Below are 56,728 nucleotides of genomic sequence, written 5' to 3' on the forward strand. Positions count from 1 at the left end.
CGGGACCGGGCGCGGACGAGGGCGCGGGTGTGGGAGCGGGCGCGGACGAGGGCCCGGGTGTCGCGGGTGCGGGGTGTGCGAGGGCGGCCGGGGCGTGTGTGGGGGCGGTGTCCGGGGGCGGGGTGCTCGTACGTGTGGAACGCCGCCCAGCAGACGGCGAGCACCAGGGCGAACACCGGCAGCCACAGCAGGCGGTCGCCGACCCAGCCGAAGTGGTCCGGAGGCGTGTGCAGACCGGGGAGCCGGCCCAGCAGCAGACCGGTGGCCGTGGTCGCCATCAGGGCCGTCTGGTGCCAGAGGAAGATCGTCATCGCGGACAGGTTCACGAAGGCCACCGCCGCCCAGGCGAGCGGACGGCGCATCGTACGGCGCAGCCGCTCGCGCAGGAGCAGGGCGAGGCCGCACTGCGCCAGTCCGAAGGTGACGGCGGCGAGGGTGGGCGGGTCGAGGTTGGAGACGGCGGCGCCGGGGACGCCGACCATCGCCGCCGGATAGCCGGCGAAGCCGACCAGCACGGCCGTCGCCGCCGTGCCGCCTATGAGCAGCACCCAGCCGGCACGCGGGCGGTCAAGTTCGCCGCGGGTCCAGGCGGCGCCCAGCGTGTACGGCACCAGCCAGCCCGCCGCCAGGTTCACCCAGCCGATTCCGGCCGGGGCGCCGAAACCGAAACGGAGCAGGTCCACGTGGAGTACGACGGCCAGCGGCCACAGCGGGTTGAGCCGGGCGACCAGGGGGGTGGCCGCCGTCAGGGCCGCGAACACCACGAGGAACCAGAGTGGGGACAGGGCGAGTTTGACGAGGGTGTGGACGGTGGCGAGGTCGGTGCCGGACACCAGGAGGGCGGTGGTCGTGACCGTCCACAGGGCGAGGAGGGCGGCGACCGGTTTGCACAGGCGGGCGAGGCGGGAGCACAGCCAGCGGCGGTAAGGGGTCCCGTTCGCCCGGGCGGTGGCGTGACTGCGGGTCGCCACATGGCCGCCGACCAGGAAGAACACGGCGAGCGTCTGGAACAGCCAGGAGACCGGGGCCAGTACGGGCAGGTGCTGGAGGGGGCTGCCGGTGCCCAGCCTCCCGCCGTCCGCCACCAGCGCGGTCACCAGCCAGTGGCCGAGCACCACACCGAGCACCGCGAAGGCGCGCAGGGCGTCCACGGCACGGTCCCGGTCGGCCGGGGTGGCCGCGTCCACGCGGTGGGCGAGCCGCCGTACGACACCCGGGAGGTGCGGGGCGTGCGGGGGGCGTTGGGTGTCGGGTTTCCGTGGCTTACGCACGGGTGACCTCCGTAGTCTCGCCGAGGACGATCCGGGCGAGGTTGGCCAGGGAGGCCGAGCCCGGGGTGAAGTAGTCGCTGTGGCCGCCGGGTCCTGCCGCGAAGACGCGGGCGCCGAAGGCCGGGGACACGGGGTCGGTGCCGAAGCCGACGTCCGTGCCGAAGAGGCCGGCGCGCAGGTGCGGCACGTCGGCGATCCAGTCGTCGGCGCCTCGGGCCGCCCAGACACGGGCCGACGTGCGCAGGGCCGCGGCCGAGTCGGCGCCGGTGCCCGGGCTGCCGACCAGGGCGATGTCGGTGACGCCGAGACCGGTGAGGGTGGGGGCGGCGCGGGCGCAGACGACCGTGCCGTAGGAGTGGCAGAGGAGGGAGACGGCCGGCGGCTCCGGGCCAGGGCGGGGGCGGTCGGTGAGGGTGCGGAGCTCGTGGACGAACTCCCGCAGGTGGGGGGCCGCTTGGTCGGCCCGGCCGGGGGTGAGGACCGCGGCGCTGATCGTGGCGGGGGTGCGGTAGCCGAGCCAGGTGACGACGGCGGTGCGGGCGCGCGGCTGCTCGTGGGTCAGACGCCGGTAGAGGGAGTCGGCGGCGGTGTGGAAGCGGGCGTAGGTGTCCAGGGTGGTGTCGGAGCCGGGGACCAGGACGGCGATACGGCTGGCCCGCGTCAGGTCGCCGAGGACCTCGGTGACCTGGCCGGTGCCGCGGGCGTCGAAGTGGAGGAGGTGACGGGACGGGGAGGCGAGGGTGCGGTCGGCGGCGGCGCGGGAGGTGTCGCCGTGGGCGGCGGCCATGCGGGCGGCTTCGGCCGCGTCGGCGCGGTTGGCCGCGTAGGCGGTGGCCAGGACGGTCGGGGTGAGGGGGGTGGGGAGCGTGGCGGGGGGTGGGGCGGGGACGTGGGGGGTGGCGGCCGCGGAGAGGGGGAGCACCACGGCGGTGGCGAGGAGAGCGGCGAGGAGGGTGCGGCGGGTCCGTGAGGAGCGCGCGGTTGCCGGGGTGCGGGACGAACCGGCGTCCGTGCGACGGGTCTCACTCGACGTCCCTGCGCCGTCGAGGGGGGTGGCGCTGCCAGGAAGGCCGACGCCCCCTCTCCGCCCTGCCCGTTGGGGAGCGGGCTCCCCCGTCGTGTTCCGCATCGCGGTCCTCCCCGTTCAGTTCGCCCGGGTGTCGGGCTGGTCTGATCGGGAAGTTACGGAGCGGGATGAGTCGTTCGCGTCCCGCTCGGGAGCTCTTCCTCGGCGTAGCTCTCAGGTACTACGGGTATCTCCGGGGCGCCCCCGAAGGGGATTCGCACGGGACCCGGCGGGCTCAGTAGGCCAGTTGGGCGATCTCCTCCGCCACCACCGCGCACGCGTCCGCCGCCGGGTCGATCAGCGGGAAGTGGCCGACCTCCTCCAGCAGCGTCAGCCCCACCACCTCGCCCGCCCTGGCCGCCGCGTCCGCATAGGACTCGGCGACCGCCTGGGGGACGACCGTGTCGGTGCGGCCCTGGACCAGGGTGGTCGCGATGCCGGTGGGGAGGAGCAGCGCCGGGTCCGCGTACCCCTGACGTTCGGCGAACTTCGCTTCCCCTCCGAGGAGTTGCAGCGCGGCGTTGCCGCAGACGTCCAGCTTCTCCGCCATCGCGAAGTCGGCGATCGGGGCCAGCGCCACGACCCCGCGGAGCGGGGCGGGGGCGGAGGTGCGCCACGGGGCGTCGGCGGGCAGCACGTGCCGCGCCGCCGCCCACAGGGCCAGGTGCCCGCCCGCCGAGTGGCCGGTGAGGACCGTGCGGCGCAGGTCCGCCTGCGGCAGCGCCTCGCGGGCCAGGGCGGGCAGCGCGTCCAGGGCCGCGGCGACGTCGTCGAAGGTGTCCGGCCAGCGCCCGGCGACCGGGGCCGTACCGCCCTGTGCGGGCAGCGTGGCGCCGCGCCGGTACTCGACGTTGGCCACGGCGAAGCCGCGCCGGGCCAGGTAGTCGGCGAACGGGGTGATGTGGAGGCGGTCGTAGGGTGCGCGCCAGGCGCCGCCGTGCAGGACCACGATCAGGGGCGCCGACGGACCGCCCGCACGCGGGGCGTAGAAGTCGATCACCTGGTCGGGGTGGTCGCCGTAGGCCGCTGTGGCGTCGGGCTCGACGTGCGGGTGCGAGAAGGCCGACTCCTCCTCGGCTGCGGCCCGTTCTGCTGCGGCGTCGTCCGGCATGCTCCAACCTCTCAGCGGCGTGTCGATGTTGGCGGACCGGGAGGGAGATCGGCCGTTGGCCGGGACGGTACCAGGCCGGTGACGTGCGCGGACACGTGGATGTCACGCACGGTGAGGATTAAACGGATCTGTACCGTCCCGGCCCCCGCGACACGGGTCGTCGTATCCCCATGTCGACCCGCCCGGACCACACGTGGGCGGCCCGGGCCGCTACACGACCTCCCCCAGCACCCGCGCCGCCCGCTCCACGTCCGCGAATCCGACGTACAGCGGCGTGAACCCGAAGCGGAGGACGTCGGGGTGCCGGAAGTCCCCGACCACACCCCGCTCGATCAGCCGCCTCATCACGTCCCCGGCGTCGGTGCAGCGCAGCGCGATCTGGCTGCCGCGCTCCTCGTGCGCCACCGGGGTCAGGCACTCGACGCGGCCCGCCGGCAGGTACGCCTCGACGCACTCCAGGAAGAAGTCCGTCAGGGCGAGGGACTTGGCCCGTACGGCCTCCACCGTGACCCCTTCCCAGACCTCCAGCGCCGCCTCCAGGGCCAGCATGGAGAGGATGTCCGGGGTACCGACCCGCCCGCGCAGCGCGCCCGGCGCGGGTGCGTAGGACGGGCTCATGCCGAACGGCTCGGCGTGCGAGTTCCAGCCCGGCAGCGGGGAGTCGAAGCGGTCCTGCAACTCCCGCCGCACGTACAGGTACGCCGGTGCACCCGGGCCGCCGTTCAGGTACTTGTAGGTGCAGCCGACCGCCAGGTCCACCCCGTGCTCGTCGAGGCCGACCGGCAGCGCGCCCGCGCTGTGGCACAGGTCCCAGACGGCCACGGCGCCGGCCGCGTGGACCGCGGCGGTGAGGGCGGGGAGGTCGTGCAGCCGGCCCGTGCGGTAGTCGACGTGGTTGAGGAGAACGGCGGCGGTGCGGTCACCGAGGGCGTCGCGCACCCCGGCCGGCGCCACCGGACGCAGCACGCGGCCCGTCAGCCGGGCGGCGGACTCGGCGATGTAGCCGTCGGTGGGGAAGGTGGTCGCGTCGACGAGGATCTCGTCACGCCCGTCCCCCGCGAGCCGTACCGCACCCACGAGTGCCTTGAAGACGTTGACGCTCGTCGAGTCGCCGACCACGATCTGCCCGGCTCCGGCGCCCACCAGCGGGGCGATCCGGTCGCCGATCCGCTCCGGCGCCGTCCACCAGCCGCTCTCGTCCCAGGACCGGATGCGCAGTTCGCCCCACTGCCGTCGTACGACGTCCTCGACCCGGCCGGGGACGTGCGCGGGCAGGGCGCCCAGGGAGTTGCCGTCGAGGTAGACGCCCGCGGCGCCGTCCGCGTGCCCGGACACCGGGTCGAGGACGAAGCGCTCGCGCACCCCCGCCAACTCGTCGGCCGCGTCCAGCTTTTCCGCCCTCAGTGCGAGCTCAGACATGGGACCTCGCCGTCCACAGCTCCGGGAACACGTTCTTGCGGGCGCGCTTCTCCAGCCAGGCGACGCCGGCCGAACCGCCGGTGCCGGGCTTGGCGCCCATCGCGCGGCGGGTGGCGACCAGGTGGTCGTTGCGCCAGCGCCAGACCAGTTCGGCGACGTCGGTCAACGCCTCGCCGAGCCGGGCGAGTTCGGCGTCCTCGGGGCCGGAGTAGACGGCGGTCCAGGCCGCTTCCACGGCGGCGTCGGACTCGTAGCGCGCGGAGACGTCACGGTGCAGCACGGCGTCCGGGATCGCGTGGCCGTGGCGCGCGAGGAGCCGTACCGCCTCGTCGTACAGGCTCGGCTCGTGCAGGGCCTTCTCCAGTTCCGCGTGGACGCGGGGCGCGCCGCGGTGCGGGACGAGCATGGACGCGGACTTCTCGCCGAGCAGGAACTCCATCCGCCGGTACATCGCCGACTGGAAGCCGGAGCCCTCGCCGAGGGCGGAGCGGTAGGAGTTGAACTGGGCGGGGGTGAGCTGGCCGAGCGGCTTCCAGGAGGCGTTCAGCGCCTCCAGCTCACGGGTGGAACGCTTCAGCGCGGCGATCGCGGTGGGCACGTCGTCGCCGCGCAGGGCGGCCGCGGCGGTCTCCCACTCGTGGACGATGACGGTGAACCACAGCTCCATGACCTGGGTCGTGACCAGGAAGACCATCTCTCCGGGGTCGTCGGAGAGGGTGTGCTGGAGGTGGGTGAGCACGTCTGCCTTGACGTAGTCCTCGTACGGCGTCGTGCCGGCGAAGTCGAGATGCGGGGTCTCGGGCTCGTTCGTTTCGAGAGCCTCTTGGGACATCGCTGTCTCCTGCTTGTACTCCGGGTAGCGGTCCGCCCCTGCCGATGCCGACACGGGGGCCCCGGTCCCCACCCGCATCTTGCGCAACGTACCCCGCGCACGGCAAGGCCCGCCCCCTGCGGGACGGGCCACACCGCCGAACGGATGACTCAGCCGAGGGTCCCCGCGGCGGTCGGGGAGGAGTCCTTCAGGAACTGCGAGCAGCGCTCGTACTCCTCCTGCTCGCCGATCGCCTGCGCGGCGCGGGCGAGCGCGTGCAGGGCGCGCAGGAAACCACGATTGGGCTCGTGCTCCCAGGGCACCGGGCCGTGCCCCTTCCAGCCGTTGCGGCGCAGCGCGTCCAGACCGCGGTGGTAGCCGGTACGGGCGTAGGCGTACGACTCGACGACCGAGCCGCGCTCGAACGCGTCGTCGGCCAGCCGGGCCCAGGCGAGCGAGGAGGTGGGGTACTTCGCGGCGACGTCCGCGGGAGCGGTGCCCTGGGCCAGCAGCTCGCGCGGGGCGGGCTCGTCGGGGAGGTGGGTGGGGGGCGGGCCGCCGAGGAGGTTTTCGTGGATGCTCATGGGACCAGTCTGCGGGATGCGCCGGTACGCGTCTGAAGCGGTCGCGGCCGCCGCGGTCAGGCGTGTCCCTCCGCCTCCAGCGGCGGGGTCGTGATGTTGCCGTGGGTACGGCACTCCGGGCGTACGCAGCCCGGGGCGGGGCGGCGTACCAGGGCGAAGGCCAGGGCGGAGCCCAGCACCAGGACGCCCGCGCAGATCGGCATCGCGCGGTCGAAGGCCGCGTCGAAGGCGGTCGCCGACCGGTACGCCTCCGGGCCCATCCCGGCGAGCAGGGGCAGTCCCGCCACCGCGATCAGGCCCGCCGACCGGGCCGCCGCGTTGTTGATTCCGCTGGCGATGCCCGCGCGGGCGGTGTCCACGGAGGCGAGTACCGTGGCGGTGAGCGGGGCCACCAGGGTGACCATGCCGGCGCCCATGACGAGGACCGCGGGCAGGACGTCCGTCAGGTAGTGCGCGTGCTCGCCCACCCGGAGCATCAGCAGCATCGCCGCGGCGCAGAGCAGCGGGCCCACGGTGAGCGGGATCCGGGGTCCGATCCGGTCCGCGAGGGCGCCCGAGCGGGCGGAGAGGAACAGCATCAGGACCGTCGAGGGCAGCAGGGCCGTACCGGCGGCGAGGGCCGAGTAGCCCGCCACCACCTGGAGCTGCAGCGCGGTCAGGAAGAAGAAGCCGCCGAAGGCCGCGTACACGCACAGGGTGACGATGTTGACCGCCGTGAACTGGCGGGAGGCGAAGATGTCCAGCGGCAGCATCGGGTCCGGCCGGCGCTTCTCGACCCGCACGAACGCCACCCCGGCCCCGACCCCCGCGAGGGCCACCACGACGCCGGTCACCCCGCCCTCGATCAGCGCGTACGTCACCAGGCCGAGCGCGAGCGCGCCGAGCACCGCGCCGAGGACGTCGAAACGGCCGTGCACGCGCTCTCCCCCACTCCCCGAGCGGGAGGTGCCCCCGGAGGACTCCGGGACGTGGCGCAGGGCCACCGGGACGCAGAGCAGGGCCAGCGGGACGTTCAGGAGGAAGACCCAGCGCCAGCCGGGGCCGTCCACCAGCCAGCCGCCGAGGAACGGGCCGACGGCCGCGCCGATACCGCCGAAGCCCGACCACAGGCCGACCGCCCGCGCCCGGTCGTCGGGGTGGAAGGAGGCCTGGATGAGGGCGAGCGAGCCGGGGGTCAGCAGCGCGCCGCCGATGCCCTGGAGGGCGCGGGCGCCGATCAGCACGGCGTCGGTGGGGGCGAGACCGCACATCAGGGACGCGGCGGCGAACCAGACCACGCCCGTCACGAACACCTTCCGGCGGCCGTACCGGTCGCCGAGCGAGCCGCCGAGCAGGATCAGCCCGGCCAGCGTCAGCATGTACGCGTTGACCGTCCACTGGAGCGCGGACAGGCTCGCGTCCAGGTCCTCGCCGATGCGGGGCAGCGCGACGTTGACGACCGTCGAGTCCAGCAGGGCCATGCTGGAGCCGAGGACCGTGGTGAGCAGGATCCACTTGCCCTGCGGGGAGGCGAGCCGGACGTCGGGCATGGGTCCAGGTATACAGCGGACCCGGCGCCGTCGGCAGATGCGGACGGGCGCCGGGTCCGGACCGTGACGAGCGCGCTACGGTCTACTTGATCTTGTTGCCCGCGGAGCGCAGGTTCTGCGTGGCCTCGACGACCCGGGCGGCCATGCCCGCCTCGGCCAGCTTGCCCCAGGTGCGCGGGTCGTAGGTCTTCTTGGAGCCGACCTCGCCGTCGACCTTCAGGACGCCGTCGTAGTTCTTGAACATGTGGTCGGCGACCGGGCGGGTGAAGGCGTACTGGGTGTCGGTGTCGAGGTTCATCTTCACGACGCCGTTCTCCAGCGCGGTCAGGATCTCCTGCTCGGTGGAGCCGGAACCGCCGTGGAAGACGAAGTCGAACGGCGACTGCTTGCCGAACTTGGCGGCCACGCCGTCGTTCAGCTCCTTGAGCAGGTCGGGGCGGAGCACGACGTTGCCCGGCTTGTACACGCCGTGCACGTTGCCGAAGGAGGCGGCGAGCAGGTAGCGGCCCTTCTCGCCGAGACCGAGCGCCTCGGCCGTCCGGATCGCGTCGTCGACCGTGGTGTACAGGGAGTCGTTGATCTCGTGGGAGACGCCGTCCTCCTCGCCACCGGTCGGGGTGATCTCGACCTCGAGGATGATGTGGGCGCGGCGGGCCTGCTCCAGCAGCTCCTGCGCGATCGCGAGGTTGTCGGCGAGGGTCTCGGCCGAGCCGTCCCACATGTGCGACTGGAAGAGCGGGGTGCGGCCGTTCTTCACGCGCTCCTCGGAGAGCGCGAGCAGCGGGCGTACGTACCCGTCGAGCTTGTCCTTCGGGCAGTGGTCGGTGTGCAGCGCGATGTTGACGGGGTACTTCTCGGCGACGATGTGCGCGAACTCGGCGAGCGCGACCGCGCCGGAGACCATGTCCTTCTTGTACTGGCCGCCCAGGAACTCCGCGCCGCCGGTCGAGATCTGGACGATGCCGTCGCTCTCCGCCTCCGCGAAGCCGCGCAGCGCCGCGTGCAGGGTCTGGGTCGAGGTGACGTTGATGGCCGGGTAGGCGAACTTGCCTGCCTTCGCCCGGTCGAGCATCTCGTTGTAGACCTCGGGGGTTGCGATGGGCATCTGTCCGCTCCTTGGGTGTGCGGGTCGGGTAATGCTGTTTCTCTACGGCCCTGACCTAGACCTGTGTGGGGGCGACGTCATCGTCGGCCCCATCTTTCCAGACCTGAACCGATGCTCCCGGCGCCGGTCAAATCCGGGTCAATCCCACGCGTCAACCGGGGTGTCAGTCCAGCCCCAGTTCATCCTTCGAGAAGGCGAAGAGGTACGGCACACCGGCGCCCTCCTGGATCTTCTCGGCGGCGCCCGTCGCCCGGTCGACGATGGTGGCGACGGCGACCACCTCGGCGCCGGCCTCGCGCACGGCCTCGACGGCGGTGAGCGGGGAGCCGCCGGTGGTGGAGGTGTCCTCGACGACCAGGACGCGCCGGCCCCTGATCTCCGGACCCTCGACCCGGCGCTGCATGCCGTGCGCCTTGGCCGCCTTGCGCACGACGAAGGCGTCCAGGCGACGGCCGCGGGCGGCGGCCGCGTGCAGCATGGCTCCGGCGACCGGGTCGGCGCCCATGGTGAGCCCGCCGACGGCGTCGAACTCCAGGTCCGCGGTCAGGTCCAGCAGCACCTGGCCGACCAGCGGGGCCGCCTCACCGTCCAGGGTGACGCGGCGGAGGTCGACGTAGTAGTCGGCCTCCAGTCCCGACGACAGGGTCACCCGGCCGCGCACCACGGCCTTGTCCTTGATCTGTTGCAGCAGCTCAGCACGTACGTCGCTCATGGCGACCAGCTTAGAGGCGCGTCCACGTCCAGGTGGTCGCGGCTTCCAGCGGCTCCAGCGGGGTGACGAGCCTCGGCAGTGTGTTGAGCCCGTTCGGCGGTCCGGTCTGCGGCTCCACGCACACGGCGGCCTCCTGCTCGTCGTAGACGACGACCCACTGCTCGCGGGAGGCGACCTTGAGCGCCAGCTGCCCCGGCCAGGTGAGGGTGACGTCGACGCCGTCGGGCATGCCGAAGCAGTCGTCCCAGGGGCCGGGCTTCGGGTCGATGCGGTTGCCGGTGGGCAGGTGGTCGGCGCCGCGCTCCTCCTGCCAGGCGGGGGCGAAGTCGACCTGGGCGTCCTGGCCGCCGAGGTTCCGGTTGAACCAGGGGTGCCAGCCGATCTGCGCCGGGAAGGAGTTGTCGTACGTCTCGACGCCCATCGTCAGCGTCAGCGAGTCCTCGGTGAGCTGCACGGCGTGGGTGACGCGGGCGGGGTGCGGCCAGGGGGCGACGAGCTCGTACGTGATCACGGCCTCGTCCGCCGAGACGCGCGCGGTGCGCCAGGCGCCGTCGCGGGCGGTGCCGTGGATGGCGTGCGGCGGGGAGTTGAGGGGCATCTGGACGGGCGTGGCGCCGTCGAGGAAGCGGCCGTCCCGGATCCGGCCGCACCAGGGGACCATCGGGAAACAGCCGAAGCGGTCGCCCTGGCGGAGGAGTTCCAGGGAGCCGATCTTGAGGCCGGCGATGCGGCCGCCGTTGTGGGGGTGGATGCGGACTTCCGCGTCACCTGCGGTCAGCGTGATGTCTTCGTTACTCACGGGACGACAGTACTGGGGACGGGGGTTGGCTTTCGGGTGCGGGAGGGTGGGGGTTGCTCGCGCAGTCCCTCCCCCAGCCTTCGGCCGGGGGTACCCCCAGCGCCCCTTTCGGGGCGCCTTGATTCACCGGCGTCTGCGCAAGGCCCTCGTCACCACGATCGCCGATGCCAGCGCCAGTGCCGCCGCCGGGGCCGCCCAGCGCAGGGTCGAACTCCCTGCCACCGTCTGCGGGGCCGGGACCGGGGCGTACCGCCCTCTCGGGGGCGCGTGGTCGACCTCCTCCGCGCTGCGGCCGATCATCGTGCGGCGGGCGTGGGCCGCCTCGGCGAAGATCTCGGGGAGGGGTTCCTCGATCGGCACTTCCACCGGCTCCACCGGCTCCACCGGCTCCACCGCTTCGCGGGCTTCGGGCTCTTCGGGAGCCGTGGCCTCGGGCTCCGCGTCGCCCAGGCCCTCCACGAAGCGGCCCAGCAGCCTCGTCGCCGCCGACTCCACCGCCTCCGCGGGCAGTTCCGCGGCCCGGCCGCCGACGGAGGCGGTGCCGGTCACCGTGACCTCGCAGCCCTCCGCCACGTCCGCGAGGCGCAGGGTGAGCGCCAGCTTCACCGTGCCGGTGCCGCGCGCCTCGGTGGCGTCACCGTCGACCGCGTAGGAACCGTCGTCGTGGGGGGTGACGCGCAGGGCACCCCGGTAGGTGATCGAGTGGCTGCCGATCCGGACCTTGAGGCGGCCGGTGCCGGGGGCGGCGCCCGCGTCCTGCTGGAGGCCGGGGACGGCCCGGGCGACCCGTGCGGGGTCGGCCAGCGCCTCCCTGAGCCGAGCGCTCGGGGCCGGTACGTACACCTGGTGCTCCATGGCGTCTGAGCGTACCCAGGAGTCGGCCTCCCGTACCCTCCCCGACGCACGGCACGCTGCCGGGGCGGGCCGACGCCACGGCGCCGTGCCCCGTTCAGTAGCCCGGATCCACCAGTGTGGAGGCCGGCAGGGAAGTCGTCGGGGTGGGGAGGGCGTCGTGGGTCAGGGCGCGCTGGGTCAGGGTGCGCAGTGGGGGCGCGTCGGGGGCAAGGCGCAGGCGGGGTTCGCGGCCGTCGGCGGACGCCAGCAGGAAACCCCAGTCGTGCGGGGCCCTGGACTCGCCCGCGGAGCGGTCGGGGCCCGGGGTGAAGCCGGCGTCGTGGCCGAGGACGCGGTAGGGGACCGGGGTGAGGCCCGCGGCCCGCATGGTGGCCGCGACCGTCCAGAAGGTGCGGGGGCGCGCCTGCACCGGACCGGCGTGCACGACCAGGCGCCCGCCGGGGGCGAGGACGCGGCGGGCCAGTCCGTAGAACTCCTCGGAGTACAGCTTGGCGCTGGCGGTGATGCCGGGGTCGGGCAGGTCGGCGATGACGACGTCGTAGCCGTAGCGCGGTGTCTCGCGCAGCCAGCGGAAGGCGTCGGCGGTGGCCACGTGGACGCGGGGGTCGTCGTAGGCGTGGCCGTTGAGCGCGGCGAGGGCCGGGTCGCGGCGGGCCAGGCGGATCAGCCCGGCGTCGAGCTCCACCACGTCGACCCGCCGGACGCCGGGTTCGCGGAGCACCTCCCGGGCGGCCATGCCGTCACCGCCGCCGAGGATCAGCACGCGCGCGTGCGGGCCGTTCATCGCGGGGTGGACGAGCGCCTCGTGGTACCGGCGTTCGTCCCGGCCGCCGACCCGCAGCCGGCCGTCGAGGAAGAGGTCGAGGGGCCGCCCGCGGGTGCCGCCGGCGAGGACGATCTCCTGGACGTCGGTCTGCAGGGCGACCCGGACGTCGTCGCCGTAGACGGCGTGCCGTGCGGCCCGTTCGAAGTCGTCGACGAGGACGGCGGCGGAGGCGAGGACGCCGAGGACGGTGAGGTTGGCGACGACCAGGGTCCAGCGGGCCCGCCGGGACAGGTCGCGGCGGAACAGGCCGAGGACCAGGGAGGCCCCGGCCACCACGTTGACCGTGCCGGTGAGCAGGGTCCCCGTCAGCTGGCCGAGCACCGGCAGCAGCAGGAACGGGAAGGCCAGGCCGCCGACCAGCGCGCCCACGTAGTCCGCCGCGAACAGGTCGGCCACCGCGCCGCCCGCGTCCTGCCGGCGGATCCGCTGGATGAGCTCCATCAGCAGCGGCACCTCGGCGCCGATGAGCAGCCCGATGGCGAGGGAGAAGGCGACCAGCAGGCAGCGCGGGCCGGACGCCCACAGGCCGCCCCAGCCGCCGGTCCAGGCGAAGACGGCGTACAACGCCATGGCGCTGCACCCGCCGATCAGCGCCAGCGCGGCCTCCACCGCGGCGAACCCGGCCGCCGCGTGCCAGCGCAGCCGCTTCGCGCCGAGCGAGCCGATCCCCATGGCGAAGACCATGACGGACAGCACGACGGACGCCTGGGTGACCGAGTCCCCGATCAAGTACGAGGCGAGGGCGACGAGTTCGAGTTCGTACACCAGCCCGCAGGCCGCGCAGACGAAGACGCACGCCAGGACCAGCAGGCGGCCCGTCCCCGGCCGCACGGGCAGCGGCGCGGGGGCGCCCCAGGGCGGCGGTGCGCCGGGAGGGGCGGGTGCGTGCGGTTCGATCACTCTGCGACGTTACGTCACTCGCTCGGTACGCTTCGTCACCCACACGTGTGGAACTCGCATCCATTGACGCCCAGTTGGTTTATGTCATCGACCGATGGACTGCGGTACCGGAGCACGGACGCCGACCCTGGTCCGGGTCGCCACCAGCTGGCCGTCCTGCGGGTAGGCGTGCCAGGTCCGCCAGTGCACCTGCCCCTCGTACCGCTGGGCCAGCATCGCGGTGAACGCGTGCGGGCTGCCCGGGAAGACCCCGACGAGGCCGTGCGGGTGCTCGGAGACGAGCGCGAGCAGTTCCTGGGCACGGCCGGCGAAGGAGCCGGGTGACAGCACCTCGACGCGGGCCGCGAACTCGTACTCCCAGTCGCCGATGCGCTTGGCGACCCCGAGCGGCAGGGGGGTGCTGGACCCCGGGATGCACGCCACCGTCTCCGAACAGCCGCCCCGCTCCTCCTCCAGGAGCACCTGGTGGGACGCGCCGAGCAGTCTCAACTGCAGCTTCGCCCCCGTCAGTTCCAGGTCGAGGGTGGCCAGGGCGGGCAGCGGCTCACGCCCCAGGGCCCAGGCGAGGTCGGCCGCGCGCGTATCGGTGTAGGAGGTGTTCAGGGTCGTGAGCATGGATCGGCTCCGCTAACACGCAAAAGACGGGGAGTGTGGTCCGGCGCACCTCGGTCGACACCGGGAGATCGGCCCGGCCGGCCCAGCCGGGGAAGGGGTGTCGTCAGGACGCCCGAGGCGCTGCTTTGGTGATTTAGAGGGAATCATGAACTGTGCCGCTGCCACAGCGTTTTTACCCAACTTCGTGGGGTTTCCATCCCTCAGAGGGCTCCACAGCTCAACTGTTCAACCAGTCGTGCGCCATGTTCCGCCCGGCGCGCGCCAGGGCGCCCGCGGAGAGCTCCCCCGCCCTCCCGCGGACGCCCCGGTCCCCCGTCCCCCCTCCCCCGGGTCAGTTGCCTCCGCCGCAGCCGCCCCCGCCCCCGCACGAGGACCCGCCGCCACAGGAGGAGTGACCGCCGCACGAGGAGTGCCCGCCCCCGCAGGAGTGCCCCCCGTGCCCGCCACCGTGGCCTCCGTGCCCGCCGTGTCCCCCGTGCCCGCCGTGCGACGACGAGGACGACCCGCCGTCCCCCGCCCACCAGCTGCGCGAGCCGTCGTACGCGGAGGACCCGCCCCCGCCGAACGCCGACCCCTTGCCCGACCCGCCCCTGCGGACCGCCCCCCGGACGATCGCCAGGCAGACGATCGCGGCCACCACCACGATGACTACGGTGCCCATGGCGTCACCTGCTTTCTTCCCCCTGGGGCGAACCCCCCGTGGGCGCCCCGGCCGCCGCGGGAACGCGACGTGACCCTGGGATGCCCGGCCGCCTCACCAGCCAAAGCAGAGTTGAGGAACTCCAGAGCTTGGGCGCAGGATGACCCGCATGACCTCCAGTGAACGCCCGCTCCTGAACCGCCGGCTCACCGAGTTCGGGACCACGATCTTCGCCGAGATGTCCGCCCTGGCACTGCGCACCGGGTCCATCAACCTGGGGCAGGGCTTCCCGGACACCGACGGCCCCGAGGAGGTCAGGGAGGCCGCCGTGCGCGCGCTGCGCGAGGGGCGCGGCAACCAGTACCCGCCGGGCCCCGGAGTCCCCGAGCTGCGCGGCGCGATCGCCGCGCACCAGGAGCGCCGGTACGGGCTGTCGTACGACCCCGACGCCGAGGTGCTCGTCACGGCGGGCGCGACGGAGGCGATCGCCGCCGCCCTGCTGGCCCTCGTGGAGCCCGGTGACGAGGTCGTCGCCCTGGAGCCGTACTACGACTCCTACGCGGCCTGCATCGCGATGGCCGGCGGCACCCGGGTGCCGGTCACGCTGCGCCCGGACGGCGGCGCGTTCCGCCTCGACCTCGACGAGCTGCGCGCCGCCGTCACCCCGCGCACCCGGCTCCTGCTGGTCAACACCCCGCACAACCCGACCGGCACCGTCCTCACCCGCGCCGAACTGACCGCGATCGCCGAGCTGGCGGTGGAGCGGGACCTGCTGGTGGTGACGGACGAGGTGTACGAGCACCTGGTCTACGACGAGGCGGAACACATCCCCCTCGCCACCCTCCCCGGCATGCGCGGGCGCACGGTCACCATCGGTTCGGCCGGCAAGACCTTCTCCTTCACCGGCTGGAAGGTCGGCTGGGTGACGGCCACGCCGGAACTGGTGACGGCGGTGCGCTCGGCGAAGCAGTTCCTGACGTACGTCTCCTCCGGCCCCTTCCAGTACGCGGTGGCGGAGGCCCTCGCGCTTCCGGACGCGTACTTCGAGGCGTTCCGCCAGGACATGCGGACCAAGCGGGACATCCTCGCGGCGGGGCTGGCGGAAGCGGGCTTCAAGGTCTACGACACCGCCGGCACGTACTTCATCACCACCGACATCCGGCCGCTGGGCGAGACCGACGGCTTCGCCTTCTGCCGCGCCCTGCCGGAACGGGCCGGCGTCGTCGCCATCCCCAACGCGGTCTTCTACGACCACCGGGACGCGGGCGCGCCGTTCGTGCGGTTCGCGTTCTGCAAGCGCACGGGAGTGCTGGAGGAGGCCGTCACCCGGCTCAAGACGCTGGCCGGGTGACAGCCGACAGCCGTACCGGCGAGGGCCCCGGCCTGACTCACGCCGCAGCGCGTAGATGTCGCAGGCCGTAGAGCGGCGCGGTGGATGGACGAGCGCGACCGCTGACGCGGAGTTGCACGACCGGGTGGAGCGACCGCCGGTCCACCGACCTCGCCGGCCTCCCTCGGCGGGGCCTGCCGCGCGGCACGCGAGCGGGTGCGTGAACACGGTTCCGGCTGGGTCACGGCCGACGGCCCGCTCGGCTCCGCCGTCCCGACGGCGGAGCAGTACCCGACGTACGTCGGCGCCGGCCTCCGCCGAAGCGCGACCTGCTCGGCAACGGCCTGCGGGCAGCCGGGTTCGAGGTCGGCCGGCCCCGTGGCGCGTTTTTCGTCACCACTCAGAAGATCCCCTTGTACCCCCGCCATCCGGTGGCGATCTTCGTGCGGGCGCCGAACACCCCCTTGCCGTTGCCGTTGTTGCGCCACAGGTTGCCGGAGGTGTCGCGGGACAGGAGGTCGGCATTGCCGTCGCCGGTGAGGTCGCCGGCGCCGATGACGGTGTCGTACGAGCCGCCCCAGGAGGAGGACAGCTTCACGCGTGCGGAGAAGGTGCCCTTGCCCGTGCCGAGGTAGCGGTACAGGTTGTTGGACTTGTCCTGGGCGACCAGGTCGCCGATGCCGTCGCCGTTGAGATCGCCGACACCCACGATCTTCTTGTACGTCTTCCAGTCGGCGTAGAGCTTCACGCGCGCGGAGAGCTTTCCGGTGCTCGTCCCCCGGTAGAGGTAGACGGCGCCGGTGGCGGAGTTGCGGGCGATGAGGTCAGGACGGCCGTCACCGCTGATGTCGCCGGGCGAGGTCAGGACGTCGTACTGGTTCCAGCCCTTGCCCAGCGAGGTGTGCGGAGTGCTGGTGAGGAACGCCTGGCCGAGCATGGTCCGGTACACCCGTAGTTCGCCGCTGCTGAACCGGACGAGGATGTCGTTGCGCCGGTCGCCGTCGAGGTCACCGAACGGGACGAGATTCACGGAGGCGGGCCAGCCGGAGGCGGACATGGCCTTGCCCAGGGTGCCCGTGCCGGTGCCCGGCCGGTAGCTGACGGTGCCGGAGGAGCTGAGGGTCAGGATGTCGCCGGTTCCGTCGGGCGCCCAGGAACCGGCGCTGGTGAAGTCGTGGCGTACGGCGGCCCCGTCGGACACCTGCACCGTCTGCGACACGGTCAGCGCGCGTCCCGAGCCGTCGGCAGGCGGGATCGTCACCGTGAAGGTGTAGGCGCCGTTGGGGACGAGCGCGCCCTTGGCGTCACGGATGTCCCATCGCGCGGTCAGGTTGCCCTGCACCGCCCCACTGGAGAGGGTGCGGACGACGGTACCGGTGGCCTTGCTGGTGAGGGTGGCCGTCCAGGAGGCGGCCGGCTTGGAGAGGAGCCCGCGCCACTGCCACCACGGGCTGTCGGCCGCGCTGTTCTCCCCCGCGTTGCCGGTCGTCTCGGACTCGACGGCGGAGAGCGGCTGGGTGGCGACCCCGCTGGGCACCAGGTGGATCCGGTTCTCCGCGTCGACGTAGGCGACGGGCCCGCCGAACTTGTCCACGGTCCAGGTCGTCCCGCGCCCGCCGGACGTGCCCGCCGGGAGGTCGGCTATCTCACGGGTGGTCGCGGTGCCGTCGGCGAAGGCAGTGAGGAGCAGCGTCCCGGTGGTCGTGTCCTGCCGGACGAGGTATCCGTCGCCGAGCTGGACCTGGCCGGACGGGACGGGGATGTTCTTCTTCGCCGTTCGGTCCCAGACGCCGGCCGTCCCGCCCGTACCGCAGGACCAGTAGATCCAGCGGCTCACCACCTGGAGCTCCTTGGGGACGCACGGGGCGCCGGTGCTGACGGTGGCGGCGGTCGCGCCGGTCTTCAGGTTCCTGGCGGTGACGACACCGTTGCCGGAACCCGGCGTCCACAGGCTGGTCCCCCAGACGGAGGCGGCTGTGACGGAGCGGGTGAGGACGGGCTGCAGGTCGGTGTAGACACCGAGGTCGCCGACGTACTGCTTGCTGGGGGAGGAACCGTTGACGACCGCGTAGCGGCCGGTGATGTCGAGGACGGTGCCGGCGGCCGAGGGCACGTAGAAGAAGCCGGCCTGGTCGTTGCGGTCGATGGACTGGAGCTGCGAGCCGGCCGGGTCGGCGTCGGCGGTGAACGACACCGCGCGGCCGTCCCCGGTGGCGTACGGGCCCGTGTCGAGGCCGTCCCACTTCTGCCAGATCCGGGCGCCGGGCGTGCCGTCCGCGGCGATCGGCCGGGTGTAGTACGCGCCCAGGAAGCTGGAGTTGGCCTCGTCGGTGGCCAGGGTGCCGTTCTCCAGCGACAGCCGCGTGATCTTCGCCGCTACCGGCGGTACGGCGGTCAGTTCGGTCAGTGCCGGGGTGTCCGCGCCCGTGCCGGTGACCCGGCGTACCGCCCAGTGCCCGGCGTCGGCGCCCCCGACGACCAGCAGGCCGCCGTCGGGGGCGGGTACGACGGAGCTGTTCGCGTGCCGGAGCAGGGTGACCGGGGCGCCGCCCGTGACGGGGACGGCCATGAGCTGCTCGCCGGACTCGTCGGCCAGGTTGGAGGGGTTCGACGGCACGGTACGGGCCACCACGAGCCAGTCCCCGGCGATGCCGACCGACGGGGTGCCCTCGGTGCCGGGCAGGGTCACCGTCGTCCCGGGGGCGGTGAGGTCGCCGCGGTCCAGGACGTGCGCCGTCGGCGTGGTACCGGACGGGTACCAGACCAGCCGGTCCGCGCTCAGCGCGACGGCGGCCGGAGCGGCGGACAGGGTCACGTCGCCGGTGACCTTCGCGGCGGCCAGGTCCACCAGCGCCAGGTGCTGCACGCCCTCCAGCGCGTAGCCGACGACGGCGGTGCCGCTGTCGCCGCCCAGCACCCGGAAGTTCGAGGTGATCCCGGCCGGCCACCCGTCGACGAGGGTGCCGTCGGCCGGGGCGTCGCCGCCGTAGAGCCACAGCGTGCGGCTGCCGCCCGTGTCGCGGGCCTGGGTCAGCACATGGGTGCCGTAGGTGGCCATGTACGTGCCGTGGGTGAGGGTGACGTCGGTGCTGGTGGCGGTGGAGAGGTCACGCAGGACGACCTTCCGGGTGGGCGAGACGACGTCGGTGACGATGTCGGACGACGAGCCCAGGTAGCCGGCGAATTCGACTCGCGGCAGCTCGCCCAGTTCGGTCGTCGCACCGGTGGCGTACGACGTCCACAGGTAGCCGGAGCGTCCCTCCTGGGCATGCAGGTAGCCGTCGGTACCGGCGCTGTAGAGCCGGTCGGCGCGGGGCTGGTAACGGTCGGACTGGAAGACCTTCTCGGTCGCGCGTGCGGTGCTCCCGGTGCCGTCGCCCGCATCGGCCGTGCCGACGAGTGGACCGGGACCGGCGACGACGGTGAGGACTGCCAGCGCGGCGACGACGCCACGGGCGGTGGTACGACGAGCCATCGTCGCCTCCTGGGGGCTTCCGGTGGAAAGAGGCGTGCCGGAGGCCGACGGCCGGGAAGGCGTGTATTGATGCTGCCGCGAAATATCCGCCCCCGAACTTCCCCCCACACGCGGCGAGTTGATGATAACAGTGGCCACAGGTTTCTCTGAGGCACCGGTAGGACGAGATCCCGATCGTCTTCGCGACGGCCACCGGATCGGCGACCCCAGGTCCCTTCTCGGCGCACCCGCCGTTGTCGGTGACGTCGATGCCGTCGCCGCACGCCGGACAAAATGCTCCCGGCCGTGGTATGGGCGCTTGCCGCACCACAGAGCGAGACGTACAATTTCTTGTACGTCGAAGGAGGGTTGATCGTGAAGACCATGACGTATTCCGAGTCCCGCGCGCGGTACGCCGAGGTGCTCAACTCCGTCACCGACGACCGCGAGGAGGTCGTCATCACCCGGGCCGGACATGAGCCGGTCGTCATCGTCTCCCTTGAGGACTACGAGTCCCTGAAGGAGACCGCTTACCTGCTGCGAAGCCCGGCGAACGCCCGGCGCCTGCTCGCCTCCATCGACGAGCTGGAGAACGGCGGCGGCACCGTACGCGAGCTGGCGACCGACGAATGAGGGCCCCGAGTTGAAGATCACCTTCTCCTCCCGCGCCTGGGAGGACTACCTGTGGTGGCAGCTTCAGGACCGGAAGATCCTGAAGCGCATCAACACGCTCATCGCGGACATCGCCCGGAACGGCAACGAGGGGATCGGCAAACCGGAACCGCTCAAGCACGGATTCCAGGGCTACTGGTCGCGCCGCATCAACGACGAGCACAGACTGATCTACAAGGCCGCCGAGGACGCCGTCCTGATCGCACAGTGCCGCTACCACTACGAGAGCTGACCGGTGAACCGCGGCGATCCACCGTTCCCGTCCCATCCGCACGGTGCGCTCAGTCGTACGGCGGAGAGCGACGGACTTCTCAGCCCGCGCCTCGGTCGGCGACGGCTTACCTTGGTGGGCCCGGTGCGCCACTCGTGAATGGGTGTACGAAGGAGGCGTGGCCTGGGTGACGGCCACGCCGGAAGGCCCTCGCGCTTCCGGACGCGTACTTCGAGGCGTTCCGCCAGGACATGCGGACCAAGCGGGACATCCTCGCGGCGGGGCTGGCGGAGGCGGGCTTCAAGGTCTACGACACCGCCGGCACGTACTTCATCACCACCGACATCCGGCCGCTGGGCGAGACCGACGGCTTCGCCTTCTGCCGCGCCCTGCCGGAACGGGCCGGCGTCGTCGCCATCCCCAACGCGGTCTTCTACGACCACCGGGACGCGGGCGCGCCGTTCGTGCGGTTCGCGTTCTGCAAGCGCACGGAGGTACTCAAAGAGGCGGCGGAGCGGCTGCGGCAGCTGTCGTAGCCGCCGTCCGGCGTACCGGCCACATGTACGCGGCTACCCGAGCCGCCGCGCACCTGCACGACCTCGCCGAAGGTCCTTCGTCAGCGGACGTCTGCCTCAGGCTCCGGGCGCGGGAGTTCGTCCAGGTCGAGGGTGAAGGTGCGGCCGTCGGCCAGGGGGATGGGGAGCTTGCCCGTGCCGTACTTGTGGGTGTGTGCCGCGATGTAGCCGGTGGCGGTCGGCTGGGTGTGGAGGACGACTTCCTGCGCGTACGGGTCCACGACCAGGTAGATCGGGATGCCGTAACGGCCGTACTTCGCGGTGCAGTCGTCGTAGTCCTTGCGCGCGGAGGAGGTCGAGACGACCTCGGAGATCAGCAGGACGTCCTCGAAGCTGTAGCGCTTGCCTTCCCGCCGGGCGTCCTCACGAAGGATGGCCAGGTCGGGAGCAGAGTTCTCGTCGGCGGGGAAGTCGATGTAGACGTCGGAGGTGACCTTCGCGTGACGGCCGAGGGCAAGAGCGGAGTCGATCTGCATCGACCTGATGGTGCTGGAGTGCTCTTCACTCTGCGGGGTCATGATCACCTTTCCGTCGGCCCCGAACAGGACCGTGTACCCGTCGGGGAACTCGGTGTGCACGATCGCGTCGACGCTCATGGAGGTCTCCTTCCCGTATGCGGTCAGAATACGGCGGACAGCGCGGTATCACCGAGCCCGGCGGTACGGCTGGGGAGCAGGCCGCCCTCACTGCGCTACGGCGGTGCTCTCCGGCACCGCGTAACCGGGTACCGACGGCCAGCGCACCGTCAGGAGCACCGAGTCCTCCTCCGCGTACCAGGAGTGGTCCACCCCGCGCCCCCACACGACGTAGTCGCCCTGCTCCGCCAGCAGCACGCTGCGGCCGGGGAGCTCGACGCGGAAGCGGCCGCTGACGAGCACCAGGAGGGCGGTGCGCTCCTCGCCCTCCACCCATCGCGCCCGCTCCTCTCCGCGGGGGTGCACCCCCCACTTGATCTCCACGGCCTCGCTGTGGCGCGGATCGCCGGGGTCCTTGAAGTGACCGAGGAGCCACCCCCGGTCCAGTGCCGCGTCCTTGCCCGCGTTGCCCACGTACACGCTGTCGTCCACGCTGTCGTCCACGCCCTCGTCCCCACCCTCGTCCCCACCCTCGTCCACGTCACCGGACGCTAGCAGCCGTCCGGAAGGAGGGCCGCTACCCCATCGGGCGCACATTTCTCGCACATCACCGCGATCCCCCGGCAGGGTGCGAATGTGAGCCACGTCAGCACCGCCCTCGCCCCGCCCGTCGCCCAGCGGCCCGGCACCCGGCTGTCCCTCGTCACGGCCGGCGGGCTCGCCGTGGGACTGTTCGCGGCGGTCCGGCTCACCGGTATGGCCGTGCTCGCGCTGGTGGCGTGGGCGGGCGGCGGGCATCCACTGACCCTCCTCGGCCGGTCCTGGGACTCGGCCTGGTACCTGGGCATCGCCGCCCACGGCTACGGCCGCACCCTGCACTTCGGTCACGGCGTCGTCCACAGCGACCTGGCGTTCTTCCCGCTCTACCCGGCGCTGATCCGCACCCTCACGGCGATGACCCCGCTCAGCGGGGCGGGGGCCGCGCTGCTGGTGTCCTGGGCCGCGGCGGCCGTCGCCGCGGCCGGCGTCTACGCGGTGGGCACCCGGCTGCACGGCCGCGCGGTGGGCACCGCGCTGGTCGTGCTGTGGGCCCTGCTCCCGCACTCCGTGGTGCTGTCGATGGCGTACACGGAGCCGGTGCTGACCGCGTTCGCCGCCTGGTCCCTGTACGCGGTCCTGGCCGGCAACTGGCTGTGGGCGGGCACGCTGGCCGCCCTCGCCGGCCTGTCCCGGCCCAACGGCTTCGCGGTCGCCGCGGCCGTGCTCGTCGCCGCCGGCTGCGAGCTCCACCGCCGTCGCGGCCGGGTCACCCACAGGCTGTGGACGGGCGCGGCGCTCGCCCCGGTCGGGTGGGCGGCCTACGTGCTGTGGGTGGGCGGCCGCACCGGCGACCCGCTCGGCGGCTACTTCGACGTGCAGCGCCTGTGGGGCTCGCGCTTCGACCTGGGCCGGGGCTCCCTGCGCTTCGCCCGCGCGCTGCTCCTGCACGGCGACCGCTTCGTCTTCTCGATGGCCCTGCTGATCGTGGCGGCCGCGGTGCTCCTGTACGCGCTGCTGGCCCTGGACCGCCCGCCGCTCCCGCTGCTCGCCTACACCGCCGTCCTCCTGCTGATCACGCTCGGCGGCTCGGGCTTCTTCGAGTCGAAGCCGCGTTTCCTGCTCCCGGCCTTCCCGCTGCTGCTGCCGCCGGCGCGGGCGCTGGTCCGCACGGCGAGAGCCCGGCCCTGGCACGCGACGGTGGTCGTCGCGGCCCTGGCCGGGCTCTCGTTCGGCTACGGCACGTACCTCGTCGTGTACGCGCACACACCGCTGTAGGTCTGCTGGTTACTCGTCGCCGTCTTCCGGCTTCTCGGCCTCGTCGACGTCCTCCTCCAGGCCGAGCTGCTCGACGAGCCACTTGTCGAACTCGATGGCGGCCCGCACCCAGCTGACCGTGGACGAGACGAAGTGGTTGATGTCGACGCCGGTGCCGATCAGCATCTGCGCCTCACCGATGAGACGGACGGTGCCGTCGTCATGGGTGTGGGTGTAGACCTTGGGCCACAGGGTCCGCCGGTTCCAGTCGTCGATGGACTCCAGGAGCTGCGGCTTCTCGTCGATCTTGTGCGGCCGGTCGTAGAACGTCCGCACGGAGAAGACCGCCTGCTCGTCCTCGCCGCGGAACATGAAGTACGTGCGGAACTGCTCCCACGGCGCCGCGAGGTCGCCCTCGTCGTCGACGACGTACTTGAGCTCCATCTGGTCGAGGAGCTGCTTCACGAGATCCTGATCCGGGACGACGGGGCCCGCCGGTCCTTGGGGCTGCGGCTCGGGCTGGCCCCCGAAGTTCGGAATCGAGGACGGGTCGATGCTCACCGTGTTTTTCCCTTCATGCGGATCCCGCCATCCTCCCCCATCCGGGGAGGGGGGTGGCAACCCCCGCCCCGGCGGGTTCACCTCCCGTTGGCGGAATTCAGCTCAGAGCGTCTTTCCGGTGTCCCGGCCGGCCGTCCCGGCCGTGCCCCCGGCGGTCGCCGGGCCCACCAGGAGGCCCTCTCCGAAGGCGTCCACGCGGACGGTGTCGCCGTCCTTGACCTCGCCGGAGAGGATCTCCTTGGCCAGGCGGTCGCCGATGGCGGTCTGGACCAGGCGGCGCAGCGGGCGGGCGCCGTACGCCGGGTCGTTGCCCTCCTCGGCGAGCCAGGCCAGGGCCTCGGGCGTGACCTCCAGGGCGAGGCGGCGGTCGGCGAGGCGGCGGGCCAGGCGGTCGATCTGGAGCCGGGCGATCCGGGCCAGCTCGTCCTTCTCCAGGGCCGAGAAGACCACCAGGTCGTCCAGGCGGTTCAGGAACTCCGGCTTGAAGGACCTCCGGACCGTCTCCAGGACCTGCTCCTTCTTCTCCTCCGGGCCGAGCGCCGGGTCGACCAGGTACTGGCTGCCCAGGTTCGAGGTGAGGACCAGGATGGTGTTGCGGAAGTCGACGGTGCGGCCCTGGCCGTCGGTGAGGCGGCCGTCGTCGAGGACCTGGAGGAGGATGTCGAAGACCTCGGGGTGGGCCTTCTCCACCTCGTCCAGGAGGACCACGGTGTACGGGCGGCGGCGGACCGCCTCGGTCAGCTGGCCGCCCTCCTCGTAGCCGACGTAGCCGGGCGGGGCGCCGACCAGCCGGGCCACGCTGTGCTTCTCGCCGTACTCGGACATGTCGATGCGGACCATCGCCCGCTCGTCGTCGAAGAGGAAGTCGGCGAGCGCCTTCGCCAGCTCCGTCTTGCCGACCCCGGTCGGGCCGAGGAAGAGGAAGGATCCGGTGGGGCGGTCGGGGTCGGCGATGCCCGCGCGGGAGCGGCGGACGGCGTCGGAGACAGCGCGTACGGCCTCGGTCTGGCCGATCAGGCGGCGGCCCAGTTCGTCCTCCATGCGGAGCAGCTTCTGGGTCTCGCCCTCCAGCAGGCGGCCGGCCGGGATGCCGGTCCAGGCGGCGACCACGTCGGCGATGTCGTCGGAGCCGACCTCGTCCTTGACCATGGTGTCCTTGGCCGTCTCCTCCTCGGCCTCGGAGGCGGCCTCCAGCTCCTTCTCCAGCTGCGGGATCTCGCCGTACAGCAGCTTGGACGCGGTGTCGAAATCGCCGTCGCGCTGGGCGCGTTCAGCGGTGCCGCGCAGCGCGTCGAGCTTCTCCTTCAGCTCGCCGACCCGGTTCAGGGACTGCTTCTCGCGCTCCCAGCGGGCGTTGAGGCCGCGCAGGTCCTCCTCCTTGTCGGCGAGGTCGCGGCGCAGCTTCTCCAGGCGTTCCACGGAGGCCGGGTCGGTCTCCTTCTCCAGCGCCAGCTCCTCCATCTTCAACCGGTCGACGGAGCGCTGGAGTTCGTCGATCTCGACGGGGGACGAGTCGATCTCCATGCGGAGCCGGGAGGCGGCCTCGTCCACGAGGTCGATCGCCTTGTCGGGGAGGAAGCGGGAGGTGATGTAGCGGTCGGACAGGGCCGCGGCGGCGACCAGCGCCGAGTCCGCGATCTGCACCTTGTGGTGGGCCTCGTAACGGCCCTTCAGGCCGCGGAGGATGGCGATGGTGTCCTCGACGGTCGGCTCGGCGACCAGCACCTGCTGGAAGCGGCGCTCCAACGCCGGGTCCTTCTCGATGCGTTCGCGGTACTCGTCGAGGGTCGTGGCGCCGACCATGCGCAGTTCGCCGCGGGCCAGCATCGGCTTGAGCATGTTGCCGGCGTCCATGGCGGAGTCGCCGCCCGCGCCGGCGCCGACGACGGTGTGCAGCTCGTCGATGAAGGTGATGATCTGGCCGTCGGAGTCCTTGATCTCGGCGAGGACGGTCTTCAGCCGCTCCTCGAACTCGCCGCGGTACTTGGCGCCGGCGACCATGGCCCCGAGGTCCAGCGCCACCAGCCGCTTGTCCTTGAGGGACTCCGGCACGTCCCCCTTCACGATCCGCTGCGCGAGCCCCTCGACCACGGCGGTCTTGCCGACGCCGGGTTCGCCGATGAGCACGGGGTTGTTCTTGGTGCGGCGGGACAGCACCTGGACGACCCGGCGGATCTCGGTGTCCCGGCCGATGACCGGGTCGAGCTTGCCGTCCCGGGCGGCGGCCGTGAAGTCCGTGCCGAACTTCTCCAGCGCCTTGTACTGGCCCTCGGGGTCGGCGGTGGTCACCCGGCGGCCGCCGCGCGCCTTCTGGAAGGCGTCGGCCAGCTTCTTCGCGGTGGCGCCCTGCCGGGCGAGCACCTCGCCGGCCGCGCCGCCCTTCGCGGCGATGCCGATGAGCAGGTGCTCGGTGGAGAGGTAGTCGTCGCCGAGGTCCTTGGCGCGTTCGCCGGCGTCGGCGATGACCGCGAGCAGTTCGCGGTTGGGCTGCGGGGGCGCGACCGTGGAGCCGGTCACGCTGGGCAGCGCGGCGATGGCCCGCTCGGCTCCCGCGCGTACGGCGGCCTGGTCGGCGTCGACCGCGGCGAGCAGGTCGGTGATGTTCTCGTTGTCCTGCCCCTGGAGCAGAGCCAGCAGCAGGTGGGCGGGGGTGAGGTCCGGGTGCCCCTCGGTCACGGCCCGGCTGCTGGCCGCGTTGATCGCGTCCCGGCTCCTGTTGGTCAGCTCGGCGTCCACGTTCGCGTTCTCCTCCTACGTCCCCATGCTGATCCCGGTACTGACTCAGCCAACGTACACAAACTTGAGTCTATTCCACTCAAGGTGCGAGCGGGAGGTCTTCCGGGGACGGGAGGGGACGGAAGGGGAGGCAGGGCGGTACCACCGGCGGGTTTCAGTCACCGTGACGGGTGGCCCGAAAGGACGGATACCAGGAAATGTCCCCACAAAACTGCAGCGGCGTCACCGTGTTCAGGTCACGGTGACGCCGCTGCGGGGGGAAGTACCTGAGCGATCTTTTTACGACGGGGGAATCGCGTCAGGCACTGCGGGGGGTGGCCGAGATGGTCCTCACGTCCGGCACCTCCGGCTCAGCCAGCCGGTGGTCCCGTTGGTCCAGGTTCACGAAAATCATTCCGTACCGCACGGCACAGCGCACGGGCTGTGGCGCACCCCGCGGCTTGCGCAGGCACCGGTACGCCCGTACGTCCTCGTCCTCGTCCCGTGTGACGACGACCGGCTCACCGAAGACGGTCACCATCAGCGAGTCACCGCTGTGGGGGATGGCGGTGACCAGGTCGATGAAGTGCCAGCCGGATCGGTACGCGGTCGCCATCTCACGGCGGAAGGATCGGTCGTCGGGTGGGGTGGTCACGTCAGCTCCCGGCTCCATCGGTCACGGAATCAGTAGCGCCGACAGTCTCGGAGTTCACGGCAACCGCCGGCCAGCTGCTGTTCGCACGTACCTCACTCTTGCCGGCGGCCGAAAAACCACTGAGCACCCCGAAGGCTGCGACGGCGGACAAGGCGGCGACAAGTACCGAGCGAAGCAGTCTGTTACGCATCTTCGGCTTCGTCCTCACTTGAAGGTCCCCTTTTCCCCCGTCAGGTACGACGATGGCTCATTCGGGCACGTCATGGCCACACAATCGGTGCATCATGTTCCTGCATGTTCAGGACCCTGGGGGGTGGAGTTTTGGTAACAAACAGCTCAAATGAGACACATCCCCATCCCATGAACGAGCTGTGTACGGAGGGTAGTCGCCTGTATGCGGCCGCGCTGCGTGCCGGAGGCATCGCGCGCGCGGACGCGGAACCCGCGCCCTGCCTGGTGGGCTCCGCCCTGCTGCACCCCGACCCCGACGACCCGAACCTGCTGCGGCCGGTGCCGCCGGCGATCGCCCTGGCCCAGCGCCTCAACCCCCTGGAACGCGAGATCACCGAACGCCGTCGGCTGGCCACCGACATCGCCGGCGTCTTCGAGCCCTTCCTGTCCATCGGCGCCCAGTCGGCGGCGGGCGGCGGCTCGATCACGGTGCTGGAGGGTGGCGAGCGCATCAACGCCGCGCTCAACCTGGCCACGGCCCAATGCCACACGGAGATGCTGACCGTCCAGCCCAGCGACCGGATCTCCGAGGCCAGCATGTTGCGCGGGCTGGAACGCGACAGACCCCTCATCGACCGGGGCGTCCGGATCCGGACGCTGTACCAGCACACCGCCCGCTACAGCCAGGAGAAGCTGGCCTACGCGGCCCAGCTCGCCGACGGCAAGGTGGAGTACCGCTCCATAGACGAGCTGGTGGAGCGGTTGATCATCTGTGACGAGACGGTCGCCTTCATCCCCACCCGTGAGGACCAGCAGGTCGCTCTGGAGCTGCGCCACCCGGGCCTGGTCCGCTACCTCATCAAGGTGTTCGAGTTCATGTGGACCCGGGCCGTGCCGCTGAGCGCCGGCGCCCCCTACGAGACGGCTCCCGACGGCATCACCGACATCCAGCACTCGATCGCGAAACTGCTCGTCGAGGGCCACGTCGACGAGGCCATCGCCCGTCGGCTCGGCATGAACGTCCGCACCTGCCGGGCCCACATCGCCAAGCTGGCCCAGGTGCTCGGCAGCGGCAGCCGCGCCCAACTCGGTTACCTGATAGCCCAGTCGGGGATTCTGGAGAACAAACTCCCCGAGGAGGGCGGCGGTCGGTGACGGCCGCCCGTCATACCGCGCACGCGCACCCGGACGGTACCCGGTGACCCGCTGCGAGCACGGGGTCGAGGAGCTGTGCCCCGTCGGCGCGAAGCTGTACGAACGGGCGCTGCGCGCCGGATACGTGCGTGCCCGGGACGCCGCCGACGCGCCGTGTCTGACCGACTTCGGCCTCCTCCACCCGGCCCTCGACGACCTGGACCGGCTGGAGCCCGAGCCTCCCGGCGCGGCGCTGCACCGGCTGCTGCGCACGGCCGCCGCGCGCATCGCCGACGAACGGCGGCGCGAGGAACGGCTCGTGGAGCTGTTCGAACCGCTGATGAAGGTGCACGCGCCGAACCCGTCGGCCGACGGCACCCCTACGCTGCGGCTGCACAGCGGCACCCGCCGCATCAACCAGGCCATCACCGACGCCATGGCCGAGGCGGGGCGGGAGGTGCTCTGCATCCAGTCGCACGCCGGTCTCACCGGCGCCCGCGGCCGGGCCGCCGCCGCGGCCGCCCGCAACCGCGACCAGGCGCTCCTGGACCGGGGCGCCCGCATCCGCGCCCTCTACCAGCACACGCTGCGCCATGTGCCGGAGGTGTACGGCGTCTTCGAGGAGGTACGGGGCGACTTCGAGGCCCGCGCCCTGGACGAACTGCCCGACCGGCTGATCGTCATCGACCGCACGGTCGCCTTCGTGCCCGCCGACCCCGAGGGCTCGCTCGCCCTGGAGGTCCGGCATCCGGCGCTGCTCACGTACTTCGTCACCACCTTCGACCGGCTGTGGCGGCTGGCCACCCCCATCTACCCGAACGTGGCGCACCGCCCCACCGTCAACGGCGTCACCCCGCGCCAGCGGGCCATCGCCGCCCTCCTCGTGGAGGGCCACACCGACGCCGTCATCGCGGAACGCCTCGGCATGAACGTGCGCACCGCCCGCGACCACATCGCCAAGCTCGCCGTGACCCTCGGCAGCGAGAGCCGCGCCCAGCTCGGCTACCTCATCGGACGCTCGGGGATCCTCGACCGGGAACCCTGATCGCGGCCGGCGCACCGCCCGCCGTGTCCGGCGCCCCGCTCGCCCCGCCCGGCGGCCGGTCCAGGCCCACCTGGGCTATCCGTACGCCCAGTTGGGTACGGCTGGCCGCGCCCAGCGTCTCCGAGAGACGGGCGATGTGGGCACGGCAGGTACGGACGCTGATGCCCAGGCGTTCCGCGATCACCGCGTCCTGGTGGCCCTCGGCGAGCAGCGCCGCGATGGACTGCTCCCGGTGCGAGATGCCCTCGATGCCGGTGTCGGGCAGGGCGGCGGTGAGCGGGATCGCCAGGCGCCACAGGCGTTCGAAGACCGTGCCGAAGTACTCCACCAGGGCCGGGTGGCGCAGCTCCAGGGCCATGGTGCGGTCCGCGTTCGCGGGGATGAAGGCGACCGTGCGGTCGAAGAGGATCAGCCGGTCGATGACCTCGTCGAGGGTGCGGGCCTCCACCGCGTCGCCCATCAGCTCCAGGTAGTTGAGCAGTCCCTGGCCGTGCCGGGCGACATGGGTGTAGAGGTCGCGCATCCGCACGCCGCGGCCGCGCAGGGCGAGCGCCCGGTGCAGGCCCTCGGTCAGTTCCGACTCCCGGCGGATGCCGCCGGGCTGCACGGTGAGCACCTCGGTCGTGCAGGCCTCCGTCGCCTCGTCCATGGCCGCCTGGATCCGTGACAGCCCGTCGAGGACGCGGATCGCCGCCGTACCGTCGGCGGCGGCCGTCAGGGCCGGCAGGTGCCGCCCCAGCCCGGCGTACCACTCGAACGCCGCCACCGCCGAACCCACGCGCCGCTGGCTGTCCGTCACCTCGTCGTAGACCCCGCGCAGCAGCCGGGTCATGACCTCCTGCGGGGAGGTCGGCACCAGCCAGGCCATGTCGTCCGGGTCAGGGTGCAGCAACGCCAGTTCCAGCAGACAGGGCACCGCGTCGGCATCCGTGCGTGCCACCCGGCCCCGGCGCACGGCCCGGGAGTACACGCGGTCCCCGGCGGCGCACAGTCGGTCGGCTCCGTGTGGATGCTCCTCCGTCCCGTGCCCGGCCATCGCCCATTCCACCCCCGGTTTGCTGCCTCTTCCGCAGCGCAACTATGAGCGGTCCTGACCGGCTCCGCAACACGGCTCCCCTCGCACCGGGTGCCGTTATGCAGGGGTACGCCCCGATATCCGATCGCCTCCGGGGGGCCCGTTGCAACAAGATGACGGTGGTGGGCGGCGGGTGCGGACGGCATCGTGGAGATCGCTTCCGGCGGGTGCCACGCGGCACCCGGCGGGGCCTCGATCCGGCTCCCCCGCTCGGGTCGAGGCCCCGGCAACGCGTCCACGGGGGTGGCGCGTTGCCGGGCGGGCCGCTCAGGCCCGCGGCGCACCCGACCACCCTCGGCCGCGCCGCGGGCCCCTCGCCCACGCGCAGCCGCGCCTAACTCACCCGCCCGTCCACGGCGGACACCGCAGGGCGGCAGCGCACGACACCCGGCCGCGGAACGCCCGGACGACCCCCGGCGGAAACGACGGACCGCGAGCGGCCGCACGGCGCCCGGGACACGACCCCCGTCCGCCACCTCACCGCCCCAGCACCGCGCACATGCGGCCTGCCCACCCCGGCCGCACACGCGACCGGGGGCCGGGGTCCTTCGTGGTTCACCTGCGGTCCGTGGCGCGCGGGTTGACGGCCGCCGAACCGCGCGAGCGCGGCGGCGCTACTTGAGGCCGGCCTGGGCGCACGCCGTCTTGTACGCGGCGGTGCAGATCTGCGAGATCTTGTAAATGCCGTCCGCGACGACGGTGTCCTTGATCTTGCTCTTCGTGACGGCGTTGACCTGCACCAGCTGGGCCGGGATGTTCTTCGTGGTGGGGCTGTCGACGGTGTCCTGGGTGAGCGCGTCGAACTGGATGTCCTTGCCCTGCACCTTGTAGACGGCCATCTCGGCGGCGGCCTCGGCCTCGTCCGGGTACGGCTTGTAGACCGTCATGTACTGGTCGCCGCTGAGGATCCGGTGGATGGCGTCGAGGTCCGCGTCCTGGCCGGTGATCGGCGGCATGCTGGTGACGCCGGCCGCCCTGAGGGCCTTGACGACGCCGGCCGCCATGGCGTCGTTGGCGGAGTAGACGGCGGCGATGTTGTCCTTGCCGATCGCGTCGATCGCCTTGGTGACCTCCTGCTGGGCGATCACCGGGTCCCAGTCCTTGGTGTCGTACGAGTCCGCGATCGTCACCTTGCCGGTCAACTCGGACACGGCGCCCGTCTTGAACTGCTTGGCGTTGGGGTCGGTCGGCGAGCCGTTGACCATGATGACCTTGTCGGAGGTGTCGACGTTCGAGCCGAGGCCCTCCAGGAGGGTGCGGGCCTGCACCTCGCCGACGAGCTCGTTGTCGAAGGAGACGTAGGCGTCGATGGGACCCTCGGCGAGGCGGTCGTAGGCGATGACCGGGATACCGGCGTCCTTGGCCTTCTTCACCGTGCCGGCGATGGCGTGCGCGTCGACCGAGTCCAGGATGATCACGTCGACCTTGTCGTCGATCATCTTCTGCATCTGCTTCGCCTGCGCGGAGGCGGAGGACGCGGCGTTCTCGTAGTCGACCTTGCCCTGGTTGTTCGTGAGCTCGGCGATCTTCGACTTCATGATCGGGTAGTCGAAGTTGCTGTACCGCGTGTTGATCTTGTCCGGCATGAGCACGCCCACCGTGATGTCGCTGCCCTTGGTCGGCGTCGCGGTGCTAGACGATCCCGTCGCGTTGAGCACGCCGCAGCCGGCGAGCGAGAGGGTCATCGTGGACGCGGCCACGAACATGGCTATACGACGCATACGGGGGCTCACTTCAGGTGCGTTCCGGACACAGGGTCACTTGAGACCCAGATGTCTGAAAAGACAACGCGTACGCCACACCTGACGTCAAGCAAAACTACTTAACGAGTGCGCAACACCACGCTCCGCTGACCCTGTGAAGACGATGCGGAACCGCCTCCAGGCGCTCTCTACGCCCCCTCCACCGAGGGGAGTTCCCGGCAGGCAAGGATCAAGACAGCCGAAGGGGCCCGGAGGTGCAAGCACCTCCGGGCCCCTTCGTACGCGCGTCGCGGTCAGTCCTTGGCCTTCTTCGGGCGCCACACCACCAGCGCGCTGGTCTGCTGCACCTCCTGGTACGGCACCAGGTCACGGCGGTACGAGGCGTGCACCGCCGCTTCCCGCTGCTGCATCGCGGCCGCCGCGCCGTCCACCGCCGCCTGGAGTTCGGCGACACGCTGCTGGAGCGCGACGACCTGGTTCTCCAGTTCGATGATGCGCTTGATGCCGGCCAGGTTGATGCCCTCGTCCTGCGACAACGCCTGCACCTGGCGCAGCAGTTCGATGTCGCGGGCCGAGTAGCGGCGACCCCGCCCGGCCGTGCGGTCCGGGGAGACCAGGCCGAGCCGGTCGTACTGGCGCAGCGTCTGCGGGTGCAGCCCGGAGAGCTGGGCCGCCACCGAGATGACGTAGACCGGGGTCTCCTCGGTCAGTTCGTAAGCTCCCCGAAAACTGTCACTGCGTCGACGGCCGTCCATCTCGTCATGCTCCCTTCGCGGCCTCGAACAGCTCGGCCCGCGGGTCCTCGCCCACGGTCGCCTCGCGATACGCCTCCAGCGCGTCACGAGCCTTCCCCGACAGGTCCTTGGGGACACTCACCTCGACGGTGACCAGAAGGTCGCCGCGGGTGCCGTCCTTGCGGACCGCGCCCTTGCCACGGGCGCGCATAGTACGGCCGTTGGGCGTGCCCGGGGGCAGCTTCAGGGTGACCGGCGGTCCGCCCAGGGTCGGGACCCTGACCTCGCCGCCGAGGGCCGCCTCGGTGAAGGTCACCGGGACGGTCACCGTCAGGTTGTCCTCCTTGCGGCCGAACACCGGGTGGGTGTCGACGTGCACCACGACGTAGAGGTCACCGGCCGGCCCGCCGCGCTCGCCCGGCGCGCCCTTGCCGCGCAGCCGGATGCGCTGGCCGTCGGTCACCCCGGCGGGGATGCGGACCTGCATGGTCCGGGACGACTTGGCGCGCCCGCTGCCCTTGCAGTCGGGGCAGGGGTTCTCCGCGATCAGGCCGCGGCCCTTGCAGTCCGGGCAGGGGTCGGTCAGCGAGAAGCCGCCGCCGGATCCCCGCGCCACCTGTCCGGTGCCGACGCAGGTCGGGCACACCCGGGGGGTGCCGTTCGCGTCGCCGGTGCCCGAACAGGCCTTGCAGGGGGCCTGCGAGGACATCCGCAGCGGGACCGTGGCGCCCTCGATGGCCTCCGTGAAACTGAGCGTGACCTCGGACTCGATGTCCTGGCCGCGCCGCGGCTGGGTACGCGTGCCCGCGCCCCCGCCCCGGTTGAACAGGCCCCCCAGGACGTCACTGAAGCCGCCGCCGCCGAAGCCGCCCCCGCCCTGGGCGCCACCCCCGAAGAGGTCGCCCAGGTCGAAGTTGAAGCTGCCGCCGCCCGCGCCCGGCCCGGGGCGGAAGCCGCCGTTGCCGAAGAGGGCGCGTGCCTCGTCGTACTCCTTGCGCTTCTTGGGGTCGCCGAGGACGTCGTTCGCCTCGGAGATCTCCTTGAAGCGCTCCTCGGCCTTGGCGTTGCCCTTGTTGGCGTCCGGGTGGAACTCGCGGGCGAGCTTCCGGTACGCCTTCTTGATCTCGGCCTCGGTGGCGTCCTTGGGGACGCCGAGGACCTTGTAGTAGTCCTTCTCGATGAAGTCCTTGGTGCTCATCCCCGACGCCCCTCCTTCCAGTCGCTGTCTACGACGTCAGCCCTCCTCAGGGCCGTTGTCCTTCTTGTCGTCCCCGGCCGCCGGGGCCTCGTCGGCTCCTTCGGCCTTCGCCGGCGTCGCCCCGGGCTGCGGCTCGGCGACCGCCACCCGCGCGGGGCGGATGGTGCGCTCCCCGATGCGATACCCGGGCTGCAGAATCGCCACGCACGTCGTCTCGGTGACGTCCGGCGCGTAACTGTGCATCAGCGCCTCGTGGATCGTCGGGTCGAAGGGCTCGCCCTCCTTGCCGAACTGCTGCAGGCCCATCTTCGCCGCGACCGTCTCCAGCGACTCGGCCACCGACTTGAAGCCGCCGACCAGCTCGCCGTGTTCCCGGGCGCGGCCGATGTCGTCGAGCACGGGCAGGAGTTCGGTCAGGAGGTTCGCGATGGCGATCTCCCGGACCGTGATCCGGTCCCGCTCCACGCGGCGGCGGTAGTTCTGGTACTCGGCCTGCAGACGCTGGAGGTCCGCGGTGCGCTCGGAGAGCGCGGTGCGTACCTGGTCCAGCTGTGCCGTCAGGCCGGCCAACTGTGCGCTTGCGTCCCCGGCCGGGGCCGCACCCTCAGCGGGCGCGGCCTTCGGCTCGGCGTCGTCGGGGGTGGCGCCGGAGGGGACGTCGGGCTTCTCCTCGAAGCCCGGGGTCTCCTCCGTCACGCGGCACCGTCCTTGCGCTCGTCGTCGACGATCTCGGCGTCCACCACGTCGTCGGCTGCGTCACCGGCGGGGGCACCGCCGGCCGCGGCACCGGCGGCCTGGGCGTCCGCGTACATGGCCTGGCCCAGCTTCTGGGAGACGGCCGCGACCTTCTCGGTGGCGGTACGGATCTCGGCGGTGTCCTCGCCCTTGAGCTTCTCCTTCAGCTCGGTGAGGGACTCCTCGACCTCCGTCTTGATCTCGCCCGGGACCTTGTCCTCGTTGTCCTTGAGGAACTTCTCGGTCTGGTAGACGAGCTGCTCGCCCTGGTTGCGGGTCTCGGCGGCCTCGCGGCGGCGGTGGTCCTCCTCCGCGTACTGCTCGGCCTCCTGGCGCATCCGGTCGACCTCGTCCTTCGGCAGCGAGGAGCCGCCGGTGACGGTCATCTTCTGCTCCTTGCCCGTGCCCAGGTCCTTCGCGGTCACGTGCATGATGCCGTTGGCGTCGATGTCGAAGGAGACCTCGATCTGCGGGACACCGCGCGGGGCCGGCGGCAGACCGGTCAGCTCGAACATGCCGAGCTTCTTGTTGTACGCCGCGATCTCGCGCTCGCCCTGGTAGACCTGGATCTGCACGGAGGGCTGGTTGTCCTCGGCGGTGGTGAAGATCTCGGACCGCTTGGTCGGGATCGTCGTGTTCCGCTCGATGAGCTTGGTCATGATGCCGCCCTTGGTCTCGATGCCGAGGGACAGCGGGGTCACGTCGAGGAGCAGGACGTCCTTGACCTCACCCTTGAGGACACCGGCCTGGAGCGAGGCGCCGATGGCGACGACCTCGTCCGGGTTCACACCCTTGTTGGCCTCCTTGCCGCCGGTCAGCTCCTTGACGAGCTCGGCGACGGCGGGCATGCGGGTGGAGCCGCCGACGAGGACGACGTGGTCGATCTCGCCGAGCTGGATGCCGGCGTCCTTGATGACGTTGTGGAACGGGGTCTTGCAGCGCTCCAGGAGGTCCGCGGTCAGCTGCTGGAACTGGGCGCGGGTGAGCTTCTCGTCGAGGTGCAGGGGGCCCTCGGCGGAGGCGGTGATGTAGGGCAGGTTGATCGAGGTCTCGGTGGAGGAGGACAGCTCGATCTTGGCCTTCTCGGCGGCCTCGCGCAGACGCTGCAGCGCCATCTTGTCCTTGGCGAGGTCCACGCCGTGACCGGCCTTGAACTGCTGCACCAGGTAGTCGACGACGCGCTGGTCCCAGTCGTCACCACCGAGGTGGTTGTCGCCGTTGGTGGCCTTCACCTCGACGACGCCGTCGCCGATCTCCAGGAGGGACACGTCGAAGGTGCCGCCACCGAGGTCGAAGACGAGGATCGTCTGGTCGTCCTTGTCGAGGCCGTACGCCAGCGCGGCGGCGGTCGGCTCGTTGACGATGCGCAGGACGTTCAGGCCCGCGATCTCGCCGGCCTCCTTCGTCGCCTGGCGCTCGGAGTCGTTGAAGTAGGCCGGGACGGTGATGACCGCGTCGGTCACCTTCTCGCCCAGGTAGGCCTCGGCGTCCCGCTTGAGCTTCTGCAGGATGAACGCGGAGATCTGCTGGGGGTTGAAGTCCTTCCCGTCCAGCTGGATCTTCCAGTCGGTGCCCATGTGACGCTTCACGGACCGGATGGTCCGGTCCACGTTGGTGACCGCCTGACGCTTGGCGACCTCGCCGACCAGAACCTCGCCGTTCTTCGCGAAGGCGACGACGGACGGCGTGGTCCGGGCACCCTCGGCGTTGGTGATGACGGTGGGCTCGCCGCCTTCAAGAACGCTGACGACGGAGTTAGTCGTGCCCAGGTCGATGCCGACCGCACGTGCCATGGTGATTTCCTCCAGCTGACTTGAGTGGAACGGACTCAAGTGTGCATGAAGCCGCGCCGTGGGTCAACAGACCTGAGTCGAGAGGACTCAAGTCTTATCCGTTCCTTACACGCAGGTGGCCGCTGACCTGCGTCGACTCCAGCCGTCGGGGCCCGTACACCGGCACCCGAAGGAGGAGCAGGACGACGCTGACGGTGACGCAGGCGACGCAGGTGGCGCCCGTCCGGCCGACCCAGCCGCCGTGCACGAGCACCGCGACGAGTACCCCGGCGAAGGATCCGGTCCCGAGCACCACCGTCGCGCCCTGCGGGGTGAGCCCCAGGCGCCGCAGCCGGTGCGCGAGGTGGTCGGGGCCGCGCCGGAGCACCGGCCGCCCGGCGAGCAGCCGGGACAGGACGACCACGAGGACGTCGGCGCCCGCGACGGCGGTGAGCGCGAACAGCTCCCCCGCGCCGGTGACGGGGTCGCGCCCGGTCTGGGTCAGCAGCGCCGCCGCGGCCAGCACGAACCCGGCGAACAGCGAGCCGGTGGCGCCGAGGGCGATCCGCGCGGGATGCCAGTTGTGCATCAGGAACCCGGTGAGCGCGGCGGCGAGCACGCTCAGCAGCACGGCGAGCCCGTCCATCACCTCGGCGGCGGCACAGGCGCCGGCCCCGAAGGCCGTCACCACCCCGACCGTCCCGGCCAGCCCGTCGGCATGGTCGAGCCCCTTGAAGGCGACGGCGACGAACGCGATCCAGCCGACGCCCAGCACCCCGCCGGCGATCCCGAACTCGCCGTAGGGCACCACACAGGCCGCCGCCACGGCCGTACCGAACAGCAGGAACCGGGTCTTCAGCCGCCACACGTCGGCGACCACCCCGAGCAGCGCGACGGCTCCCCCGGCGATCAGCAGCTCCCCCACCCCCGCGCCGAGGGGGGCGACCCCGCTCCAGTCGCCGGCCCCCGCGACCACGCAGGTGGCGCCGACGACGGCGAGGCCGCCCAGGGCCGGCACGGGTCGGGCCCGCCTGCGGTCGACCAGGCCGAGCCGCAGCGCGGGCGGCCGGATCAGCGCGGCGAGGACGGCGGCGAGCAGCAGGGCGGTGGTGGCGGCGGCGATCCCGTAGAGCACGGAGTCCAAATTAGACCCGAATGTAACATTCGTGTACGAATAACACGATCGGGTTGCGGGACCGGAGCACAGGCGAGCCTCAGCGATCCAGATCACTCCGCACCTGACTACAGTGCGGGTAAAGATTGCGGGTAGTCTCAGACGGACTGAATAAGTTACCGCTTAGTAATTTCGGGCATCCTCGTGAAGAGACCCGAAGAGACCCCTCGCAGGCCCGAGGAGCCCCCATGCAACTCGCCGCGATCATCGTGTCGCTGGTTCTGATCGTGGTCGGCGTGGCGTTGTTCGCCCGCGCCGTCCTGCAGATCTACCGCTTCATGCGGCTCGGTCAGAACGTGCCCGCCGGCACCCGTACCGACGAACCCGTCCAGCGGACCGTCACGGTGGTCCGGGAGTTCCTCGGGCACACCCGGATGAACCGCTGGGGCATCGTCGGCGTCGCGCACTGGTTCGTCGCGGTCGGCTTCTTCTCGCTGCTGCTGACCATCGTCAACGCCATCGGCCAGCTCTTCCAGGCCGACTGGATCCTGCCGGTCATCGGCGACTGGGCGCCGTACAACGTCTTCGTCGAGTTCATCGGCACCATGACGGTCCTCGGCATCCTCGTGCTGATCGCGATCCGCCAGCTGAGCAAGCCGAACCGGCCGGGCCGCAAGTCCCGCTTCGCCGGTTCCAACTTCGGCCAGGCGTACTTCGTCGAGACGGTCATCCTGATCGTCGGCGTCTGCATCTTCACGCTGCACGCCCTGGAGGGCGCCCAGCACCACGTGGACTCCTACGAGGCGTCGTTCTTCATCTCCTACCCGGTGGTCTCCTGGTTCCGGGGCATGGACGTCTCCACGCTCCAGAACCTCACCTACTTCTTCGCCGGCCTGAAGATCGCCACCTCGTTCGTCTGGATGATCGTGGTCGCCCTGAAGACCGACATGGGCGTCGCCTGGCACCGCTTCCTCGCCTTCCCGAACATCTGGTTCAAGCGGAACGCGACGGGTGAGACCTCGCTGGGCGCGCTGCTGCCCATGACCTCCGGCGGCAAGCCGATCGACTTCACCGACCCCGGTGAGGACGACGTCTTCGGTGTCTCCCAGGTGGAGCAGTTCTCCTGGAAGGGCCTGCTCGACTTCTCGACCTGCACCGAGTGCGGCCGCTGCCAGTCGCAGTGCCCGGCCTGGAACACCGGCAAGCCGCTCTCCCCCAAGCTGCTGATCATGTCCCTGCGGGACAACGCGCACGCCAAGGCGCCGTACCTGCTCGCGGGCGGCGGCAAAACCGCTGAGGGCGAGGAGAAGGGCTCCGCGGAGCAGCTGAAGGACGTCCCCGCCGCCGCCCTCGCCGAGGCCGAGCGCCCCCTCGTCGGCACCGCCGAGGAGAACGGCGTCATCGATCCGGACGTCCTGTGGTCCTGCACCACCTGCGGCGCCTGCGTCGAGCAGTGCCCCGTCGACATCGAGCACGTCGACCACATCGTCGACATGCGCCGCTACCAGGTCATGATCGAGTCCGCGTTCCCCTCCGAGGCGGGCACGATGCTCAAGAACCTGGAGAAGAAGGGCAACCCCTGGGGCCTGGCGAAGAAGCAGCGCCTGGAGTGGCTCAAGGAGGTCGACTTCGAGGTCCCGGTCGTCGGCAAGGACATCGAGGACCTCACCGAGGTCGAGTACCTCTACTGGGTCGGCTGCGCGGGCTCCCTGGAGGACCGCGCCAAGAAGACCACCAAGGCCTTCGCGGAACTGCTGCACATCGCGGGCGTCAAGTTCGCGATCATGGGCGGCGACGAGAAGTGCACCGGCGACTCCGCCCGCCGCCTCGGCAACGAGCCCCTGTTCCAGGAGCTCGGCATGGAGAACGTGATGGCCCTGAACACGGCGTTCGGCGAGGAGCTGGACGACGAGGGCAAGGTCACCGCGGAGTCGCGGAAGCCGAAGTCGGCCAAGAAGATCGTCGCCACCTGCCCGCACTGCCTCAACACGCTCGGCAACGAGTACCCGCAGCTCGGCGGCGACTACGAGGTCATCCACCACACCCAGCTGCTCCAGCACCTGGTGGACGAGGGCAAGCTGGTCCCGGTCACCCCGGTCGAGGGCATCATCACCTACCACGACCCCTGCTACCTGGGCCGCCACAACAAGATCTACACGCCCCCGCGCGAGATCATCGGCAAGGTCCCCGGTCTGCGCAACGAGGAGATGCACCGGCACAAGGAGCGCGGCTTCTGCTGCGGCGCCGGTGGTGCGCGGATGTGGATGGAGGAGCGGATCGGCAAGCGCATCAACAACGAGCGCGTCGACGAGGCCCTGTCGGTCAACCCCGACATCGTCTCCACCGCCTGCCCCTTCTGCCTCGTGATGCTCACGGACTCCGTCAACGGCAAGAAGAACGACGGCAAGGCCAAGGAGTCCATCCAGGTGGTGGACGTGGCCCAGCTGCTCCTCGACTCGGTCAGGACGCCGGTGGACCCGGCGGGCGAGGACGAGCCGGAGAACGCACCGGAGCCGGAGCCGGTGAAGTAACCCGGGCACACCCGTAGCCGCCCCCCGGTCCGCACAGGACCGGGGGGCGTCGCGTTCTCCGGGCACCGGGGCGCGGCCGTTCCCGGACGGGACCCGATCGGACGTTTCGCCCACCCGGTCGGCCCAGTCCCGGTCGCGGGCGGGGCGCGCGGCGGTTCGGCTGGCAGGAGGACCGGATCGAGGAGGCAGGGGTGGCGGAGGGCAACGCACACGACGAGGCTGACCCGTCCGACGTCCGGGAACTGCGGGCCCGGGTCGCCGCCCTGGAACAGGAGCGCGCCCGGCCCCGGCACCGGGTCAGGTCCGCCCTCGGCGCCGTGCTCATCGTCCTCGGCTGTCTCCTCGCCCCGCTCTCCGTGCTCGCCGCGTGGGCGGCCGACCAGGTGGCGGACACCGACCGCTACGTGGCCACGGTCGCCCCGCTCGCCTCGAACCCCGCGGTGCAGAACGCCGTGGCGAACCGGGCCACCGACGCGCTCATGAGCCACCTCGACCTGCCCGCGCTGCTCGCGGACGTGACCCCCGCCGACCGGCCCCGGCTGCAGCAGGCGCTGGGCGGCCGGCTGGGCGACGCCCTGGAGAGCGCGGTCCGCAGCTTCGTCCACGACCAGGCCCTCAGGATCGCCGGGTCCGACGCGTTCCGGACCGTGTGGATCGACGCCAACCGCCGGGTCCACAGCTCCCTCGACAAGGCGCTCACCGGCAGCGGCGGCGGCGCGGTGCAGCTGACGAACGACTCGGTCAGCCTGGACATCGGTCCCCTCGTGGACCGGGTCAAGCAGCGCCTGATCGACTCCGGGCTGTCGGTCGCCCAGCACATCCCGTCCGTGCACACCGACTTCACCCTCGTAAGGTCCGACCAGGTCGGCAAGGTCAAGACCTACGTACGGCTGCTGGAACTCGCCGGGAACTGGCTGCCGGTGCTGGCCGTCCTGCTGGTCGCGGCCGGCGTACTGCTCTCGGTGCGAAGGCGCCGGGCACTGGTGGCGGGCTGTCTGGGCGTCGCCGTCGCCACCGGGTTCCTCGGCATCGCCCTGCGGGTGTTCCGCGTGTTCTACCTCGACCGGCTGCCCGCCGGGGTGTCACCGGGCGCGGCGGCGGCCGTCTACGACGCGCTGGTGCACTTCCTGCAGACGACCGTGCGGATGGTGATCGCCCTGGGCGTCGTGGTCGCCCTGGCCGCCTGGCTCACCGGGCCCGGACGGCACGCCGGGCTGGTGCGGCGGCTGTGGACCTCCGGGATCCTGGCGGTACGGAGCACCGCGGACCACGCGGGACTGCGCACCGGTCCCGTCGGCCCCTTCGTACGCCGGTACCGCACCTGGCTCACCTGGCTGCTGGTGGCCGTGTCGCTGCTGGTCTACCTGCTGTGGCCGTACCCGACGGGCTGGGTGGTGGTCGGCATCGCACTGTGCCTGCTGTTCGCACTCGCCGTCGTGGAATTCCTGGCGGCCGTGCCCCCGCCCCAGCCCCCGCCCGCCGAGCGGCCCCCGGCCCGGGCACCCGCCTGAGCCGCGGACCCGCTCAGGTGAGACCGATGGCGGCGCAGGCGGCCGCGTACTTGGCGGTGCAGATCTCCTTGACGGAGTAGACGCCGTCCGCGACCACCGTGTCCTTGATGTTGTCCCTGGTGAGGGAGACCACCGGGACGAGCGTCGCGGGAACGGCCTTGGCGGTCGGGCTGTCGACCTTGTCCTGGGTCAGGGCGTCGTACTGGATGTCCTTGCCCTGCACCTTGTACACCGCCATCTGCGCGGCGTCGGTGGCCTCGTCCAGGAACGACTTGTACACCGTCATGTACTGCTCGCCGGAGACCACGCGCTGCACCGCGTCCAGGTTCGCGTCCTGGCCGGTGACCGGCGGGATCCTGGTGGCGCCCGCCTGCTTCAGGGCGTCGATGACGGCGCCTGCCATGCCGTCGTTGGCCGAGTAGACCGCGGCGATGTTGCCGAGGCCGACCGCGCGGATCGCCTTCCTCATGTTCGCCTCGGCCACCGCGGGCGACCACTTGGCGGTGTCGTACTCCTCGGCGATCCGCACCTTGCCCTTGAGCTCGCTGAGGGCGCCCGCCTTGAACCGCGCCGTGTTCGGGTCCGCCGGGTCGCCGTTCATCATGACGATCTCGCTGGTGGCGGCCCTGCTGCCGAGCGCCTCGACGATGGCGCGGGCCTGGACCTCGCCGACGAGTTCGTTGTCGTGCGAGACGTACGCGTCGATCGGGCCCTGGGCGAGCCGGTCGTAGGCGATGACGGGGATGCCGGCGTTTTTGGCCTTGCGGACGTCCGGTGCGATGGCCTTGGCGTCCAGCGCGTCCACCACGATGATGTCGACCTTCTTGGCCACCATCTCCTGGAACTGCCGGCTCTGCCTGTCCTGGCTGGCCTCGGCGTTGGCGTAGTCGACCTTGCCCCTGCCGTGCGTGAGGGCGGCCACTTCCTTCACGAAGATGGGGTGGTCGAAGGCCTCGAAGCGGGCCGTGTCCTTGTCGGGCAGGAGCAGCCCCACCGTGATGTCGTCGCCCTTCGCCGCGGACGCGGAGTCGTCGCCCCCGCCGATGTCGTCGACGGCACCGCACGCGGTGAGCAGGAGAACGGACGCGGAGGCGGCCAGGACGGGCGCAACCCGGGACAAAAGGGTCCTGCGCAGGATGGGAGAGCTCACCTCGGGCACCTTCCGCCTCACGGCTCGTCAAGAGGTATGGACGATAACGTGGTTGAGGGATGGCCGCGAGGGAGAGGCTGCGCGCTTTCTGTGCACGGTGTGTGCCCGACCCGTGCCCGGGCGGACCCCCTCCGCCCGGAATGCCTGACGGCACAGGAACGGGGCATGCTTACAGTTGCAGGGAGGGTGCTTCGGCCAGCAGGCACCGCAGTGTGCCGCCGCCCGTACGCATACCCGGCTGCGGGGTTCCGTACGGTGCTGACAGTTCAGGAGACCCCGTCAGTGACCGAGCATCCGCATGCACCCGACCGCCCTTCCGTCGACGATCGCAACCGGCGGCTGGCCCGGGCCGGAGTCGGCCGCGCCGAGGAACTCCTCATGAAGCGCTACCCGATCCGCACCCGGGAGCAGGCCTTCGACCTGCTGCGCCGCACCTCGCAGAAGTTCAACGTCAAGCTCCACACCCTCGCCGACGTCGCGGTCCGGCTGCCCGCCCCGGCGGCCGGCGCCCCCACCTGGGTGCCGCACCGTCCGCAGGGCGCCGCGCCCGCGCTGCCCGCCCTGCGCTCCTCGGGGCCGGAGCGGCTCACCGGCCACGGCGCGGTCCTCAAGGCCGCCCTGCGCCACTGCCTGCACGTCGCCGACGCCCCCATGGGCAATGTGCAGCTCGTCGAGAACGGCATGCTGCGCCTGGAGGAGCACACCGGACTGAACCGGCGGTTCACCGAATTCTTCGCCTTCGTCGAGGACTCGACCACGGCCTGCGCCCGGGCCGCCGAGGAACGTCGGCAGGTCACCGTCAAGGACGTCGCCGTCTCCGACATCTTCGACGAGCCGTCCCGGGAGACGATCCTCCAGGCGGGCAGCCGGGCCTGCCACAGCATCCCGCTGGTCAGCCCCAGGGGCCGGGTGATGGGCATGATCTCCACCCACCACGACAAGCCGCTGAGCGACTTCAGCGTCGCCCAGCTGGCCGCCCTGCACCACCTCGGCGGCCAGGTCGGCCGCTGGCTGCTGTGGCACCGCAACACCGCGGTCCTCGGCGCCCTCAACGCCCTGCACACCGACGCCACCCGCGGCGGCTGACCGTCCCTCGCGAAACGGGACGGATCCGAGGGTGTGGATCCGGCCCGCTCGGGCACTTCGGCGTCAAGGGCTCGCTTGGGGACACAGGCGAGAGCCGTCGGCCCACCGGGCGGGCGGCTGTGTGTCCGCCGCGCCCCCTGGACCGAGGCCCGTCGGACACACCCCGGTCCACCCCGTTCCGCTGTGCACAGCTCGCATCACCTCGGCGACGCTGGGTACGCACAGGGCATGAGGGTGAGTGTGGTCGACGCGGGCTCCAACACGGTGCGACTGGTGGTCAGCGACGCCACGGACGGAGTGCCGTTGCCGGTGTACACCGCCAAGTGGAAACTGCGGTTGTCCGAACAAGTGGGTCCGGACGGCCACTTCGGCGAGCAGGCCACGGAGCAGTTGGTCAGGGCGCTGCGCCGGGCGACGGAGATCGCGGGGCGGTGGGGCGCGCCGGAGCCGCTGGCGTTCGCGACGGCGGTGGTGCGCAACGCTCCGGACCGCACGGAGGTACTGCGGGCGGTGGCCCAGGACACCGGGGTACGGCTGTGTGTGCTGCCCGGTGAGATGGAGGCGGAGCTGACCTTCCTGGGGGTACGGCGCTGGATGGGCTGGCGGGCCGGACCGCTGGCGGTCTTCGACATCGGGGGCGGTTCCTTCGAGGTGGCCTTCGGGCGGGGCCGGATGCCGGAGTTCGCGGTGTCCCTGCCGCTCGGCGCGGGCCGGCTCACCGACGAGTTCCTCGGCCATGACGGGTGCCCGTCGGACGAGGAGCTGCAGGCGCTGCGCCGCCGGGTGCGTCACCAGCTGCGGGACGCCACCGCCCGGATCCGCTGGGAGCACCCGCACACCGCCGTCGCCACCTCCCGCACCTTCCAGCAGCTGGCCCGGCTGTGCGGGGCCGCGCCGGGCCGCCGGGGACCGTTCGCCGACCGGGTCGTGCGCCGGGGCGAGCTGCGCGGGGCCATCGACCGGCTGGCCGCCCTCCCGGCGGCCGAGCGCCACACCCTGCCGGGTATCTCCGCGCCGCGGGCCCGGCAGAGTCTCGCGGGGGCGATCGTCGGGCACACCGCGATGAAACTCAGCGGCGTGAAGACGGTGACGATCTGCCCCTGGGCCCTGCGCGAGGGCATCCTGCTGCGCTACCTGGAGGACGGCGCCGACTGGTGGTCCGACATCGAGCGCACCCACACCCCGCAACAAACCGTCACTCCCCTGCCCGCCCTCCCGACAGCCCGCACCCCGGCCGACTGACAGCAGGCGATCGGGACGGCAGACAACCCCGCGCAGCCGACCCGCAAGGGCCGACGCGGCATCGCTTGGTCACGGGCGGAGGCGCGGTGCCCCGTCACGCCCGCCGGACCTCACTGGGTGGTGAGGAGGTTTTCCCGGAGGTGGGTGAGGGTGCGGGTGAGCAGGCGGGAGACGTGCATCTGGGACACACCCAGGCGCTCCCCGATCTGGGCCTGCGTGAGTTCCTCCACGAACCGCATGTGGATGATCTGCCGGTCCCGTTCGTCGAGGGCGGCGATCAGCGGGGCCAGCGCGTGGAAGTCCTCCACCAGCTCCAGGGCCGCGTCCTCGGTGCCGATGAAGTCCTGCAGCACCGCCTCCCCGTCCGTGCTGCCGCCGATGGTGGCGTCCAGGGAGGAGGAGTTGTAGCCGTTGGCGGCGAGGCGGGCCTCCCGCACCTCGTCCTCGGGCAGGCTCATCAGCTCGGCCAGTTCCCGGTCCGTGGGCAGCCGGCCCAGCCTGCTCTGCAGCTCCTCGGTGGCCCGGGCGAGCTGCACGCGGGCCTCCTGGAGGCGGCGCGGCACGTGCACGGCCCAGGTGGTGTCGCGGAAGAACCGCTTGATCTCACCGACGATGTAGGGGATGGCGAAGGAGGTGAACTCCGCCTCCCGGGACAGCTCGAACCGGTCGATCGCCTTGATCAGGCCGATCATGCCGACCTGGACGATGTCCTCCATCTCCTCCGGCCCACGGCTGCGGAACCGGCCCGCGGCGTACCGGACGAGGGACATGTTCATCTCGATGAGCGTGCCGCGGGCGTACTGGTACTCGGGCGTGCCCTCCTCCAGCACGGCCAGCCGCTCGAAGAACAGCCGTGACAGCTGACGGGCGTCCCGCGGGGCCACCTGGGACGGGTCGGCCACCTCCGGAAGCACCCCGGTCCGCGTGGCCTCTGTCTTCGTGCTCATGGACGCCATGCCGTTCCCCTCCCTGGTCCGTTCCCTGCGCGGACGCCGCCTGCGGCAGTCGGCGTCGCGGCGCGTGTACCCCCTCATTCTCCCCCTACACCACCGAGTTCGCGAGGTCCCTTCTGCACACCTCGCGCAATACGGGGCAGACGAGACAGACACCCGGACACACACCCGTTCGGCCGAGGGGAAGGAGGAGACGGTGGCGGAAGGACCGGAACAGGGATCGGGGCCCGGGGCGGGGCCGGCGCGGTCGTCGATGAGGGCGGTGGGATGGGCGCGCTCGCTGCCCGCGAGCAGCGGGGTGCGAGCGGCGAGGGAGTGGACGCGCGGCCATCTGGCCACCCTCGGCTGGACCCGGACCGCCCCCGACCTGGTGGACTCGGTGTTGCTGACCGTCTCCGAACTGGTCACCAACGCCCACGTCCACGCGCACAGCGCGGCACAGCTGATCCTGGTCTGGGACGAGGAGTGCCTGCACGTGACCGTGCACGACACGTCCCCGCACCTGCCCGAGCAGCGCCGCCCCGACGACGAGGCGCAGGGCGGCCGCGGCATGCTCCTGGTCGACGCCCTCGCCGACACCTGGCAGGCCCAGCGCTGCCCGCGCGGCAAGGACGTCATCGCCTGCTTCCGGCCGCCGTCCGACGCCACGGTCGGCTAGGAGCGGGTGCGGGCACGCGCAGGGCCCGGCCGTCGGGACGGCCGGGCCCTGCGCGTGTGCGGATGGTTACGACGGTCGGGTCACCATCGGTACCAGCGACCGCGGCCACCCCCTGTGGTGGTGGAGCGCATGACGAAGCCCAGCAGCCAGACCACCAGGACGACGACCGCGACCCACCAGAGGATCTTGAGAGCGAAACCGGCCCCGAAAAGGATCAGGGCGAGAAGCAGAACGAGCAGCAAGGGAACCATAGTTATCAACCTCCTGACCGCCGTGTGCCCTGCATTGAATCCCGCATGCGCGACAACACCTTGTTTGTGAAGGGAAAGTGGGGGAACAGCAATGCGCCGCACGCTATGGTGAGCCGGTGACGGGCGTTTCCCGGTGGGCCCGGGTGGGCCGCAGGCTCCGGGCGCAGGGGCCGGGCGCGGCCCGGATCCTGGTGGTCGCGCTGTGCTGCTGGCAGACGGCGCTGTGGGCCGGTGCCGCCCAGCCCCCGGTGTTCGCCGCCATCGTGCCGCTGCTGTGTCTGCGCGGCGACTCCGCGTCCTCGCTGGCCGCGCTGCTGCTGAGGATCCTCGGGGTGATGGCGGGCGTGGCCCTGGGCGTCACCGTGGTCGGCCTCTTCCGGCCGAGCACCCTGGTCCTCGCCGTCGTGCTGGGGCTCGCCCTGCTGTGCGGGGCCCTCGTCGGTTCCGGGACGACCCTGAACGTGCAGGTCGCGGTGACCTCGCTGCTGGTCTTCGCCAACCCGTCCCCCGCGTCGTACGGCTTCGCCCGGCTGTGGGAGAACGCGCTGGGCGGCGCGGTCACCGCTGTCCTCGGTCCGCTGCTGTGGCCGCGCGACCCCCGCCGGGAGGTGACGGCGCTGGCCCGGGCGTGTGCGGCCGATCTGACGGCGGGACTCGTGCGCAGCACGCGTGCGATCGGGTCGCCGGAGGCGGCGGGTGCGAACCGGGCGGCGGCACAGGCGCAGGCGGACAGGGTGCGCGGGTACGGGGCGCGGGCTCGGGAGGCGGAGTCGGCGATGCGGTTCAACCCGCTGCGCCGACGCCACCGCGACGAGGTGACCGAACTGGGCGCCCGGATCGACGTGGCCGTCCGGTCGGTGCCCCAGCTCCTGGCGCTGGCCGCCGAGGTCGAGCTCTGCACCGTGCGCCACGGGCCCACCCCGGCCCTCTCCCGGGCCAGGACCCGGCTCCTCCCGGTGGCGGAGGACACCGGGCACGCCCTGGAGGACGTCCTCGCCGGCCGGAACCCCCACGAGCACACGACCACCGCCCGCACCGCCCTGACCCGTTACGCCGAGGAGGACACCGAGCCGGTGGCCGTGGTCCTCCGGAGACCGTTCATCCGGCTCCTCGACCTCTGCGACGGCTCCTGCGACCGTTCCTAGCGGTCACCCGTTCGTCGGGCGGCGGTGGCCGGTGGGGCGGGTGGGCTCCACGATGGGCTGGGATCACCCGTTTCTCTCGCCCCGCCGGAGGCCGCAGTGGGACACGCCGTCGGGGACGTGCTGGGACTGGCCGCCGGTGTCGCGGTCAGCCCCCTGCCGATCGTGGCGATCATCCTCATCCTGGCCACCCCGCGGGGGCGCCGCAACGGAAGCCTGTTCGCCCTGGGCTGGCTGCTGGGGCTCGCGGCACTCGGCGCGGTCATGCTGGCGGTGGGCGGCACGGGCCACGCCTCGGCCCACAAGCACCCGGCCACCTGGGTCGGGGCTCTCAAACTCGCCCTGGGCGTCCTGCTCGCCGTCTTCGGCGCGCTCCAGTGGCGGCGCCGCCCCAGGGACCCCTCCCAGGCCCGGCTGCCGAAGTGGATGGAGGCGATCGACCGCTTCACCCCGGTCAAGATCCTCGGCCTGGGCCTGCTGCTCTCGGCGGGCAACCTCAAGAACGCGCCCCTGACCATCGCCGCCGCCGCCTCGATCAGCTCCGCCGGGATCCCCGTGCCCCAGCAGATCGGCGCCCTGGCGGTCTTCGTGGTGATCGCGTCCCTGGGCGTGCTCGCGCCCCTCGCCGTCTACCTGGTCATGGGCGACCGTGCCAGGGGCCTCCTCGCGAACTGGCGGGAGTGGGCCGCCCGGCACAACGTCGCCGTCCTGGCCGTCCTCTTCTTCGTGCTCGGCCTCAAGCTCCTCGGCGACGGCATCACCGTCCTCACCTGAGGGGCCCGCCGTTCTGCCGGACCTGAAGATGGATCGGCCCGCGCAGCACCGGGCTGCGCCGGTACGGCGGCGGGTCGGTGACCAGGGTGGGCCCGTCGAGGCGCCGTACCATCTCACCCAGCGCGATCTGCGCCTCCCGGCGGGCCAGCGGGCCGCCGAAGCACAGGTGGATGCCGCTGCCGAAGCCGAGGTGCTGGTTGTCACGGCGGTCGGGGTCGAAGCGGTCGGGCTCGACGAAGCGCTGCGGATCGCGGCTGCCCGAGGCCAGCATCAGCATGATCTGCGAGCCCTTGGGGATGACGGTGTCGCCGACGGCGACGTCGCTGTACGCCGCCCGCCAGGGAATGATGTGCACCGGCGGCTCGTAGCGCAGCAGTTCCTCCACGAGCGGCACCACCAGTTCCGGTTCGCCGCGCAGGCGCTGCAGCACCCGGGGGTGGCGCAGCAGCGTCAGCATGCCGTTGGCGATGAGGTTGACGGTGGTCTCGTGACCGGCGATCAGCAGCAGGTTCGCGGTGCTGATGATCTCCTCGTCGGTCATCCGCCCGTCCGGCCCGTCGTCGTTGGCCAGCTTGGACAGCAGGTCGTCGCCCGGGTGGCCGTGGCGCTGCGCCACCAGCCCGCCGAGGAACTCCCGCAGGTCCTGGCGGGCTGCCACGCCCTTCTCCAGTTTCTCCTTCGGGTCGGTGGCGGGGTTGTAGTCGATCGAGTTGATGAGGTCGTTCACCCACAGCCGGAACTTCGGTTCGTCCTCGCGCGGCACGCCGAGCAGCCGGCAGATCACGGTGACGGGGAACGGGTAGGCCAGGTCGTCGACGACGTCGATCTGCTCCTTGCCCGACATGTCGTCGACCAGTTCGCCGACGGTCGCGGTCAGGACCGGTTCCAGGCCGTCCACCAGGCCCGGGGTGTGCGGGGGGCCGAAGTGGCGCATCGCCATCCGCCGCAGCCGGTCGTGCTCGGGCGGGTCCATGTGGATGAAGGCCGGGGTGGTGTCCGCCTCCATGGAGGGCATCGGATGCGCCAGGTTGCGGACGTCGGAACTCACGTGCGGGTCGTGCAGCAGCTCGGCGAGCTCGCGGTACGTGCTGACGACGTAACTGCCGTTCTCCTGCCGGGCCACCGGCGTCCTGCGCAGCTCGGCGTAGAGCGGGTACGGGTCGGACCGGGAGGAGTAGTCGAGGATCCGGTGCAGCGTGTCAGGCGCCTGGGTCGTGGTCATCTCGGTTCCTTTCCGCCACTACCGGTGGTTCTGGTGCGCGGCCGTGACGCGCCGCTCACCCGGGTCGTGTCCGGTGACGACCACGGTGGCGCCCTGGGCGAGCAGGGTGGGGCCGGGGAAGTCGACGGGCACCGGCTTCGTGTCGACGGGCTGGTCGGGCGTGGGGCAGGGCGGCGGGAAGGGCGCGGCCGTCTCGATCAGCCGCCGGTAGTGGTCCAGCCACTTCGCGTTGTTGAAGCTGACGGCCGCGGTGACCCGGCCCCGGTAGCCGTACGCGGCGACGAACCGGTGGTCGGCCACCGACCCCTGGGTGACGATCACCTCGTCGGCGAAGGTCGGCACGCCGACGGACTTGATGTTGACGCCGAACTGGATCGACCAGAACAGCGGGACGGACAGGTGGGGCCAGCGGTCGGCCTGGCCGTGGACCATGTTGTGGGCCGCGACCTCGGCCTGCTCCACCGCGTTGGCCCAGTGCTCCAGCGAGATGAGCCGGTACTCGTAGATCGGGTTCGGGCAGCGGGCCACGTCGCCGGCGACGAAGACGTCGTCGGTGATCAGGCCGTTGAGGTCCATGGCCCGGCAGCCGGTGTCGCAGGCGACGCCCCACACCCCCGCCGCCAGCCCCGACCCCTGGAGCCACTCGGTGTTGCGGATGCCGCCGAGCGCGACCACCGCCACGTCGGTGTCCAGGGTGCTGCCGTCGTCGAAGTGGGCCCGGCGCAGCCGGCCCTGCGCGTCGCCCTCCAGCCGGGTCACCTTGACCCGGCACCGCAGGTCGACGCCGTGCGCCCGCTGCAGGTCCGCGGCCACGTCCCCGACCATGGCGCCGAGCGCGCCGACCAGCGGGGCCGGCGCGAGTTCGGCGACGGTCACCGGGATGTCCCGCTCGCGGCAGATGGAGGCGATCTCGGAGCCGGTGAACCCGGCGCCGATGACCAGCACCCGGGAGGGACCGGCGGCGAGGGCCTGCTGGAGGCCCTCGGCGTGTTCGCGGGTCCGTACGACGAACACGCCGTCCAGCGCCGCCTCGCTCTCCACGAACCAGGGCCGGGCCCGTACACCGGTGGAGATCAGCACCCGGTCGAAGGGGACCTCGCGTCCGTCGGCGAGCCGTACGTGGTTGGCGGCCAGGTCGAGTCCGGTCGCGGGCACGCCGAGCAGCCACTCCGCGTCGATCTCACGCCGGCGCGGCAGCGCGGTGGCGTCGGCCGGCACCCACCCGGTGAGCACCTGCTTGGACAGGGGGGGACGGTCGTAGGGTTCGCCCAGTTCGTCGCCGATCATCGTCAGCGAGCCGGTGAACCCCTCGTCGCGCAGGCACTCCGCGGCCCGCAGTCCGGCCAGTGACGCCCCGACGATCACGATGCGGCCGTCGCGCCGGAACGCGCGCAGGTTGTCGGCAGTGGTCATGACGTCGACGCCTCCACCGGGACGTCCCGCCCCTGCGGCCGTCCCTCCAGCCGGTCGACCAGGATCGCCTGGACCGGGCAGGCCGCCGCCGCCCGCAGCACCCGCTCGCGCTGCGCGTCGTCCGGGCTCGGGTCGTACATCAGCGCTTCCTCGCCGTGCATCCGGAACGCGTCCGGAGCCAGGAAGGCGCACTGCGCGTACCCCTCACATCGGGAAAGATCTACGACAACTCTCATCCCGGCCTCCACAGGACTGCGAGCTGCGGACCCTCGGGTCGGCACCGCTCCGGCGCGGGAGCGCGAGCCGCACCGCCTCTGCCGGGTCTCCGCAGGAACGACTGGTCATCGCGAGAAGCAGCTGGTCACTCTGGTCACGCTGGTCATCGCGGAAAGGGATCGGTGTCGGCGCGAGAACCGCCACGACGTCCGTGGGACGCCCGGAGATCCCTGCGTTTCACCCGGTCAGCCTATGCCGCACCCACCTGCGCCGCACCCCGGGAGACCGGCGCCCACGGCCCTGCCGCCTGCCGGGGACCGGCGTGCTCCGCCCGCGCCCGGCGGGTGGCCCGGCCGTCCGGATGGTTCGGTGGCGGAAGGGGAGTCGTGGTGCGGTGGCGGGCGCGGTACCGCCAGGAGCAGGAGGTTTCCCGATGGCCTCGGAACAGTCCGTGTCCCCCCGTCCCGGGCCGCCGGGGCCCCTCACCGAGGAGGCCTTCCGTGACCTGTACCGCCGGCTGCGGGAGCGGGCCGGGGAGGGCGGGGCGGGCCGGCGGGGCGGGCTGGACCGGCTGACGCCGGAGCGGGTCGTGGCGGCCGCCGCCGAGGTCCGCTCCGGGCGCACGGTGTCACTGGCGGCGACCGTCGAGACCCGGACCGCCCCGGACAGCCCGGAGCCCGCGCGCCACCGGATGATCGGGCCCGCCCACGAGGAGACCGCGGCGCCCGGCCTGGTGTTCGCCCGCGACCGGTTCGCCATGAACGTGCACAACGACGTGGACAGCCACCTCGACGCGCTGTGCCACGTGACCTTCGACGGCGAGCTGTACGGCGGTGTCCCCGCGAGCTCCGTGACGGCGGACGGCGCCGGGGCGCTCTCGCTCGACCTGGTGCGGGACGGGATCGTCGGCCGGGGTGTCCTCCTCGACCTGCCCCGGCTGCGCGGGGTGCGCTGGCTGGAGCCCGGCGACCAGGTGACCGCCGAGGACCTCGCCGCGGCCGAGGCCGTGCAGGAGGCCCCGGTCGGACCGGGTGACCTGCTGTTCGTACGGGTGGGACACCGGCTGCGGCGCCGGACCCTCGGCCCCTGGGACGTGACGCGGGACCGGGCGGGCCTGCATCCGACGGCGATGGAGTTCGTGGCCGCGCGGGGCGTGTCGGTCCTGGGCTCGGACGGCAACAGCGACGCCGCGCCCAGCGCCGTCGCCGGGGTCGGGTTCCCGGTGCACGTCCTGGCCGTCAACGCCCTGGGCCTGCACCTGCTGGACTGGCTCGACCTGGAGGAGCTCGCGACGCTGTGCGAACAGCGGGGCGGCCGCCACTTCCTGTGCGTCGTCGCCCCGCTGCGGCTCCCGGCGGCGACCGGCTCCCCGGTGAACCCGATCGCCGTGCTCTGACCCGGACGCCGTCACCGTGCTCCGGGTGCCGCGCCCACGCACGGCGCGTACGTTCGAATCAGAGACTACGAACGGTGGTTGCCATGGACGCCCTGCCCCCGTACGACGTCATCGTGATCGGCACCGGTGCCGGCGGCGGCACCCTCGCCCACCGCCTGGCCCCGTCCGGGAAACGGGTGCTGATCCTCGAACGCGGCGACTACCTGCCCCGCGAGCGCGACAACTGGGACTCCACCGCCGTGTTCGTCAAGGCCAAGTACCGGGCCCCGGAGTTCTGGCTGGACCGGCACGGCCACGAGTTCCCGCCCGAGGTGAACTACTACGTCGGCGGGAACACCAAGTTCTACGGCGCGGCCCTGTTCCGGCTGCGCCCCGAGGACTTCGGCGAACTCCGCCACCACGACGGCATCTCCCCGGCCTGGCCGCTCGGTTACGACGACCTGGAGCCGTACTACACCCAGGCCGAGCACCTCTACCTGGTGCACGGCCGGCACGGCGAGGACCCCTGGGAGGGGCCGTGCAGCGCCCAGTACGCCTACCCGCCGGTCGAACACGAGCCGCGCATCGAGCAGTTGAGCCTGGACCTGGAGAAGCAGGGGCTGCACCCCTTCCACCTGCCGATCGGGGTCGACCTCACCCAGGGCGAGGACGGCCGGGCCGCCCACTCCAGCGTCTGCATCCGCTGCGACCGCGTGGACGGCTTCCCCTGCCTGGTGCGGGCCAAGTCGGACGCGCAGGTGATCTGCGTGGAGCCCGCGCTCCGGCACCCGAACGTGGACATGGTCACCAACGCCCGGGTGACCCGTCTGGAGACCGACCCCACCGGACGCAGCGTCACCTCCGTCGTCGCCGAACTCCCCGGGGAGCGCGAGGCCCGGTTCTCCGCCCACGTGGTGGTCGTGGCCTGCGGGGCCGTCAACTCGGCCGCGCTGCTGCTGGCTTCGGCGAACGACCGGCATCCGCGCGGGCTGGCGAACAGCTCCGACGTGGTCGGCCGGTACTACATGCGCCACAACAACCTGGCGCTGATGGCGGTCTCGAAGGAACCCAACGACACCCGGTTCCAGAAGACCCTCGCGCTGCACGACTGGTACCTCGGCGCCGACGACTGGGAGTTCCCGCTCGGCGGGATCCAGATGCTCGGCAAGTCGGACGCCGACCAGATCCACGGCGAGGCCCCCCGCTGGGCCGGGGCGGTCACCCCCGACATGCCGTTCGAGGTGCTGGCCCATCACGCCGTCGACTTCTGGCTGTGCGGCGAGGACCTGCCGCAGCCGGAGAACCGGGTGACCCTGGAGGACGACGGCCGGATCCGGCTCACCCTCGACGAGGGCAACAACACCGCCGGTCTCAAGCGGCTGCGGCACAAGCTCCAGCACATGCTCGGCCACCTGGGCATGCACGAGCACCACCTGCTGTCCCGCAGCATCTACCTGCACAAGGGCATGCCGATCGGCGCCACCGCCCACCAGGCCGGCACGGTCCGCTTCGGCACCGACCCGGCGACCTCGGCCCTGGACGTCACCTGCAAGGCGCGCGACCTGGACAACCTCTACGTCGTGGACACCAGCTTCTTCCCGAGCATCGGCGCGGTGAACCCGTCCCTGACGGCCATCGCGAACGCACTGCGCGTCGGCGACCACCTGCTGGAGCGACTGGGCTGAGCGCGCGCGGGCACCCGGCCCCCGACCGGGCGAAGATCCTCCGCCGGGCAGCGCAACGCGGTCCGCCAGGGCGTGCCGCCGCCGCCCGCCGGTGCTTGTCTGAGGGCCCGGGCCGCCGGGCGACGGGCCCCGCGGAGACGGCACGCAGTGGAGGAGCGGGACATCGTGAGTTCCAGCGAGGGCGCACCCCGGGACGTGATCCCCGGGCACCTGCTGAAGGGTCAGAAGGCGCTGGTCACCGGCGCGAACTCGGGGATCGGCAAGGCGACGGCCATCGCCCTGGGCCGGGCCGGGGCCGATGTCGTCGTCAACTACGTGGCCGGCGCCGACGAGGCCGAGAAGGTGGTCGAGGAGATCACCGGGCACGGGGTCAAGGCGGCCGCCTACGAGGCGGACGTCTCCGACGAGCAGCAGGTCGTCGCCATGATGGACCGGATGGTCCAGGAGTTCGGCACGATCGACATCCTGGTCGCCAACGCCGGACTCCAGCGGGACGCGCCGTTCACCGAGATGACCCTCGCCCAGTGGCAGAAGGTCCTGGACGTCAACCTCACCGGCCAGTTCCTCTGCGCCCGGGAGGCGACCAAGGAGTTCCTGCGGCGCGGGGTCGTGCCCGAGGTGTCCCGGGCGGCCGGGAAGATCATCTGCATGAGTTCCGTGCACCAGGTCATCCCGTGGGCCGGGCACGTCAACTACGCCTCCTCCAAGGGCGGCGTGCAGATGATGATGGAGACGCTGGCCCAGGAGCTCGCCCCGAAGAAGATCCGGGTCAACGCGATCGCGCCCGGCGCCATCAGGACCCCCATCAACCGCAGCGCCTGGGACACCCCCCAGGCCCAGCAGGACCTGCTGAAGCTGATCCCCTACGACCGGGTCGGCGACCCCGAGGACATCGGCCACGCGGCCGTCGCCCTCGCCTCCGACCTCATGGACTACGTGGTCGGCGCCACCCTCTACGTCGACGGCGGGATGACCCTCTTCCCGGGCTTCGCCACCGGCGGCTGACCCGTGCACACGGCCCTGGCCCTCGCCGGATCCCTCGCCGGCGCACCGGCGCAGACGCTCCCGGCCCGGTCGATGATGGCCTTCACCCTGGCCTCCCACATCATCCTGGTCCCCCTGGGCGTCGCGCTGCCGCTGATCACGCTCGTCATGCACGGCCGGGGCCTGCGCCGCGGCGACGCCACCGCCCTGCTGCTGGCGAGGCGGTGGTCGGCCGTCATGGCGGTGCAGTTCGCCATCGGCGTGGTCACCGGCACGGTGCTGTCCTTCGAGTTCGGGCTGCTGTGGCCCGGCATGATGGGCCGCTGGGGCGACGTCTTCGGCATCGGCTTCGGCGTCGAGGCGTGGGCGTTCTTCCTGGAGGCCGTCCTCATCGCCATCTACCTCTACGGCTGGCGCCGGCTGCCCGCCAGGACCCACTTCCTGCTCGGCCTGCCCCTGCCGCTGGTGGCCCTGCTCGGCGCCTTCGGCATCCTGGCCGCCAACTCCTGGATGAACACCCCGCGCGGCTTCACCCTCGACGCCGCGGGCAACCCGGTCGACGTGAGGATCTGGAAGGCCGTCTTCACCCCCATGTTCGGCCCGGAGTACTGGCACTTCGTCTTCGCCATGTTCGTGACCGCGGGATACGTGGTGGCCGGTGTCTACGCCGTCGGATGGCTGCGCGGCCGCCGGGACCGCTACCACCGGCTCGGCTTCACCGTCCCCTTCACCCTGGCCGCCGTGTGCACGCCCGTGCAGTTCGTCCTCGGCGACTCCATCGCCCGGCAGGTCTTCCACAAGCAGCCCGTGAAGTTCGCCGGCATGGAGATCGTCTGGAAGACCGCCACCCACCAGCCGGAGTACCTGTACGGACGGCTGCACGCGGACGGCACCGTCTCCGGCGGCATCCGGATCCCGCAGCTCGACTCCGTCCTGGCCGGCTTCCGCCCGGACACCCGGGTCACCGGGCTCACCTCGGTCCCGGCGAGCGACCGTCCGACGGCCACCCAGGCCACCATCGCCCACTTCGCCTTCGACACCATGGTCGGGATCGGCTCGCTGCTGCTCC

The 56,728-nt window shown here is 71.9% G+C and carries 50 protein-coding genes and 2 pseudogenes (2 of these 52 running past the window's edge); 19 read left to right on the forward strand and 33 right to left on the reverse strand.

Annotated features, from left to right (window positions below; translation table 11 throughout):
• The 14 genes from AB0G52_RS12125 to AB0G52_RS12190 form a co-directional block, all read right to left on the reverse strand.
• Window positions 1–1,187, reverse strand: the 5' portion of a protein-coding gene (locus AB0G52_RS12125; RefSeq protein WP_361336225.1) for an acyltransferase. The gene continues 118 nt to the left of window position 1, outside the view; the window shows 1,187 of its 1,305 coding nt (coding positions 1–1,187); its start codon is at window positions 1,185–1,187; its stop codon lies off the left edge, out of view.
• A gap of 76 nt (window positions 1,188–1,263) precedes the next feature.
• On the reverse strand, window positions 1,264–2,400 hold the full coding sequence (locus tag AB0G52_RS12130) for an alpha/beta hydrolase (protein WP_361336131.1): 1,137 nt from the start codon (window positions 2,398–2,400) through the stop codon (window positions 1,264–1,266).
• 172 nt (window positions 2,401–2,572) lie between these two features.
• Window positions 2,573–3,448: an alpha/beta hydrolase gene (locus AB0G52_RS12135; protein ID WP_361336133.1), complete on the reverse strand. Its 876-nt coding sequence runs from the start codon at window positions 3,446–3,448 to the stop codon at window positions 2,573–2,575.
• A 210-nt stretch (window positions 3,449–3,658) separates the two neighbouring features.
• Window positions 3,659–4,867 carry a kynureninase gene (gene kynU, locus AB0G52_RS12140; RefSeq protein ID WP_132889587.1) on the reverse strand — a complete coding sequence of 403 codons (1,209 nt, stop codon included), beginning with the start codon at window positions 4,865–4,867 and terminating at the stop codon, window positions 3,659–3,661.
• On the reverse strand, window positions 4,860–5,699 hold the full coding sequence (locus AB0G52_RS12145) for a tryptophan 2,3-dioxygenase family protein (RefSeq protein ID WP_132889588.1): 840 nt from the start codon (window positions 5,697–5,699) through the stop codon (window positions 4,860–4,862). Before AB0G52_RS12145 ends, kynU begins: the two co-directional genes overlap by 8 nt.
• Window positions 5,700–5,848: 149 nt before the next feature.
• Window positions 5,849–6,262 carry a DUF3151 domain-containing protein gene (locus AB0G52_RS12150; protein ID WP_132889589.1) on the reverse strand — a complete coding sequence of 138 codons (414 nt, stop codon included), beginning with the start codon at window positions 6,260–6,262 and terminating at the stop codon, window positions 5,849–5,851.
• Window positions 6,263–6,318: 56 nt separating this feature from the next.
• Window positions 6,319–7,791 carry an MFS transporter gene (locus AB0G52_RS12155; RefSeq protein ID WP_132889590.1) on the reverse strand — a complete coding sequence of 491 codons (1,473 nt, stop codon included), beginning with the start codon at window positions 7,789–7,791 and terminating at the stop codon, window positions 6,319–6,321.
• A gap of 82 nt (window positions 7,792–7,873) precedes the next feature.
• Window positions 7,874–8,896: a class II fructose-bisphosphate aldolase gene (gene fbaA, locus AB0G52_RS12160; protein WP_132889591.1), complete on the reverse strand. Its 1,023-nt coding sequence runs from the start codon at window positions 8,894–8,896 to the stop codon at window positions 7,874–7,876.
• Between the two features lie 163 nt (window positions 8,897–9,059).
• A complete protein-coding gene (pyrE, locus tag AB0G52_RS12165; protein ID WP_132889592.1) occupies window positions 9,060–9,608 on the reverse strand; it encodes an orotate phosphoribosyltransferase in 549 nt (182 codons plus the stop codon).
• A gap of 10 nt (window positions 9,609–9,618) precedes the next feature.
• On the reverse strand, window positions 9,619–10,407 hold the full coding sequence (locus AB0G52_RS12170) for an aldose 1-epimerase (protein ID WP_132889593.1): 789 nt from the start codon (window positions 10,405–10,407) through the stop codon (window positions 9,619–9,621).
• 123 nt (window positions 10,408–10,530) lie between these two features.
• A complete protein-coding gene (locus AB0G52_RS12175; protein ID WP_132889594.1) occupies window positions 10,531–11,262 on the reverse strand; it encodes an SRPBCC family protein in 732 nt (243 codons plus the stop codon).
• Window positions 11,263–11,356: 94 nt separating this feature from the next.
• Window positions 11,357–12,988, reverse strand: coding sequence for a polyamine aminopropyltransferase (locus AB0G52_RS12180; RefSeq protein WP_132889595.1), 1,632 nt, complete (start codon window positions 12,986–12,988; stop codon window positions 11,357–11,359).
• Window positions 12,989–13,072: 84 nt separating this feature from the next.
• Window positions 13,073–13,603: a DUF2617 family protein gene (locus AB0G52_RS12185; RefSeq protein ID WP_132889596.1), complete on the reverse strand. Its 531-nt coding sequence runs from the start codon at window positions 13,601–13,603 to the stop codon at window positions 13,073–13,075.
• Between the two features lie 331 nt (window positions 13,604–13,934).
• The gene (locus AB0G52_RS12190; protein ID WP_361336138.1) at window positions 13,935–14,264 is read right to left on the reverse strand and encodes a hypothetical protein; all 330 of its coding nucleotides are present in this window, start codon (window positions 14,262–14,264) and stop codon (window positions 13,935–13,937) included.
• 139 nt (window positions 14,265–14,403) lie between these two features.
• Here AB0G52_RS12190 and AB0G52_RS12195 point away from each other — a divergent pair, with 139 nt between their 5' ends.
• Together AB0G52_RS12195 and AB0G52_RS12200 are read left to right on the forward strand one after the other, a co-directional pair.
• Entirely contained in the window at window positions 14,404–15,594 is a 1,191-nt protein-coding gene (locus AB0G52_RS12195; RefSeq protein ID WP_361336140.1) for a pyridoxal phosphate-dependent aminotransferase, read from the forward strand.
• A 213-nt stretch (window positions 15,595–15,807) separates the two neighbouring features.
• Window positions 15,808–15,974 (forward strand): annotated as a pseudogene (locus AB0G52_RS12200) (aminotransferase); the annotation flags it as partial.
• On the opposite strand, the gene AB0G52_RS12205 reads toward AB0G52_RS12200, so the two are convergent.
• Entirely contained in the window at window positions 15,974–19,048 is a 3,075-nt protein-coding gene (locus AB0G52_RS12205; protein ID WP_361336142.1) for an FG-GAP-like repeat-containing protein, read from the reverse strand. The pseudogene AB0G52_RS12200 and the gene AB0G52_RS12205 overlap by 1 nt on opposite strands.
• Before the next feature lie 354 nt (window positions 19,049–19,402).
• Here AB0G52_RS12205 and AB0G52_RS12210 point away from each other — a divergent pair, with 354 nt between their 5' ends.
• From AB0G52_RS12210 to AB0G52_RS12220, 3 genes and pseudogenes are all read left to right on the forward strand, one after another.
• Window positions 19,403–19,660 carry a type II toxin-antitoxin system prevent-host-death family antitoxin gene (locus AB0G52_RS12210; RefSeq protein ID WP_037676836.1) on the forward strand — a complete coding sequence of 86 codons (258 nt, stop codon included), beginning with the start codon at window positions 19,403–19,405 and terminating at the stop codon, window positions 19,658–19,660.
• Between the two features lie 10 nt (window positions 19,661–19,670).
• Window positions 19,671–19,931, forward strand: a complete 261-nt coding sequence (locus tag AB0G52_RS12215) for a Txe/YoeB family addiction module toxin (RefSeq protein WP_361336144.1) — start codon at window positions 19,671–19,673, stop codon at window positions 19,929–19,931.
• A gap of 182 nt (window positions 19,932–20,113) precedes the next feature.
• Window positions 20,114–20,446, forward strand: a pseudogene (locus tag AB0G52_RS12220) (aminotransferase class I/II-fold pyridoxal phosphate-dependent enzyme); the annotation flags it as partial.
• An 80-nt stretch (window positions 20,447–20,526) separates the two neighbouring features.
• Here the strand turns inward: AB0G52_RS12220 and AB0G52_RS12225 are convergent.
• Both AB0G52_RS12225 and AB0G52_RS12230 read right to left on the reverse strand, forming a co-directional pair.
• Entirely contained in the window at window positions 20,527–21,081 is a 555-nt protein-coding gene (locus AB0G52_RS12225; protein WP_361336146.1) for a Uma2 family endonuclease, read from the reverse strand.
• Window positions 21,082–21,168: 87 nt separating this feature from the next.
• Window positions 21,169–21,552, reverse strand: a complete 384-nt coding sequence (locus AB0G52_RS12230) for a signal peptidase I (RefSeq protein WP_132889663.1) — start codon at window positions 21,550–21,552, stop codon at window positions 21,169–21,171.
• Window positions 21,553–21,696: 144 nt separating this feature from the next.
• Here AB0G52_RS12230 and AB0G52_RS12235 point away from each other — a divergent pair, with 144 nt between their 5' ends.
• Window positions 21,697–22,875, forward strand: a complete 1,179-nt coding sequence (locus AB0G52_RS12235; protein ID WP_207921757.1) for a hypothetical protein — start codon at window positions 21,697–21,699, stop codon at window positions 22,873–22,875.
• A gap of 9 nt (window positions 22,876–22,884) precedes the next feature.
• Here AB0G52_RS12235 and AB0G52_RS12240 read toward each other — a convergent pair whose 3' ends face one another.
• The 3 genes from AB0G52_RS12240 to AB0G52_RS12250 form a co-directional block, all read right to left on the reverse strand.
• Window positions 22,885–23,415: a YbjN domain-containing protein gene (locus AB0G52_RS12240; RefSeq protein WP_132889600.1), complete on the reverse strand. Its 531-nt coding sequence runs from the start codon at window positions 23,413–23,415 to the stop codon at window positions 22,885–22,887.
• Between the two features lie 102 nt (window positions 23,416–23,517).
• Window positions 23,518–26,151, reverse strand: a complete 2,634-nt coding sequence (gene clpB / locus AB0G52_RS12245; RefSeq protein ID WP_361336149.1) for an ATP-dependent chaperone ClpB — start codon at window positions 26,149–26,151, stop codon at window positions 23,518–23,520.
• A 298-nt stretch (window positions 26,152–26,449) separates the two neighbouring features.
• A complete protein-coding gene (locus AB0G52_RS12250; protein WP_046730465.1) occupies window positions 26,450–26,746 on the reverse strand; it encodes a (2Fe-2S)-binding protein in 297 nt (98 codons plus the stop codon).
• A gap of 399 nt (window positions 26,747–27,145) precedes the next feature.
• On the opposite strand from AB0G52_RS12250, the gene AB0G52_RS12255 reads away from it, so the two are divergent.
• Together AB0G52_RS12255 and AB0G52_RS12260 are read left to right on the forward strand one after the other, a co-directional pair.
• Entirely contained in the window at window positions 27,146–28,111 is a 966-nt protein-coding gene (locus AB0G52_RS12255; protein WP_361336151.1) for a helix-turn-helix transcriptional regulator, read from the forward strand.
• Window positions 28,112–28,154: 43 nt separating this feature from the next.
• Window positions 28,155–29,135 (forward strand): helix-turn-helix transcriptional regulator, encoded by a 981-nt coding sequence (locus AB0G52_RS12260; RefSeq protein WP_132889603.1) that lies wholly within the window; start codon window positions 28,155–28,157, stop codon window positions 29,133–29,135.
• Here the strand turns inward: AB0G52_RS12260 and AB0G52_RS12265 are convergent.
• The 7 genes from AB0G52_RS12265 to AB0G52_RS12295 form a co-directional block, all read right to left on the reverse strand.
• Entirely contained in the window at window positions 29,098–30,171 is a 1,074-nt protein-coding gene (locus AB0G52_RS12265; RefSeq protein WP_165939394.1) for a helix-turn-helix transcriptional regulator, read from the reverse strand. The genes AB0G52_RS12260 and AB0G52_RS12265 overlap by 38 nt on opposite strands.
• A gap of 653 nt (window positions 30,172–30,824) precedes the next feature.
• A complete protein-coding gene (locus tag AB0G52_RS12270) occupies window positions 30,825–31,931 on the reverse strand; it encodes a substrate-binding domain-containing protein (protein ID WP_361336153.1) in 1,107 nt (368 codons plus the stop codon).
• Between the two features lie 275 nt (window positions 31,932–32,206).
• Window positions 32,207–32,668 carry a helix-turn-helix domain-containing protein gene (locus tag AB0G52_RS12275; RefSeq protein ID WP_132889606.1) on the reverse strand — a complete coding sequence of 154 codons (462 nt, stop codon included), beginning with the start codon at window positions 32,666–32,668 and terminating at the stop codon, window positions 32,207–32,209.
• A 4-nt stretch (window positions 32,669–32,672) separates the two neighbouring features.
• Entirely contained in the window at window positions 32,673–33,845 is a 1,173-nt protein-coding gene (dnaJ, locus tag AB0G52_RS12280; RefSeq protein WP_132889607.1) for a molecular chaperone DnaJ, read from the reverse strand.
• Between the two features lie 36 nt (window positions 33,846–33,881).
• Entirely contained in the window at window positions 33,882–34,541 is a 660-nt protein-coding gene (gene grpE, locus AB0G52_RS12285) for a nucleotide exchange factor GrpE (RefSeq protein ID WP_132889608.1), read from the reverse strand.
• Window positions 34,538–36,373, reverse strand: coding sequence for a molecular chaperone DnaK (dnaK, locus tag AB0G52_RS12290; RefSeq protein ID WP_132889609.1), 1,836 nt, complete (start codon window positions 36,371–36,373; stop codon window positions 34,538–34,540). The genes grpE and dnaK overlap by 4 nt, the downstream gene beginning before the upstream one ends.
• A 94-nt stretch (window positions 36,374–36,467) precedes the next feature.
• Window positions 36,468–37,487, reverse strand: coding sequence for an MraY family glycosyltransferase (locus AB0G52_RS12295; RefSeq protein ID WP_132889610.1), 1,020 nt, complete (start codon window positions 37,485–37,487; stop codon window positions 36,468–36,470).
• A 227-nt stretch (window positions 37,488–37,714) separates the two neighbouring features.
• Here AB0G52_RS12295 and AB0G52_RS12300 point away from each other — a divergent pair, with 227 nt between their 5' ends.
• The gene (locus AB0G52_RS12300) at window positions 37,715–39,997 is read left to right on the forward strand and encodes a heterodisulfide reductase-related iron-sulfur binding cluster (protein WP_361336157.1); all 2,283 of its coding nucleotides are present in this window, start codon (window positions 37,715–37,717) and stop codon (window positions 39,995–39,997) included.
• Window positions 39,998–40,188: 191 nt separating this feature from the next.
• Window positions 40,189–41,508: a hypothetical protein gene (locus AB0G52_RS12305; protein WP_132889612.1), complete on the forward strand. Its 1,320-nt coding sequence runs from the start codon at window positions 40,189–40,191 to the stop codon at window positions 41,506–41,508.
• Window positions 41,509–41,521: 13 nt separating this feature from the next.
• Here the strand turns inward: AB0G52_RS12305 and AB0G52_RS12310 are convergent, their stop codons facing one another.
• Window positions 41,522–42,628: a substrate-binding domain-containing protein gene (locus AB0G52_RS12310; protein ID WP_361336228.1), complete on the reverse strand. Its 1,107-nt coding sequence runs from the start codon at window positions 42,626–42,628 to the stop codon at window positions 41,522–41,524.
• A 312-nt stretch (window positions 42,629–42,940) separates the two neighbouring features.
• Between AB0G52_RS12310 and AB0G52_RS12315 the strand changes: the two genes are divergently transcribed.
• Entirely contained in the window at window positions 42,941–43,744 is an 804-nt protein-coding gene (locus AB0G52_RS12315; protein WP_361336159.1) for a GAF and ANTAR domain-containing protein, read from the forward strand.
• Window positions 43,745–43,972: 228 nt separating this feature from the next.
• Window positions 43,973–44,986, forward strand: coding sequence for a Ppx/GppA phosphatase family protein (locus AB0G52_RS12320; RefSeq protein WP_132889614.1), 1,014 nt, complete (start codon window positions 43,973–43,975; stop codon window positions 44,984–44,986).
• A gap of 110 nt (window positions 44,987–45,096) precedes the next feature.
• On the opposite strand, the gene AB0G52_RS12325 is transcribed toward AB0G52_RS12320, so the two are convergent.
• Window positions 45,097–45,933 (reverse strand): RNA polymerase sigma factor SigF, encoded by an 837-nt coding sequence (locus AB0G52_RS12325; protein WP_132889615.1) that lies wholly within the window; start codon window positions 45,931–45,933, stop codon window positions 45,097–45,099.
• A 259-nt stretch (window positions 45,934–46,192) separates the two neighbouring features.
• Here AB0G52_RS12325 and AB0G52_RS12330 point away from each other — a divergent pair, with 259 nt between their 5' ends.
• A complete protein-coding gene (locus tag AB0G52_RS12330) occupies window positions 46,193–46,597 on the forward strand; it encodes an ATP-binding protein (RefSeq protein ID WP_132889667.1) in 405 nt (134 codons plus the stop codon).
• Between the two features lie 80 nt (window positions 46,598–46,677).
• Here the strand turns inward: AB0G52_RS12330 and AB0G52_RS12335 are convergent, their stop codons facing one another.
• Window positions 46,678–46,848, reverse strand: a complete 171-nt coding sequence (locus AB0G52_RS12335; protein WP_132889616.1) for a hydrophobic protein — start codon at window positions 46,846–46,848, stop codon at window positions 46,678–46,680.
• Window positions 46,849–46,964: 116 nt separating this feature from the next.
• Between AB0G52_RS12335 and AB0G52_RS12340 the strand changes: the two genes are divergently transcribed.
• Complete coding sequence (locus tag AB0G52_RS12340) at window positions 46,965–47,993, forward strand: FUSC family protein (protein WP_361336162.1); 1,029 nt, start codon at window positions 46,965–46,967, stop codon at window positions 47,991–47,993.
• 96 nt (window positions 47,994–48,089) lie between these two features.
• On the forward strand, window positions 48,090–48,764 hold the full coding sequence (locus tag AB0G52_RS12345; protein ID WP_361336164.1) for a GAP family protein: 675 nt from the start codon (window positions 48,090–48,092) through the stop codon (window positions 48,762–48,764).
• Here AB0G52_RS12345 and AB0G52_RS12350 read toward each other — a convergent pair.
• Genes AB0G52_RS12350 through AB0G52_RS12360 form a run of 3 tightly spaced genes read right to left on the reverse strand, consistent with a single transcriptional unit; the run spans window position 48,757 to window position 51,635 of the window.
• Window positions 48,757–49,986: a cytochrome P450 gene (locus AB0G52_RS12350; RefSeq protein WP_361336166.1), complete on the reverse strand. Its 1,230-nt coding sequence runs from the start codon at window positions 49,984–49,986 to the stop codon at window positions 48,757–48,759. The two genes, AB0G52_RS12345 and AB0G52_RS12350, sit on opposite strands and share 8 nt — an antisense overlap.
• An 18-nt stretch (window positions 49,987–50,004) precedes the next feature.
• The gene (locus AB0G52_RS12355; protein ID WP_361336168.1) at window positions 50,005–51,399 is read right to left on the reverse strand and encodes an FAD/NAD(P)-binding oxidoreductase; all 1,395 of its coding nucleotides are present in this window, start codon (window positions 51,397–51,399) and stop codon (window positions 50,005–50,007) included.
• On the reverse strand, window positions 51,396–51,635 hold the full coding sequence (locus tag AB0G52_RS12360) for a ferredoxin (RefSeq protein WP_132889621.1): 240 nt from the start codon (window positions 51,633–51,635) through the stop codon (window positions 51,396–51,398). The genes AB0G52_RS12355 and AB0G52_RS12360 overlap by 4 nt, the downstream gene beginning before the upstream one ends.
• Before the next feature lie 413 nt (window positions 51,636–52,048).
• Between AB0G52_RS12360 and AB0G52_RS12365 the strand changes: the two genes are divergently transcribed.
• The 4 genes from AB0G52_RS12365 to AB0G52_RS12380 form a co-directional block, all read left to right on the forward strand.
• Window positions 52,049–53,011 (forward strand): cyclase family protein, encoded by a 963-nt coding sequence (locus AB0G52_RS12365; protein ID WP_361336170.1) that lies wholly within the window; start codon window positions 52,049–52,051, stop codon window positions 53,009–53,011.
• Between the two features lie 83 nt (window positions 53,012–53,094).
• Window positions 53,095–54,675, forward strand: a complete 1,581-nt coding sequence (locus AB0G52_RS12370) for a GMC family oxidoreductase (RefSeq protein WP_361336172.1) — start codon at window positions 53,095–53,097, stop codon at window positions 54,673–54,675.
• Window positions 54,676–54,840: 165 nt separating this feature from the next.
• Complete coding sequence (locus tag AB0G52_RS12375) at window positions 54,841–55,680, forward strand: SDR family oxidoreductase (RefSeq protein WP_361336174.1); 840 nt, start codon at window positions 54,841–54,843, stop codon at window positions 55,678–55,680.
• A 72-nt stretch (window positions 55,681–55,752) separates the two neighbouring features.
• A protein-coding gene (locus AB0G52_RS12380; protein ID WP_132889669.1) for a cytochrome ubiquinol oxidase subunit I crosses the window boundary here: on the forward strand, window positions 55,753–56,728 show its 5' portion. Its footprint extends 410 nt past the window's final position; 976 of the gene's 1,386 nt are visible here — the first part of the coding sequence; it begins with the start codon at window positions 55,753–55,755; its stop codon lies beyond the right edge, outside the window.

This window comes from Streptomyces sp. NPDC021562 (assembly GCF_040640875.1).
Taxonomy (GTDB): domain Bacteria; phylum Actinomycetota; class Actinomycetes; order Streptomycetales; family Streptomycetaceae; genus Streptomyces.

What these genes read in the sequence shown, in the direction of transcription:
- AB0G52_RS12370 (WP_361336172.1), top strand. Translation starts at nt 53,095, where the DNA reads ATGGACGCCCTGCCCCCGTACGACGTCATCGTGATCGGCACCGGTGCC.
- AB0G52_RS12320 (WP_132889614.1), top strand. Translation starts at nt 43,973, where the DNA reads ATGAGGGTGAGTGTGGTCGACGCGGGCTCCAACACGGTGCGACTGGTG.
- AB0G52_RS12355 (WP_361336168.1), bottom strand. Translation starts at nt 51,399, where the DNA reads ATGACCACTGCCGACAACCTGCGCGCGTTCCGGCGCGACGGCCGCATC.
- AB0G52_RS12270 (WP_361336153.1), bottom strand. Translation starts at nt 31,931, where the DNA reads ATGCGTCGTATAGCCATGTTCGTGGCCGCGTCCACGATGACCCTCTCG.
- AB0G52_RS12185 (WP_132889596.1), bottom strand. Translation starts at nt 13,603, where the DNA reads ATGCTCACGACCCTGAACACCTCCTACACCGATACGCGCGCGGCCGAC.
- kynU (WP_132889587.1), bottom strand. Translation starts at nt 4,867, where the DNA reads ATGTCTGAGCTCGCACTGAGGGCGGAAAAGCTGGACGCGGCCGACGAG.
- fbaA (WP_132889591.1), bottom strand. Translation starts at nt 8,896, where the DNA reads ATGCCCATCGCAACCCCCGAGGTCTACAACGAGATGCTCGACCGGGCG.
- AB0G52_RS12350 (WP_361336166.1), bottom strand. Translation starts at nt 49,986, where the DNA reads ATGACCACGACCCAGGCGCCTGACACGCTGCACCGGATCCTCGACTAC.
- AB0G52_RS12175 (WP_132889594.1), bottom strand. Translation starts at nt 11,262, where the DNA reads ATGGAGCACCAGGTGTACGTACCGGCCCCGAGCGCTCGGCTCAGGGAG.
- AB0G52_RS12130 (WP_361336131.1), bottom strand. Translation starts at nt 2,400, where the DNA reads ATGCGGAACACGACGGGGGAGCCCGCTCCCCAACGGGCAGGGCGGAGA.
- AB0G52_RS12265 (WP_165939394.1), bottom strand. Translation starts at nt 30,171, where the DNA reads ATGGCCGGGCACGGGACGGAGGAGCATCCACACGGAGCCGACCGACTG.
- AB0G52_RS12250 (WP_046730465.1), bottom strand. Translation starts at nt 26,746, where the DNA reads ATGGCGACCGCGTACCGATCCGGCTGGCACTTCATCGACCTGGTCACC.
- AB0G52_RS12190 (WP_361336138.1), bottom strand. Translation starts at nt 14,264, where the DNA reads ATGGGCACCGTAGTCATCGTGGTGGTGGCCGCGATCGTCTGCCTGGCG.
- AB0G52_RS12135 (WP_361336133.1), bottom strand. Translation starts at nt 3,448, where the DNA reads ATGCCGGACGACGCCGCAGCAGAACGGGCCGCAGCCGAGGAGGAGTCG.
- AB0G52_RS12365 (WP_361336170.1), top strand. Translation starts at nt 52,049, where the DNA reads ATGGCCTCGGAACAGTCCGTGTCCCCCCGTCCCGGGCCGCCGGGGCCC.
- AB0G52_RS12335 (WP_132889616.1), bottom strand. Translation starts at nt 46,848, where the DNA reads ATGGTTCCCTTGCTGCTCGTTCTGCTTCTCGCCCTGATCCTTTTCGGG.
- AB0G52_RS12155 (WP_132889590.1), bottom strand. Translation starts at nt 7,791, where the DNA reads ATGCCCGACGTCCGGCTCGCCTCCCCGCAGGGCAAGTGGATCCTGCTC.
- AB0G52_RS12205 (WP_361336142.1), bottom strand. Translation starts at nt 19,048, where the DNA reads ATGGCTCGTCGTACCACCGCCCGTGGCGTCGTCGCCGCGCTGGCAGTC.
- AB0G52_RS12225 (WP_361336146.1), bottom strand. Translation starts at nt 21,081, where the DNA reads ATGAGCGTCGACGCGATCGTGCACACCGAGTTCCCCGACGGGTACACG.
- AB0G52_RS12145 (WP_132889588.1), bottom strand. Translation starts at nt 5,699, where the DNA reads ATGTCCCAAGAGGCTCTCGAAACGAACGAGCCCGAGACCCCGCATCTC.
- AB0G52_RS12195 (WP_361336140.1), top strand. Translation starts at nt 14,404, where the DNA reads ATGACCCGCATGACCTCCAGTGAACGCCCGCTCCTGAACCGCCGGCTC.
- pyrE (WP_132889592.1), bottom strand. Translation starts at nt 9,608, where the DNA reads ATGAGCGACGTACGTGCTGAGCTGCTGCAACAGATCAAGGACAAGGCC.
- AB0G52_RS12360 (WP_132889621.1), bottom strand. Translation starts at nt 51,635, where the DNA reads ATGAGAGTTGTCGTAGATCTTTCCCGATGTGAGGGGTACGCGCAGTGC.
- dnaK (WP_132889609.1), bottom strand. Translation starts at nt 36,373, where the DNA reads ATGGCACGTGCGGTCGGCATCGACCTGGGCACGACTAACTCCGTCGTC.
- AB0G52_RS12325 (WP_132889615.1), bottom strand. Translation starts at nt 45,933, where the DNA reads ATGAGCACGAAGACAGAGGCCACGCGGACCGGGGTGCTTCCGGAGGTG.
- AB0G52_RS12275 (WP_132889606.1), bottom strand. Translation starts at nt 32,668, where the DNA reads ATGGACGGCCGTCGACGCAGTGACAGTTTTCGGGGAGCTTACGAACTG.
- AB0G52_RS12330 (WP_132889667.1), top strand. Translation starts at nt 46,193, where the DNA reads ATGAGGGCGGTGGGATGGGCGCGCTCGCTGCCCGCGAGCAGCGGGGTG.
- AB0G52_RS12150 (WP_132889589.1), bottom strand. Translation starts at nt 6,262, where the DNA reads ATGAGCATCCACGAAAACCTCCTCGGCGGCCCGCCCCCCACCCACCTC.
- AB0G52_RS12300 (WP_361336157.1), top strand. Translation starts at nt 37,715, where the DNA reads ATGCAACTCGCCGCGATCATCGTGTCGCTGGTTCTGATCGTGGTCGGC.
- AB0G52_RS12255 (WP_361336151.1), top strand. Translation starts at nt 27,146, where the DNA reads ATGAACGAGCTGTGTACGGAGGGTAGTCGCCTGTATGCGGCCGCGCTG.
- dnaJ (WP_132889607.1), bottom strand. Translation starts at nt 33,845, where the DNA reads ATGAGCACCAAGGACTTCATCGAGAAGGACTACTACAAGGTCCTCGGC.